Annotated in this window: 55 protein-coding genes (2 of these 55 running past the window's edge); 32 read left to right on the top strand and 23 right to left on the bottom strand. The window is 70.7% G+C overall.

Annotation, left to right across the window (positions count from 1 at the left end; genetic code table 11):
- From IE325_RS24215 to IE325_RS24195, 5 genes are all read left to right on the top strand, one after another.
- A protein-coding gene (locus tag IE325_RS24215) for a sensor histidine kinase (RefSeq protein WP_190072131.1) crosses the window boundary here: on the top strand, positions 1–1146 show its 3' portion. Its footprint begins 1368 nt before the window's first position; only the last 1146 of its 2514 coding nucleotides appear in the window; its start codon lies off the left edge, out of view; the stop codon is at positions 1144–1146.
- Entirely contained in the window at positions 1143–1580 is a 438-nt protein-coding gene (locus IE325_RS24210) for a roadblock/LC7 domain-containing protein (RefSeq protein WP_190072130.1), read from the top strand. The genes IE325_RS24215 and IE325_RS24210 overlap by 4 nt, the downstream gene beginning before the upstream one ends.
- A 22-nt stretch (positions 1581–1602) precedes the next feature.
- Positions 1603–2016, top strand: a complete 414-nt coding sequence (locus tag IE325_RS24205; protein WP_190072129.1) for a DUF742 domain-containing protein — start codon at positions 1603–1605, stop codon at positions 2014–2016.
- A gap of 138 nt (positions 2017–2154) precedes the next feature.
- Complete coding sequence (locus IE325_RS24200) at positions 2155–2760, top strand: GTP-binding protein (RefSeq protein ID WP_190072128.1); 606 nt, start codon at positions 2155–2157, stop codon at positions 2758–2760.
- 3 nt (positions 2761–2763) lie between these two features.
- Complete coding sequence (locus IE325_RS24195) at positions 2764–3159, top strand: DUF6907 domain-containing protein (RefSeq protein WP_229911963.1); 396 nt, start codon at positions 2764–2766, stop codon at positions 3157–3159.
- Positions 3160–3216: 57 nt separating this feature from the next.
- On the opposite strand, the gene IE325_RS24190 is transcribed toward IE325_RS24195, so the two are convergent.
- On the bottom strand, positions 3217–3645 hold the full coding sequence (locus IE325_RS24190) for a PPOX class F420-dependent oxidoreductase (protein WP_190072127.1): 429 nt from the start codon (positions 3643–3645) through the stop codon (positions 3217–3219).
- 95 nt (positions 3646–3740) lie between these two features.
- On the opposite strand from IE325_RS24190, the gene IE325_RS24185 reads away from it, so the two are divergent.
- Together IE325_RS24185 and IE325_RS24180 are read left to right on the top strand one after the other, a co-directional pair.
- On the top strand, positions 3741–4154 hold the full coding sequence (locus IE325_RS24185; protein ID WP_190072126.1) for a roadblock/LC7 domain-containing protein: 414 nt from the start codon (positions 3741–3743) through the stop codon (positions 4152–4154).
- A gap of 126 nt (positions 4155–4280) precedes the next feature.
- Positions 4281–5192 (top strand): DUF6397 family protein, encoded by a 912-nt coding sequence (locus tag IE325_RS24180; protein WP_190072125.1) that lies wholly within the window; start codon positions 4281–4283, stop codon positions 5190–5192.
- On the opposite strand, the gene IE325_RS24175 is transcribed toward IE325_RS24180, so the two are convergent.
- The gene (locus tag IE325_RS24175; protein WP_190072124.1) at positions 5179–6048 is read right to left on the bottom strand and encodes an acyl-CoA thioesterase; all 870 of its coding nucleotides are present in this window, start codon (positions 6046–6048) and stop codon (positions 5179–5181) included. The two genes, IE325_RS24180 and IE325_RS24175, sit on opposite strands and share 14 nt — an antisense overlap.
- Before the next feature lie 19 nt (positions 6049–6067).
- A complete protein-coding gene (locus IE325_RS24170) occupies positions 6068–8581 on the bottom strand; it encodes a DEAD/DEAH box helicase (protein WP_190072123.1) in 2514 nt (837 codons plus the stop codon).
- 145 nt (positions 8582–8726) lie between these two features.
- Between IE325_RS24170 and IE325_RS24165 the strand changes: the two genes are divergently transcribed.
- Positions 8727–9521 (top strand): metal-dependent hydrolase, encoded by a 795-nt coding sequence (locus IE325_RS24165; RefSeq protein WP_190072122.1) that lies wholly within the window; start codon positions 8727–8729, stop codon positions 9519–9521.
- Positions 9522–9682: 161 nt separating this feature from the next.
- Here the strand turns inward: IE325_RS24165 and IE325_RS24160 are convergent, their stop codons facing one another.
- The 4 genes from IE325_RS24160 to IE325_RS24145 all read right to left on the bottom strand — a co-directional run bounded on the left by IE325_RS24160 (position 9683) and on the right by IE325_RS24145 (position 14740).
- On the bottom strand, positions 9683–9943 hold the full coding sequence (locus IE325_RS24160; protein WP_190072121.1) for a type B 50S ribosomal protein L31: 261 nt from the start codon (positions 9941–9943) through the stop codon (positions 9683–9685).
- A gap of 135 nt (positions 9944–10078) precedes the next feature.
- Positions 10079–10549 carry a DUF5709 domain-containing protein gene (locus tag IE325_RS24155; protein WP_190072120.1) on the bottom strand — a complete coding sequence of 157 codons (471 nt, stop codon included), beginning with the start codon at positions 10547–10549 and terminating at the stop codon, positions 10079–10081.
- A gap of 556 nt (positions 10550–11105) precedes the next feature.
- Positions 11106–12893 carry an ABC transporter ATP-binding protein gene (locus IE325_RS24150; RefSeq protein WP_190072119.1) on the bottom strand — a complete coding sequence of 596 codons (1788 nt, stop codon included), beginning with the start codon at positions 12891–12893 and terminating at the stop codon, positions 11106–11108.
- The gene (locus IE325_RS24145) at positions 12890–14740 is read right to left on the bottom strand and encodes an ABC transporter transmembrane domain-containing protein (protein WP_190072118.1); all 1851 of its coding nucleotides are present in this window, start codon (positions 14738–14740) and stop codon (positions 12890–12892) included. The genes IE325_RS24150 and IE325_RS24145 overlap by 4 nt, the downstream gene beginning before the upstream one ends.
- A 201-nt stretch (positions 14741–14941) precedes the next feature.
- Between IE325_RS24145 and IE325_RS24140 the strand changes: the two genes are divergently transcribed.
- The 3 genes from IE325_RS24140 to IE325_RS24130 all read left to right on the top strand — a co-directional run bounded on the left by IE325_RS24140 (position 14942) and on the right by IE325_RS24130 (position 18910).
- Positions 14942–15682, top strand: a complete 741-nt coding sequence (locus tag IE325_RS24140; protein WP_190072117.1) for a L,D-transpeptidase family protein — start codon at positions 14942–14944, stop codon at positions 15680–15682.
- A 51-nt stretch (positions 15683–15733) separates the two neighbouring features.
- Complete coding sequence (locus IE325_RS24135; RefSeq protein WP_190072116.1) at positions 15734–17332, top strand: peptide-N4-asparagine amidase; 1599 nt, start codon at positions 15734–15736, stop codon at positions 17330–17332.
- 186 nt (positions 17333–17518) lie between these two features.
- Positions 17519–18910, top strand: a complete 1392-nt coding sequence (locus IE325_RS24130) for a cation:dicarboxylate symporter family transporter (protein ID WP_190072115.1) — start codon at positions 17519–17521, stop codon at positions 18908–18910.
- Between the two features lie 69 nt (positions 18911–18979).
- On the opposite strand, the gene IE325_RS24125 is transcribed toward IE325_RS24130, so the two are convergent.
- Positions 18980–19429: a MarR family winged helix-turn-helix transcriptional regulator gene (locus IE325_RS24125; RefSeq protein ID WP_190072114.1), complete on the bottom strand. Its 450-nt coding sequence runs from the start codon at positions 19427–19429 to the stop codon at positions 18980–18982.
- A 142-nt stretch (positions 19430–19571) separates the two neighbouring features.
- Between IE325_RS24125 and IE325_RS24120 the strand changes: the two genes are divergently transcribed.
- Together IE325_RS24120 and mltG are read left to right on the top strand one after the other, a co-directional pair.
- Entirely contained in the window at positions 19572–21374 is a 1803-nt protein-coding gene (locus tag IE325_RS24120) for an ABC transporter ATP-binding protein (RefSeq protein ID WP_190072113.1), read from the top strand.
- A 43-nt stretch (positions 21375–21417) separates the two neighbouring features.
- Positions 21418–22281 carry an endolytic transglycosylase MltG gene (gene mltG, locus IE325_RS24115; RefSeq protein ID WP_190072112.1) on the top strand — a complete coding sequence of 288 codons (864 nt, stop codon included), beginning with the start codon at positions 21418–21420 and terminating at the stop codon, positions 22279–22281.
- Positions 22282–22330: 49 nt separating this feature from the next.
- On the opposite strand, the gene IE325_RS24110 is transcribed toward mltG, so the two are convergent.
- The 5 genes from IE325_RS24110 to IE325_RS47075 form a co-directional block, all read right to left on the bottom strand.
- Positions 22331–23428 carry an NAD(P)-binding domain-containing protein gene (locus IE325_RS24110; protein ID WP_190072111.1) on the bottom strand — a complete coding sequence of 366 codons (1098 nt, stop codon included), beginning with the start codon at positions 23426–23428 and terminating at the stop codon, positions 22331–22333.
- 47 nt (positions 23429–23475) lie between these two features.
- Positions 23476–24498, bottom strand: coding sequence for an ABC transporter substrate-binding protein (locus IE325_RS24105; protein ID WP_190072110.1), 1023 nt, complete (start codon positions 24496–24498; stop codon positions 23476–23478).
- A gap of 25 nt (positions 24499–24523) precedes the next feature.
- Positions 24524–25261, bottom strand: coding sequence for an ABC transporter ATP-binding protein (locus tag IE325_RS24100; protein WP_190072109.1), 738 nt, complete (start codon positions 25259–25261; stop codon positions 24524–24526).
- The gene (locus tag IE325_RS24095; protein ID WP_190072108.1) at positions 25234–26115 is read right to left on the bottom strand and encodes an ABC transporter permease; all 882 of its coding nucleotides are present in this window, start codon (positions 26113–26115) and stop codon (positions 25234–25236) included. Before IE325_RS24095 ends, IE325_RS24100 begins: the two co-directional genes overlap by 28 nt.
- 111 nt (positions 26116–26226) lie before the next feature.
- Positions 26227–26310 (bottom strand): putative leader peptide, encoded by an 84-nt coding sequence (locus tag IE325_RS47075; protein WP_349817350.1) that lies wholly within the window; start codon positions 26308–26310, stop codon positions 26227–26229.
- A 123-nt stretch (positions 26311–26433) separates the two neighbouring features.
- Between IE325_RS47075 and IE325_RS24090 the strand changes: the two genes are divergently transcribed.
- A complete protein-coding gene (locus IE325_RS24090) occupies positions 26434–26862 on the top strand; it encodes a secondary thiamine-phosphate synthase enzyme YjbQ (protein WP_190072107.1) in 429 nt (142 codons plus the stop codon).
- A 33-nt stretch (positions 26863–26895) separates the two neighbouring features.
- Here the strand turns inward: IE325_RS24090 and IE325_RS24085 are convergent, their stop codons facing one another.
- From IE325_RS24085 to IE325_RS24055, 7 genes are all read right to left on the bottom strand, one after another.
- Positions 26896–28500, bottom strand: coding sequence for a polyamine aminopropyltransferase (locus IE325_RS24085; protein WP_190072106.1), 1605 nt, complete (start codon positions 28498–28500; stop codon positions 26896–26898).
- 12 nt (positions 28501–28512) lie between these two features.
- Positions 28513–28950: a DUF350 domain-containing protein gene (locus IE325_RS24080; RefSeq protein WP_190072105.1), complete on the bottom strand. Its 438-nt coding sequence runs from the start codon at positions 28948–28950 to the stop codon at positions 28513–28515.
- A 68-nt stretch (positions 28951–29018) separates the two neighbouring features.
- Positions 29019–29423: a DUF4247 domain-containing protein gene (locus IE325_RS24075; protein WP_190072104.1), complete on the bottom strand. Its 405-nt coding sequence runs from the start codon at positions 29421–29423 to the stop codon at positions 29019–29021.
- A complete protein-coding gene (locus tag IE325_RS24070; RefSeq protein WP_190072103.1) occupies positions 29420–29926 on the bottom strand; it encodes a DUF2617 family protein in 507 nt (168 codons plus the stop codon). The genes IE325_RS24075 and IE325_RS24070 overlap by 4 nt, the downstream gene beginning before the upstream one ends.
- A 93-nt stretch (positions 29927–30019) precedes the next feature.
- Positions 30020–31504: a family 43 glycosylhydrolase gene (locus tag IE325_RS24065; protein WP_190072102.1), complete on the bottom strand. Its 1485-nt coding sequence runs from the start codon at positions 31502–31504 to the stop codon at positions 30020–30022.
- Positions 31501–34719 (bottom strand): discoidin domain-containing protein, encoded by a 3219-nt coding sequence (locus IE325_RS24060; protein ID WP_190072321.1) that lies wholly within the window; start codon positions 34717–34719, stop codon positions 31501–31503. Before IE325_RS24060 ends, IE325_RS24065 begins: the two co-directional genes overlap by 4 nt.
- Before the next feature lie 326 nt (positions 34720–35045).
- Complete coding sequence (locus tag IE325_RS24055; protein ID WP_190072101.1) at positions 35046–36074, bottom strand: LacI family DNA-binding transcriptional regulator; 1029 nt, start codon at positions 36072–36074, stop codon at positions 35046–35048.
- A gap of 236 nt (positions 36075–36310) precedes the next feature.
- On the opposite strand from IE325_RS24055, the gene IE325_RS24050 reads away from it, so the two are divergent.
- The 5 genes from IE325_RS24050 to IE325_RS24030 are packed head-to-tail and all read left to right on the top strand — an operon-like array spanning position 36311 to position 43701.
- Positions 36311–37618 (top strand): ABC transporter substrate-binding protein, encoded by a 1308-nt coding sequence (locus tag IE325_RS24050; protein ID WP_190072100.1) that lies wholly within the window; start codon positions 36311–36313, stop codon positions 37616–37618.
- Positions 37619–37678: 60 nt separating this feature from the next.
- Complete coding sequence (locus IE325_RS24045) at positions 37679–38629, top strand: carbohydrate ABC transporter permease (protein ID WP_190072099.1); 951 nt, start codon at positions 37679–37681, stop codon at positions 38627–38629.
- Between the two features lie 28 nt (positions 38630–38657).
- On the top strand, positions 38658–39479 hold the full coding sequence (locus tag IE325_RS24040; RefSeq protein WP_190072320.1) for a carbohydrate ABC transporter permease: 822 nt from the start codon (positions 38658–38660) through the stop codon (positions 39477–39479).
- The gene (locus IE325_RS24035) at positions 39479–41551 is read left to right on the top strand and encodes a glycoside hydrolase family 127 protein (RefSeq protein ID WP_190072098.1); all 2073 of its coding nucleotides are present in this window, start codon (positions 39479–39481) and stop codon (positions 41549–41551) included. The genes IE325_RS24040 and IE325_RS24035 overlap by 1 nt, the downstream gene beginning before the upstream one ends.
- A gap of 2 nt (positions 41552–41553) precedes the next feature.
- Positions 41554–43701 (top strand): glycoside hydrolase family 127 protein, encoded by a 2148-nt coding sequence (locus IE325_RS24030; RefSeq protein WP_190072097.1) that lies wholly within the window; start codon positions 41554–41556, stop codon positions 43699–43701.
- A 6-nt stretch (positions 43702–43707) separates the two neighbouring features.
- Here the strand turns inward: IE325_RS24030 and IE325_RS24025 are convergent, their stop codons facing one another.
- Positions 43708–44244 carry a hypothetical protein gene (locus IE325_RS24025; protein ID WP_229911959.1) on the bottom strand — a complete coding sequence of 179 codons (537 nt, stop codon included), beginning with the start codon at positions 44242–44244 and terminating at the stop codon, positions 43708–43710.
- 226 nt (positions 44245–44470) lie between these two features.
- Between IE325_RS24025 and IE325_RS24020 the strand changes: the two genes are divergently transcribed.
- Positions 44471–45691 carry a PP2C family protein-serine/threonine phosphatase gene (locus IE325_RS24020; protein WP_229911958.1) on the top strand — a complete coding sequence of 407 codons (1221 nt, stop codon included), beginning with the start codon at positions 44471–44473 and terminating at the stop codon, positions 45689–45691.
- A 16-nt stretch (positions 45692–45707) separates the two neighbouring features.
- Here IE325_RS24020 and IE325_RS24015 read toward each other — a convergent pair whose 3' ends face one another.
- A complete protein-coding gene (locus IE325_RS24015; protein ID WP_190072096.1) occupies positions 45708–45860 on the bottom strand; it encodes a hypothetical protein in 153 nt (50 codons plus the stop codon).
- 142 nt (positions 45861–46002) lie between these two features.
- On the opposite strand from IE325_RS24015, the gene IE325_RS24010 reads away from it, so the two are divergent.
- Positions 46003–46407 (top strand): hypothetical protein, encoded by a 405-nt coding sequence (locus IE325_RS24010; protein WP_190072095.1) that lies wholly within the window; start codon positions 46003–46005, stop codon positions 46405–46407.
- Here the strand turns inward: IE325_RS24010 and IE325_RS24005 are convergent.
- Positions 46394–46873, bottom strand: coding sequence for a bifunctional DNA primase/polymerase (locus IE325_RS24005; RefSeq protein WP_190072094.1), 480 nt, complete (start codon positions 46871–46873; stop codon positions 46394–46396). The two genes, IE325_RS24010 and IE325_RS24005, sit on opposite strands and share 14 nt — an antisense overlap.
- Before the next feature lie 187 nt (positions 46874–47060).
- Here IE325_RS24005 and IE325_RS24000 point away from each other — a divergent pair, with 187 nt between their 5' ends.
- From IE325_RS24000 to IE325_RS23950, 11 genes are all read left to right on the top strand, one after another.
- Positions 47061–47660: a DUF998 domain-containing protein gene (locus IE325_RS24000; RefSeq protein WP_190072093.1), complete on the top strand. Its 600-nt coding sequence runs from the start codon at positions 47061–47063 to the stop codon at positions 47658–47660.
- 93 nt (positions 47661–47753) lie between these two features.
- Complete coding sequence (locus IE325_RS23995; protein ID WP_190072092.1) at positions 47754–47987, top strand: hypothetical protein; 234 nt, start codon at positions 47754–47756, stop codon at positions 47985–47987.
- Entirely contained in the window at positions 47987–50296 is a 2310-nt protein-coding gene (locus tag IE325_RS23990; RefSeq protein ID WP_190072091.1) for a heavy metal translocating P-type ATPase, read from the top strand. The genes IE325_RS23995 and IE325_RS23990 overlap by 1 nt, the downstream gene beginning before the upstream one ends.
- The gene (locus tag IE325_RS23985; protein WP_190072090.1) at positions 50293–50805 is read left to right on the top strand and encodes a copper chaperone PCu(A)C; all 513 of its coding nucleotides are present in this window, start codon (positions 50293–50295) and stop codon (positions 50803–50805) included. Before IE325_RS23990 ends, IE325_RS23985 begins: the two co-directional genes overlap by 4 nt.
- 159 nt (positions 50806–50964) lie before the next feature.
- Positions 50965–51627 carry a hypothetical protein gene (locus IE325_RS23980; RefSeq protein WP_190072089.1) on the top strand — a complete coding sequence of 221 codons (663 nt, stop codon included), beginning with the start codon at positions 50965–50967 and terminating at the stop codon, positions 51625–51627.
- Positions 51628–51813: 186 nt separating this feature from the next.
- A complete protein-coding gene (locus tag IE325_RS23975; RefSeq protein WP_373315204.1) occupies positions 51814–52458 on the top strand; it encodes a sigma-70 family RNA polymerase sigma factor in 645 nt (214 codons plus the stop codon).
- Positions 52459–52570: 112 nt separating this feature from the next.
- Positions 52571–53629 carry an ABC transporter substrate-binding protein gene (locus IE325_RS23970; RefSeq protein WP_190072087.1) on the top strand — a complete coding sequence of 353 codons (1059 nt, stop codon included), beginning with the start codon at positions 52571–52573 and terminating at the stop codon, positions 53627–53629.
- On the top strand, positions 53626–54687 hold the full coding sequence (locus IE325_RS23965; protein ID WP_229911957.1) for a FecCD family ABC transporter permease: 1062 nt from the start codon (positions 53626–53628) through the stop codon (positions 54685–54687). The genes IE325_RS23970 and IE325_RS23965 overlap by 4 nt, the downstream gene beginning before the upstream one ends.
- A complete protein-coding gene (locus tag IE325_RS23960; RefSeq protein WP_190072086.1) occupies positions 54684–55481 on the top strand; it encodes an ABC transporter ATP-binding protein in 798 nt (265 codons plus the stop codon). Before IE325_RS23965 ends, IE325_RS23960 begins: the two co-directional genes overlap by 4 nt.
- Complete coding sequence (locus tag IE325_RS23955) at positions 55478–56857, top strand: MFS transporter (RefSeq protein ID WP_229911955.1); 1380 nt, start codon at positions 55478–55480, stop codon at positions 56855–56857. The genes IE325_RS23960 and IE325_RS23955 overlap by 4 nt, the downstream gene beginning before the upstream one ends.
- On the top strand, positions 56854–56897 hold the 5' portion of the coding sequence (locus IE325_RS23950) for a hypothetical protein (protein WP_190072085.1). The gene runs 214 nt beyond the window's last position; only the first 44 of its 258 coding nucleotides appear in the window; its start codon is at positions 56854–56856; the stop codon falls past the right edge of the window. Before IE325_RS23955 ends, IE325_RS23950 begins: the two co-directional genes overlap by 4 nt.

The following is a 56897-nucleotide window of genomic DNA, read 5'->3' as shown; positions in this document are numbered from 1 at the left end:
CGCGCCGAACTCGCCAGCGGCATCTCCGGCGTCTTCGTCAACCTCGCCCGCCGCAGCCAGGTGCTCGTCCACCGCCAACTGACCCTCCTGGACAGCATGGAACGGCGCTCCGACGACCCGAACGAACTGAGCGACCTCTTCCGGCTCGACCACCTCACCACCCGCATGCGGCGCCATGCCGAGAGCCTGATCATCCTCTCCGGGGCGGCGCCCGGACGCGCCTGGCGGATGGCGGTCTCCCTCACCGACGTGGTCCGCGCGGCCGTCTCCGAAGTGGAGGACTACGCGCGCGTGGAGGTACGTCAGCTGCCCGCGACCTCCGTCGTCGGCGCGGCCGTCGCCGACCTCACCCACCTTCTCGCCGAGCTCGTCGAGAACGCCGCCCAGTTCTCGCCGCCCCACACGCGCGTGCGCGTCACCGGCGAACCCGTCGGTAATGGATACGCCGTCGAGGTCGAGGACCGCGGCCTCGGCATGGGCAAGGAGACCCTGACCGAGGCCAACCGGCGCATCGAACAGTCCGAGGCGCTCGACCTGTTCGACAGCGACCGTCTCGGCCTCTTCGTGGTCAGCAGGCTCGCCGCCCGACACGGCATCAAGGTGCACCTGCGCACCTCGCCCTACGGCGGCACGACCGCGGTCGTCCTACTGCCCACAGCCCTGCTGCACGGCGCCTCCGCGGAACGTTCCCCCGGCGCGGCGGCGGACCCCCCGCGGCTGGCGGAACACGACCACGCGCGTGTGCCCGTCACGGAGAGGCACCAGGAGCCCGTCCAGGCGGCCGCCGACCGGCCCGCCCTGGTGGCTCCCGCACCGACCGAGACCCGGACGGCGAACCACACCCCACCCCCCGGAGTCACCACCTTGCGACTACACCGCCCAACGGACGACTCCATAGCCGCCGACGACCTGCCACGCCGCGTACGCCAGGCGAGCCTCGCCCCCCAACTACGCGAAGGGCGCATCGAGGAACAGGCCGGGACGACCGCCTTCCACGACGACGACCGGCGCACCCCCGAACTCGTCAGGGACCGCATGGCCGCCTACCGCGACGGCTGGGCGCGCGGCGGCGGCAGGCAACCCGGTCGCGGCGCCACCCCAGAACCCACGCGGCGCGGCGACAGCACTGAAGGAGACCCCGCATGATCCAGGATCCGAGCATGAGAGCCGCCCAGAGGTCCGGCGAACTGGACTGGCTGCTCGACGACTTGGTGCTGCGCGTCAGAGAGGTGCGGCACGCCGTGGTGCTGTCCAACGACGGGCTCGCCGTGGGCGCGTCCACGGACCTACGCCGTGAGGACGCCGAGCACCTCGCCGCGGTCGCCTCCGGTTTCCACAGCCTGGCCAAGGGCGTGGGGCGGCACTTCGGTGCCGGTGGGGTCCGTCAGACCATGGTCGAGATGGACGACGCCTTCCTGTTCGTCGCGGCCGCAGGCGACGGCTCCTGCCTCGCCGTCCTCACCGCCGTGACCGCCGACATCGGGCTGGTGGCGTACGAGATGGCACGGCTGGTCAAACGGGTCGGCGAGCACCTCTACACACCGCCACGCGCGGCCGCGCGGCCACCCGCCACGGGATGAGCCGGAAGGGCGGTCCGCGCGCATGACCGAGGACACGAACGGCGCCCCGCGCGAGCCGGGCAGCCAGTGGTACGACGGCGAGGCCGGGCCTCTGGTCCGCCCGTACGCCATGACCGGTGGACGCACCAGACCAGGCCCCAGCGGGGTGCGTTTCGACCTGATCGCCCTCGTCACACTCGCCACCACGGCGAGCGGCACCGGCGACGACACCACGCTCGGGCCGGAACACCGGTCCCTGATCGACCTGTGCCGACCGGAGACCCAGTCGGTCGCCGAGCTCGCCGCGGGAGCAGATCTGCCCGTCGGAGTCGTCAGGGTGCTGCTCGGCGACCTCCTGGAACTGGGGCGCGTCACCGTCAGCCGTCCGGTGCCGCCCGCGCAGCTCCCCGACGAGCGGATCCTGCGCGAGGTGATCGCCGGATTGCGAGCGCTGTAGATGAGACACCGAACCGGAACGAGACGGTCGCATCGAGCCAAAACCGTTCCAACCCCACGAAGTGCGGCGGTAGTTGTCATGATGCTGACTTCACATAGATACCTCGAAAAATGCCGGTACTCCCGAGAGAAGTGATCGATGGTCCCCGAGCACTCCGACGCCTCCGAGGCCGACACGGCCGCCCTGGCGTTGAAGATTCTTGTCGCCGGCGGATTCGGCGTGGGCAAGACCACCCTGGTGGGCGCCGTCAGCGAGATCCGGCCGCTGCGTACTGAGGAACTCCTCAGCGAGGCCGGTCAGTCGGTCGACGACACCGGTGGCGTGAGCCAGAAGGTCACCACGACCGTCGCCATGGACTTCGGGCGCATCACCATCCGGTCCGGGCTGTCCCTGTACCTCTTCGGCACCCCGGGCCAGGACCGCTTCTGGTTCCTCTGGGACGAGCTGTCACAAGGCGCTCTGGGTGCCGTGGTTCTCGCCGACACCCGGCGCCTGGAGGACTGCTTCCCCGCCGTGGACTACTTCGAGCACCGGCACATCCCGTTCGTCGTGGCCGTCAACTGCTTCGCGGGCGCCCGGACCTACGGCGCCCACGACGTCTCACGCGCCCTCGACCTTGACCAGGGGACGCCGGTCGTGCTCTGCGACGCCCGGGACCGGGCCTCGGGAAAGGAGGTACTGATCCGACTCGTCGAGTACGCCGGCCGGATGCACACCGCCCGGCTGCTCAACTCCGTCGGCTGACCGGTGCCCGACCCTGCCGGCGCCGACCCGATGAACACCGAGCCCCGCAAGGCCACGCTCACCGTCTTCGTGGTCAAGCCCCTGGAGATCGACGAACCCGACCGGTGCACCGGCCACTCTGCTGACGGCCTCACCCAGTACAAGGTCGACATCTCCCACGACGGGCCCGAGCACGTCATCGCCCCCGGCGGCCGCGAAATGTTCCGTGCTTTCCTCACCCAGGCCCCGTTCTCCAGCGCCGACCGCACCGTCGGCCTGTACATCGAGGGCGCCGACATCACAGGCACCCACACGCCGCACGAGGTCGAGCAACTGGCCGACGCTCTTGCCGAGTCGGCCGACCAGCTGCGCGCCCTCAGCCGCGACCTCGCCCGCATCCTCGCCCAGGGTGAGGACTGATGGGACTCCTCTCCTGACCCGCCGGTGGCACGGGCGCCGATGGCGTACGGACCGCCGTCAGTCGGCCACGTCCCGCTCCGCCAGCACCTTCTGAATCGTGACGCGGACGAGGAGCTCACCCGGGACGCCATTGCGCGCCCCGAACTCCTCCGCGCGCTCCTCACCCATGTACCGCGCCCCGATACGACCGGCCCAGTGCCTCAGCTCCTCGAGGTCCTCCGAGATCCGCGCGCGGCCCTGGAGGACCACGAAGGAGTAGGGCGGCCGGTCATCGTCCACGCACAGCGCCACCCGGCCGTCACGCACCAGATTGCGGCCCTTCACGCTCGAACTGCCCGTGTTGAACACCAGCTCGTCGCCGTCGAGCACGAACCAGATCGGGGTCACATGCGGGCTTCCGTCGGCCCGCACCGTCGACAGCTTCGCGGTGCGCGTGCCGTGCGAGACGAACGCCCGCCATTCCTCATCGGTCATCTTCTTCGCCATGCCCCCATCCTCCTTGCCCGGGAACCGGATCGTCGGGAAGGGTGGCGAAGAGACCTCCGGTGCAGGGGGAGACATCTACACGGGGAGACCGGAACATGGCGCAGAACCAGGGGCTCGACTGGCTACTGGACGATCTGACCGAGCGCGTCGATCATGTGCGACACGCGCTGGTGCTGTCCAACGACGGTCTGGTGACGGGTGCGAGTACGGGACTTCGCCGCGAGGACGCCGAGCACCTCGCAGCCGTCTCGTCCGGACTGCACAGCCTCGCCAAAGGCTCGGGACGGCACTTCGGCGCGGGCAGAGTACGTCAGACGATGGTCGAGTTCGATGACGCCGTACTGTTCGTCACCGCGGCGGGCACCGGCAGCTGTCTGTGCGTGCTCAGCGGCGCGGACGCCGACATCGGCCAGATCGCCTACGAGATGACCCTGCTCGTCAACCGGGTCGGAGAGCACCTCGACGTGGACGCCCGACAGCCCGAACGGGCACCACTCAAAGACCTCTGACCTGCTGTTTCGCCGCCCCTTGCGGAGTTATCCACAGGCTCGCCACGAGATTCGGCGAACCGGCTACGGTTTTGTCACGGCGAACGCACAGAGCGTGAGCCACTGACTCCACGGGGGAGACCGAGCATGTCACGCGAGACCGCCACCCAAACGCGCCACCCTGCCTGCACGCCGAGCCGAGCGGCCCGTGAACTGGGCCTGAAGCGAGGGGAGCTGGACCTGGCCGTCCACCTCGGCCTGATCCAGTCCGTGCCCGACGAGGGAGGCGGGGGCCGGCGAGTCCCACGCGCCGAGATCGACCGGGTGAGTTCGGCGGACGGCTTCCCCGACTCATTGCTGGACCGCGTGAAGGTCGTGGGCACCACCGATGGCGCGGACGTCCTGGACGTGACCGCAAGCCGGTTCACCCGCCTCGCCCGTCTCGGGCTGGTGGTGCCGGTCAAGTTCTATCTGAACCGCTATCGAGCCGTGGTCTGGCTGTATCTGGCCGAGGAGTTGAAGCGGTTCGCCGCCGACGAGCGCAACAGCCCACTGCTGAACGACCGCCGCATGCCCGAGGGGTTGCGCGACATGCTCGACGCGGGAGTGGACCTGCGCGCACGTAACTGGCGCGGACGGCATCGCGGGTTCCTGCTGCGCCTGGCCGAGGACCCGTGGGAGAGCGCCGGCGCGCTGGCCGCCTTCCTCGATCCCGTCCAGATCGCGGAGATCGTCCCCGACCCCTATGAGCGCTCCCATCTGAACCGCTTCCGGTCCGGAGCCCCCGAGTCCGGCGCACCGGGTTCGCCCGCTGCCCTCATCGCCGAGAAGATCATGACCGCGGACGACCCGGACGAGATCGATCTGTTGTGCGCCGACCTGGCCGCGGTTCTGGAGGACGCACGCGTGATGCGGCCCGCGCCGCGTCCCACGGCACGACGGGTCCCGGCGCCGTCGCATCAGGGGCACCTCGGCTCACCCCGGCCCGAGGAGCCGGAACCGCGCCGCGGTTGGCTGAGGCGGCTCAGGCGCCGGACCTCGCGGGTTACAGCGCCCTGAACAGTCCCTCCTGGACGACGGACACCAGCAGGCGTCCCTCCAGGTCATAGATCCGCCCCCGGGCGAGACCCCGTCCGCCGGTCGCGATCGGCGACTCCTGGTCGTACAGGAACCACTCGTCCGCGCGGAAGGGCCGGTGGAACCACATGGCGTGGTCCAGTGACGCGATGTCGAAACTCCGCGGGCCCCACAGCGGTTCGACGGGGATACGGACCGCGTCCAGGAGGGTCATGTCGCTGGCGTAGGTCAGCGCGCAGGTGTGCACGACCGGGTCGTCGCCCAGCGGCCCGACCGCCCGCATCCACACCGCGCTGCGCGGCTCGGCGCCCTTGACCTCGTCCTCGGTCCAGCGCAGCCGGTCGACATAGCGGATGTCGAAAGGCTGACGCCGGGCCATCCGCTCCAACTGTTCCGGCAGCGCGCCCAGATGCTCCCGGATCTCCTCGGTGACCGTCGGCAGCGACTCCGGGTCCGGGACCTTGCGGGCCGGCGGCAACTGGTGCTCGAAACTCCCCTGTTCAGGCTTGTGAAAGGAGGCGGTGAGATTGAAGATCGTGCGGCCCTGCTGCACCGCGGTGACCCGACGGGTCGTGAACGACCTGCCGTCCCGCACCCGTTCGACCTGGTACACGATCGGCACCCCCGGCCGCCCGGGGCGAAGGAAGTACGCGTGCAGCGAGTGCACGGGGCGGTCGCCTTCCGTGGTGCGTGCGGCGGCGACCAGCGCCTGGCCCGCCACCTGGCCGCCGAAGACCCGCTGCAGGGACTCCTGCGGGCTGCGGCCACGGAAGATGTTGACCTCGATCTGCTCCAGGTCGAGCAGGTCGACGAGCCTCTCGGCCGGGTTGGTCGTCATGGGTGGGCTTCTCCTGTGCTCACAACTGGCCTACGTCGGTGACGCGGACCACGGCGCGGCCCTCCGCGTCGGAAGCGGTGAGGTCGATCTCCGCGCTGATGCCCCAGTCATGGTCGCTGTTCGGGTCGTCGAAGATCTGGCGGACCCGCCACAGGCGGTTCGCCGGCTCCTCCTCGATCACCAGGAGCTTGGGTCCGCGGGCGTCGGGGCCGGTACCGAGGTCCTCGTACTCGTCCCAGTACTTGTCCATCGCCTCGCCCCAGGCGTCGGCGTCCCAGCCCGCGTCGGCGTCCATCTCGCCCAGCTCCTCGACCTGGTCGAGCGCGGCGAGTTCGACACGGCGGAACATGGCGTTGCGGACGAGGACACGGAAGGCACGCGCGTTGGAGGTGACCGGCTTGACCTCGTCGGCCTTCTCCTGGGCCTCCTCGGCGGTCATCTCCTCCGGGTTGGCGAGCTGCTCCCACTCGTCCAGCAGGCTGGAGTCGACCTGGCGCACCATCTCGCCGAGCCACTCGATCAGGTCCTGAAGGTCCTCGGACTTGAGGTCGTCCGGGATGTTGTGGTCGAGGGTCTTGTAGGCGCTGGCGAGGTAGCGCAGCACGATGCCCTCGGTGCGGGCCAGCTCGTAGACCGACACCAACTCCGTGAAGGACAGCGCGCGTTCGTACATGTCCCGGATGACCGACTTCGGCGACAGAGGGTGGTCGCCGACCCAGGGGTGGCTCTTGCGGTACGTGTTGTACGCGTGGAAGAGCAGCTCCTCCAGGGGCTTCGGGTAGGTGACGTCCTGGAGGCGCTCCATGCGCTCCTCGTACTCGACACCGTCCGCCTTCATCGCGGCGACGGCCTCGCCCTTCGCCTTGTTCAGCTGGGCGACGAGGATCTGGCGCGGGTCGTCCAGCGTGGACTCGACGACGGACACCATGTCCAGGGCGTACGACGGCGACTCCGGGTCCAGCAGCTCGAACGCGGCCAGTGCGAAGGTGGACAGCGGCTGGTTGAGCGCGAAGTCCTGCTGCAGATCGACGGTGAGACGGACGATGCGGCCTGTGGCGTCCGGCTCGTCGAGCTTCTCGACGATGCCGCCGTCCAGCAGCGAGCGGTAGATCGCGATCGCACGCCGGATGTGCCGCAGCTGCTGCTTGCGCGGCTCGTGGTTGTCCTCCAGGAGATGCCGCATCGCCTCGAAGGCGTTGCCCGGCCGGGCGATCACCGACAGCAGCATGGTGTGCGTCACCCGGAAGCGGGACGTCAGCGGCTCCGGCTCGGAGGTGATCAGTTTCTCGAAGGTGTTCTCCGTCCAGGCCACGAAACCCTCGGGCGCCTTCTTGCGGACGACCTTGCGGCGCTTCTTCGGGTCGTCGCCGGCCTTGGCGAGCGCCTTCTCGTTCTCGATGACGTGCTCGGGCGCCTGGGCCACGACGAAGCCCGCAGTGTCGAAGCCCGCCCGCCCGGCACGACCGGCGATCTGATGGAACTCACGGGCCCGCAGCGTGCGGACGCGACTGCCGTCGTACTTGGTGAGGGCTGTGAACAGCACGGTGCGGATGGGCACGTTGACACCCACACCGAGTGTGTCCGTACCGCAGATGACCTTCAGCAGACCCGCCTGCGCGAGTTTCTCCACCAGACGCCGGTACTTCGGCAGCATCCCGGCGTGATGGACACCGATGCCGTGCCGGACGTAACGGGAGAGATTGCGGCCGAACTTGGTGGTGAAGCGGAAGTTGCCGATCAGCTCGGCGATCTGGTCCTTCTCCTCGCGCGAGCACATGTTGATGCTCATCAGCGCCTGTGCCCGTTCCACGGCCTGCGCCTGAGTGAAGTGCACGATGTAGACCGGCGCCTGCTTGGTCTGAAGCAGTTCGGTCAGGGTCTCGGTGAGCGGAGTGAATTTGTACTCGTAGGACAGCGGCACGGGACGGGTGGCCGAGCGAACCACCGCAGTCGGCCGGCCGGTGCGCCGGGTGAGGTCCTTCTCGAACATCGAGACATCGCCGAGCGTGGCCGACATCAGGATGAACTGAGCCTGCGGCAGCTCCAGGATCGGGATCTGCCAGGCCCAGCCGCGGTCGCCCTCCGCGTAGAAGTGGAACTCGTCCATGACGACCTGGCCGACGTCCGCGTCCTTGCCGTCGCGCAGCGCGATCGACGCCAGCACCTCCGCGGTGCAGCAGATGACCGGGGCGTCGGCGTTGACGGACGCGTCGCCGGTGAGCATGCCGACGTTCTCGGTGCCGAAGATCTTGCACAGCTCGAAGAACTTCTCCGAGACGAGTGCCTTGATCGGAGCGGTGTAGAAGGTGACCTCGTCCCGGGCCAGCGCGGCGAAGTGGGCGCCCGCGGCGATCATGCTCTTGCCGGAGCCGGTGGGCGTCGACACGATCACATTCGCGCCGGAGACCACCTCGATCAGCGCCTCCTCCTGGTGGGGATAGAGGGTGAGCCCGCGCTCCTCGGCCCACGACTCGAAGGCTTCGTAGAGGGCGTCGGGGTCGGCGGTCGGCGGCAGCTGATCGATGAGGGTCACCCACCCATCTTGCCTGCCCTCCTGCCGCATCGGGGAATCGGCTGCGGGCACGAAGATCGCAAACGCTACGCTGTGTCGCCGACGACAAGTCAGCGAACCCGGTCAACTGGACAGCGGCACACGAGGAATGGGGCGGGCAACGGCCATGATGGGACCAGCACACTCACTGTCGGGCGCCGCAGCCTGGCTCGGCGTCGGAGCGGCGGCGGCGGCCGCCGGGCACGGAATGCCCTGGCCGGTCCTCCTAGTCGGCGCGCTGATCTGCGCCGGGGCGGCCCTCGCCCCGGACCTCGACCACAAGGCGGCCACGATCTCGCGGGCCTTCGGACCGCTGTCGCGCTGGCTGTGCGAGATCGTCGACAAGCTGTCGTACGCCGTCTACAAGGCGACCAGGAAGCAGGGCGACCCGCGTCGCTCCGGAGGCCATCGCACGCTCACGCACACCTGGCTGTGGGCGGTCATGATCGGCGCGGGCACCTCGGTCCTGGCGATCACCGGCGGTCGTTGGGCGGTGCTGGCGATCCTCTTCGTGCACATGGTGCTGGCCATCGAAGGCCTGCTGTGGCGCGCGGCCCGGGGCTCCAGCAGCGATGTCCTGGTCTGGCTGCTGGCCGCGACCAGCGCATGGATCCTCGCGGGCGTGCTGGACAAGCCGGGCAACGGCTCCGACTGGCTGTTCACGGCGCCCGGCCAGGAGTATCTGTGGCTGGGGCTGCCGATCGTGCTCGGCGCGCTGGTGCACGACATCGGGGACGCGCTGACGGTGTCCGGCTGCCCGATACTCTGGCCGATCCCGGTCGGCCGCAAGCGCTGGTACCCGCTGGGTCCGCCCAAGGCCATGCGGTTCCGGGCGGGCAGCTGGGTCGAGCTCAAGGTGCTGATGCCGGTGTTCATGGTGCTCGGCGGAGTGGGCTGCGCGGCGGCGCTCAACGTGATCTGAGCGGGCGCGGGTCCGGTACGGCCGGAGATCCGCCTGCGGTAGCGAGGTGTCGCCCGCCAGGTGACTCCGGTCGCCCAGCGGAGGACTTCGGAGGGGGACTCACTGGTGTCCTGCCCAGGACAGCCGCCCCGCTCCTGCCCGGATCTGGGTTCGGATCCGGATCAGCCGCCGTGTCCCTGTCCGCCGCCGTAGCGCCGCTCGAACGCGGCGACGCGGCCCTCGGAGTCCACCGTCCGGGCCTTGCCGGTGTAGAAGGGATGACTCTCCGAGGAGATCTCGACGTCCACGACCGGGTAGGTCTCGCCGTCGTCCCAATCGATGGTCTGGTCGCTGGTCGCGGTGGACCGGGTCAGGAAGGCGTAGCCTGCGGCGCGGTCACGGAATACCACCGCGTGGTAGTCGGGGTGCTTGTCCTGCTGCATGCGAGCTCCTCGTGGGGCGGCATCGGCGAGGCCGGTGGCCTGGGGCCGAATGGTGGGGCCGACAGCCCGGGGGCTGCGGTCACGGGGACTGCGGGACGGGGACTGACCGTGTCGACCGCGCGACGGGCGCGGGCGTCAGCCGGACAGGGAGTCCTCGTCGACGATGTGCATGGCGGCCTCCTCGGCGGACGCCGCGGCGCCGTCGATACCCACGTCCGTCGCGACGAGCGCGCTCTCGTCATCCTCGTGGGCGCCTTCGTCGGGTGCCACGAGGCGACCGGAGCGCATGGCGCCGACCTCGTTGTCGAGGAGTTCCCCATCGGTGCCGTCGGCGTCGCCGATGCCGTCGCCATCGGGTGCGACGAGGTCCGGCATCTCCTCGGCGAGCCGCTGGTCGAGGGTCTCGCCCTGCCGGCGCTCGGCGGCCGTGACGCCGCGGTGCTCCACCGCCCACGGTCGCTCCGGAGGGGACCAGCCCCGATCCAGAGGATCGTCGACGCCGTCGTTCTCCAGGGTGTCCTCCGCGTCCAGCAGACCCGTGTCCTCACGTTGATCGGATGCGTCGGGCTGGTAGACGTCGTCACCCCATCCGTCGGCGCTGTTCACGGCTACCTCCAGGTGGTGCGGACGGGCCCGAACCCACCGCGCTCGGCGGCGGGCCGTCGCGGCGCGGGGCACAGGCCGCACCCGGCGCGAACCGCGAGGTTCCCGGGTGCTCCCCGAACCGGTGCCGCTATCCAGCCTTCCACCCCTTTTCGCCCCGGCGCAACGCCACGGGACGAGCGCGGCGACTTCGGTGCCCCCGAGCCGCTATTCCGGGGGTCGCGCCGACCGAGTTCGCCCCGGCCCACGCCGCCCCATCGACCCCAGCTGTCCCACCCCGAGCCCCACCCCCTCCGCGAGCCGCGACCTCGGCGACCATGCCCTCACGACCCGCACACGGGCCCACGGCCGACCGGGGCACCCGACAGCCACCCGCCGCGCCACCAGCTCGACTCGCCCAGACGCCCAGACGCCCGGAAGCCCGGAAGCCCGGAAGCCCGGAAGCCGGGGCGCCGGGGCGCCGAGACCTCACACCACACAGCCCAGCCCGCCCCCCCACCGTCACTCGCCGAGCGCCCGACTCACCCCCTCACCCCCTCACCCCTCACCCATGCCCCCGTCACCCATGCCAAGACCGCCACAACGCCGCATACGCCCCGTCCGCCCTGACCAGCTCCTCATGGCTGCCCAGCTCGCTGATCCGGCCGTTCTCGACGACCGCGATGACGTCTGCGTCGTGGGCGGTGTGGAGGCGGTGGGCGATGGCCACGACCGTGCGGCCGTCGAGGACGCGGGCCAGGGACCGTTCCAGATGGCGGGCGGCGCGTGGGTCGAGGAGGGACGTCGCCTCGTCGAGGACCAGGGTGTGCGGGTCGGCCAGCACCAGGCGGGCGAGGGCGATCTGCTGGGCCTGGGCTGGGGTGAGGGCGAAGCCGCCCGAGCCGACCTCGGTGTCGAGGGCGTCGTCGAGGGAACGGGCCCACGCGTCGGCGTCGACCGCGCCCAGCGCCGCCCAGAGCTCCGCGTCGGTCGCATCCGTGCGGGCCAGCAGCAGATTGTCGCGCAGGGAACCCACGAACACGTGGTGCTCCTGGTTGACCAGGGCCACATGGGAGCGGACCCGCTCGGCGGTCATCCGGGAGAGTTCCGCGCCGCCGAGGGTGATCCGGCCGTGCCGGGGTGCGTAGATACCGGCGAGCAGCCTGCCCAGGGTCGACTTGCCGGCACCCGAGGGCCCGACCAGGGCCAGCCGGGTGCCGGGGGCGACCTCCAGGGAGACCTTGCGCAGGACGTCCACGCCCTCCAGGTAGCCGAAGTGCACCTTGTCGGCGTGCACGTCACGGCCGTCGGGCGCGAGCCCGGCGTCCCCGGCGTCCGGCTCGATGTCCCGGACGCCGACCAGCCGGGCCAGCGACACCTGGGCCACCTGGAGCTCGTCGTACCAGCGCAGGATCAGCCCCACCGGGTCGACCAGCATCTGCGCGATCAGCGCGCCCGTCGTCAGCTGGCCGACGCTGATCCAGCCCTCCAGGACGAACACACCACCGACCATCAGAACCGAGGCGAGGATCGTCACGTGGGTGACGTTGATGAACGGGAAGAGCACCGACCGCAGCCAGAGGGTGTAGCGCTCCCAGGCCGTCCACTCCTTGATCCGCCGTTCCGAGAGCGCGACACGGCGTTCGCCGAGGCGGTGGGCCTCGACGGTGTGCCCGGCGTCCACGGTCTCGGCGAGCGCGGCGGCCACGGCGGCGTACCCGGCGGCCTCCGACCGGTAAGCGGCCGGTGCCCGCTTGAAGTACCAGCGGCAGCCGATCACCAGCAGCGGCACGGCGATCAGCACGGCGGCGGCCAGCGGCGGGGCGGTGACGACCAGCCCGGCCAGCAGCAGGATCACCCACACCACGCCGATCGCCAGCTGGGGCACGGCCTCGCGCATGGCGTTGGCCAGCCGGTCGATGTCGGTCGTGATCCGGGACAGCAGATCGCCGGTACCTGCCCGTTCCAGGACGCCGGGCGGCAGCCCGACCGACCGGACGAGGAAGTCCTCGCGCAGATCGGCCAGCATCCGCTCGCCGAGCGTCGCCCCGCGCAGCCGTACCTGCTGTACGAACACGGCCTGGACGAGGAGCGCGACGGCGAACAGGCCGATGGTGAGCTCCAGATGGAGTTCGCGGTCCACGACGCCGTCGGAGACCCGCTCGACCAGTCCGCCCAGCAGCCACGGACCCGCCATCGAGGCCACCACCGCGACCGTGTTGACGGAGATGAGCAGCAGGAAGGCACCGCGGTGCCGGCGGAACAGCTCGACCACATAGGACCGTACGGTCGTGGGGGCGCCGACTGGCAGGGTGTTCGCCGTCGTCGGGGCCGCCGGGTCGTACTCCGGTGGCGCTACGCCGATCATGCCGACTCCTCGATTTCTTCCAGTTCCTTCAGTACGTCATTGAGAGCGGACCCCGGGCGCACTCGTGCGCGGTCAGCGCCTTCACCTGACGGCGCCTCGCGCAAGGCCGCCTCCTCGTCCGTCTCCCGGGTCACCACGGCCCGGTACCGCGGTTCGGCGTGCAGCAGTTCGCGGTGCACCCCGACCGCCGCGACCTCGCCCTCGTGGATGAGGACCACCCGGTCGGCGTGGTCCAGAAGCAGGGGCGAGGAGGTGAAGACGACCGTCGTGCGTCCGGAGCGCAGGTCGCGCATGCCCTCCGCGATCCGTGCCTCCGTGTGCGAGTCGACGGCCGAGGTCGGCTCGTCCAGGACCAGCACACCGGGGTCCGTGATCAGTGACCTGGCGAGCGCGAGGCGCTGGCGCTGGCCACCGGACAGGGACCGGCCGCGCTCGGTGATCCGGGCGTCCATCGGGTCCTCGGCGTCGAGCGAGCCCTGGACCAGCGCGGCCAGGACGTCCTCGCACTGCGCCGCCGCCAGTGCCTCCTCGGCGCCGACGCCGCCCGACCTGGGCACGTCGAGCAGGTCGCGCAGGGTGCCGGAGAGCAGTACCGGGTCCTTGTCCTGCACGAGGACGGCCGTACGGGCGGAGTCGAGCGGCAACTCGTCGAGCGGGACGCCGCCGAGCAGCACCGGAGTGCCCTCCTCCGAGGGGTGTCCGCCGAGCCGTTCCGCCAGCCGCCCCGCCGCGTCCGGGTCACCGCACACCACGGCGGTGAGGCGGCCGGTGGGGGCGAGCAGTCCGGTGGCCGGGTCGTACAGGTCCCCGGACGGCAGCTCGGAACCGTCGCGTGACCCACCCGTGTCGGTGGCCCGCTCCAGCGACAGCACGCGCGCGGCGCGCCGGGCCGAGGGCCGGGAGAAGGAGTAGGCCATGGCGATCTCTTCGAAGTGTCGAAGTGGATACGTGAGGAGCATGATCGAGCTGTAGACGGCGACCAGTTCGCCGACGCCGACCCGGCCCTCACGGGCCAGATGGACGCCGTGCCAGACCACCGCGATCAGCAGCAGTCCCGGCATCAGCACCTGGATCGCGGAGATCAGGGACCACATCCTGGCGCTGCGTACGGCGGCGTGGCGGACTTCCTGTGAGGCGCTGCGGTAGCGGTCGAGGAAGAGTTCCTCGCCGCCGATGCCGCGCAGGACGCGCAGTCCGGCGACGGTGTCGGAGGCCAGCTCGGTGGCGCGGCCCGCCTTCTCGCGCTGGACGTCTGCCCGCCGGGTCGCGCGCGGCAGCAGCGGCAGCACCGAGACCGCGAGCACGGGCAGGCCCACGGCGACGACCACACCGAGCGCGGGCTGGTAGACGACGAGACCGACGCAGACCACCACGACGGTGACGGCCGCCGCGGTGAACCGCGACCAGGCCTCGACGAACCAGCCGATCTTCTCGACATCACCGGTGGAGACGGCGACGACCTCACCGGCCGCGACACGCCGCGTCAGCGCCGAGCCCAGCTGGGCGGTCTTGCGGGCCAGTACCTGCTGGACGCGGGCGGCGGCGGTGATCCAGTTGGTGACGGCGGTGCGGTGCAGGAAGGTGTCGCCGAGCGCGTTCCCGATGGCGCACAGGACCAGCAGCCCGCCCGCGAGGGCGAGTCGGGAGCCGGAGCGGTCGACGACGGCCTGTACGGCGGCACCCACGCAGAACGGCAGTGCGCAGACGGACAGGAAGTGCAACAGGCCCCAGGCCAGGGCTTTGAACTGGCCGCCCAGCTGGTTCCTGAAGAGCCACCACAGGAATCGGGGACCTGAGCGTGCGTCCGGCACACCCGGGTCGGGATACGGAAGGTCTTGAATCTGCATGACGTCCCAGTGGCTCGTGTAAGTGTGGGGGAGGAGTTGGAGATCGGCGGTCGGATGGTGGCCGGTGCGCGGAGCGGGCAGTGCTCGGCGGTGGCAGCAAACCGTGACAGGTTCGCGTCGCAGCGTGGCCGGGCGCAAACGGTTTTCCGCGACGGCGCTCAGTTCCGGCCCGCGGGCCGGGCCCGGTGCCACCATGGAGCGGTGCGGAACTACGGAGCATGGCGTGCGCTGGTCGTGACGGCGGTCCTCGGATCCCTGCTGACGACCCTGACCGCGTGTGACGCCGGGCAGCACGGCGCAGGAAGCGCGCGCACAGGCGAACCCGCCCCCACGCGCCCGGCCGCCGCCCCTGATCGCACCCGTATCCCGGACATCGACGACCGCTGGCAGCGACGCATCCCCGCCGGCTCCACCCAGGTCGTCGCGGTCTACGGCGCCGGCAAGGACTCCCCGGACTCCAGGGTCGTGCTCTACACCAAGCACGCGACGACCTGGGAGCGCACCCGCGGTTGGCCCGCGCACAACGGCAGGAAGGGCTGGACCACCGATCACCACGAGGGCGACAACCGCAGCCCCGTAGGCGTGTTCACGCTCAGCGACGCGGGCGGCGTACGGAAGGACCCCGGGTCCCGGCTGCCGTACACGCACTCCGCGGCCTTCGCCGCCCCGCGCTGGTGGGCGAAGCCGTACTGGCACGACTTCGACTACGTCATCGCCATCGACTACAACCGCGTCAAGGGCACCCCGCCCAACGACCCCACCCGCCCCGACGGTGAGGAGAAGGGCGGTGGCATCTGGTTGCACATGGACCACGGCAGCGGTACGTCGGCCTGTGTGAGCGTGTCCGAATCGGCGATGCGGTACCTGCTGCGCACGCTCGATCCGCATCGGCAGCCTGTGGTGGTCATGGGGGACAGAGCCGACCTGAATCGCTCACGCTGACGCGGGAGGCCTCATTGCGGCGGATGCCCAACTCCCCGTAGAACACCGGCCATGAAGAGACAGCTCGTCATGTCCATGCTCGCGGGAGTGGCCGGGGCGGCCCTTCTGGCGGGTTCGTTGCTCGGGGCGACCCCGGCCCGATCGGCGGATGTGCCCGCCGAGTTCGGCACCGACTGGCACGACCCGATCACCGCCGCCCCGCCGATCGGCAAGCCGCCCGGCAAGTCCTGCCAAGTCACCGTCGCCGAGGCACAGTTCCGCGACTTCACCCCCTACAAGGGCACCTACACACCACCCGAAGGCTGCGGCGACCGCTGGAGCAAGGTGGTGCTGCGGATGGAGGGCAAGGTCAAGGGACGCCAGTACGACAGGCTCGGCTATCTGCACATCGGCGGGGCCGAGATCTTCCGTACGTCGACGCCCGAGCCGTCACCCGACGGCATCGAGTGGTCCGTGGAGAAGGACGTCACCCGCTACAGCGACACCTTCCGCAGCGGCCAGGACGTCGAGATGCTCATCGGGAACGTCGTCGACGACACCTACACCGGCATCATCGACGTCAAGGTCACGCTGACGTTCTACGCAGGCCGCCCGGCCGCGACCCCCGACCGCGTCCTCACCCTCCAGGACGGCACACTCACCACCCCGCGCAACAGCGAACGCGTCGTCGCCGAGGTGTACGCCACCGGCTCCGGCGGCGGCTGCGAGGAGTTCTGGTATCTGTCGGCACCCGACCCCGCGCCCTACTCCTGCAAGGCCACCGGCGGCCCCTACCGCGAGGTGCAGATCAAGGTCGACGGTCAACTGGCCGGCATCGCCGCGCCGTTCCCGCACGTATGGACCGGCGGCTGGTCCAACCCCTTCCTCTGGTACGTCACTCCGGGCCCGCGCGCCTTCGACGTCAAGCCGATCGAATACGACCTGACGCCGTTCGCCGGCCTCCTCAACGACGGCCGCACGCACCGTGTCGAGGTCTCCGTCGTCGGAGTCCCCGAGGGGCAGAGCGGCTGGAGCGCACCCGTGAACGTCCTCGTATGGCAGGACGCCAAGAGCGCTCACGTCACCGGCGGGCTCACCGGGCACCGGGCCGGCGACCTCGCCAACTCCTCGACGTACACGCCCGGTTCGGAGCATCGCGTGGACACGGAGGGTGGTCATCGGCTGACCGTCTCCGGGTACGTCGACACCTCGCACGGCCGGGTGACGACGACCGTGCGCCGGTCGCTCGCGAACCACTCCGCGCACCGCTGGACCGACGGCGAGAACCTGGACGCCCTCGACGCCACCTGGACGGACGACCAGTCGGTCACGGTCGACGGACGCGGACCGGCCCGAACGACCCGCACCCAGCGGACGTACACGATGGACGGCTCCATCGCCATCGGCGCGGGCGACCGGTTGCGCACCGAGCTGACTCTCGGTGACCGCGCCTCGGTCGTCCTGACCCGGGACGGACGGCACACCGCGTGGTCGTGGCTCGATGACACCGTCGAGGGCGACGCCTCATGGACGTTGAACGTCCCGCGCGATCAACGGCACGCGGTCGGCACGACGAGCGAGCGCTATCGGTCGTACGGCTCCGACGGCTGCTACGACCGTTCGCTGACCAGCGTCCAAGGGGTACTGACGGAGGATCGCAGCCGCTGCTGAGGTGGGTGTGTGCGACGTGTCACCGGGATGTGATGCGCGGGACGTGATTTACACGGATGCAACACGGGGGTCTTGTGTCAGGACATCATCACCCGCAGAGTGATCGGCACGGAATCCGCTTTCCGTATGGCAGAAGTCCCACCGTCCCTAGGGGCTTCTGTGTGCCGCCGTCCCCAAGGAGTACCCGTGCCGCCGTCCGTATCGTCACCGTCCCTGCCGCGACGCGTCGCACGCACACTGCGTACCTCTCTGTTCGCGCAGGTCGCCTGCGCGCTTGTGCTCGGAATCGTCGTCGGGAAGCTGTGGCCCGGCTTCGGAGCGGATCTCCAGCCGCTCGGCGACGGTTTCATCCGGCTGATCAAGACGATCATCTCGCCGCTCGTGTTCTGTGTGGTCGTCATAGGCATCGCCAAGGCCGGTGACCTGAAGGCGTTCGGCCGGATCGGTCTGAAGGCCCTGATCTGGTTCGAGGTCGCGAGCACGCTCGCGCTGGTCATCGGCCTGCTCGCCGCGAACATCGTGCAGCCGGGGTCCGGCATGAACGTCGACCCGTCCTCGCTCGACTCCTCGGCGGTCGACGCGAAGACCGGTGGCGGGCATCTGCCCTCGACGACGGAGTTCGTACTGGAGGCCATCCCCACCTCCTTCATAGGCTCCTTCGCCGAGAACTCCCTCCTGCAAGTCCTCGTGCTGGCCTGTCTGGTGGGTGCCGCGCTGCTGCATCTCGGGCACACCAAGGTGCCGCAGGTGCTGCCCGCCATCGAGCAGGCGCAGGAGATCATCTTCGCGATCGTCGGCTTCGTGATGCGACTGGCACCGATCGCGGTGTTCGGTGCGATGGCCGTGCTGATCGGCAACTACGGGCTCGGCGTCATCGAGACCTACGGCAAGCTGATCGTCCTGTGCTACCTGGCAGCCGCGCTGTTCATCGTGCTCCTCGGGGTCGCCCTGAAGCTGGTCACCGGGCTCAGCCTGTGGAAGTTCCTGCGCTACATCCGCGAGGAGATGCTGCTCGCGCTCGGCACCGCGTCCACCGAGTCGGTGCTGCCCCGGGTGATGCAGAAGCTGCGCAAGGCCGGCGCACGTGACGACGCGGTGGGCCTGGTGCTGCCGACCGGCTACTCCTTCAACCTCGACGGAGCGTCCCTCTACCTGTCCATCGGCACGCTGTTCATCGCCCAGGCCGTGGGCGTGGACCTGAGCCTCGGTCAGCAGATCACCGTCGTCCTGGTGCTGATGCTGACCAGCAAGGGCATGGCGGGCATCCCCGGTTCGGCATTCCTCGCCCTGTCCGCGACCGCGTCCTCGCTGGGCGCGATCCCGGCCGGGGCCGTCGCCCTGCTGCTCGGCGTGGACCGCATCATGGACTCGATGCGTGTCGTCACCAACCTGCTCGGAAACTGCGTCGCCGTCTTCGCGGTCTCCCGCTGGGAGGGCGCGCTGGACAGGGAGCGGGCGAGGAAGGTCCTGGACGGGGAGATCGTGGTCCAACTGGACGACGAGGAGCCGGAGCAGCCGGACCTCAAGAAGCCGGAGCAGCCGGAGCTCAAGAAGGAGACGGCCGCCGAGGCCGGCTGACTTCCCGTACGACCGGACCCGCGGCCACCCCTCCAGCCATACGGAGCGGTGGCCGCGGCCTTTTCCCGCTCAGCAGCGCCGCTCCCCGCCCCCGTCGATCAACGCGTCCAGCAGCTCGCCCAGCACCGCCCGCTGTCCGTCCGTCAGCGGCGCCAGAATCTCCTCCGCGGCCGACCGCCGCGCACCGTGCAGCTCCCGCAGCGCCCCCCGCCCGTCCTCGGTGAGCTCGATCCGGATCACCCGCCGATTCGTCGGATCCGGCACCCGTCGTACTTTTCCGCTCGCCTCCAGCCCGTCGACCAGCGTCGTCACCGCGCGCGGGACCACCTCCAGGCGCTCGGCGAGGTCGGCCATCCGGGGCGGCGAGTCATAGTGCGCGAGGGTGCGCAGCAGGCGCGACTGGGCCGGGGTGACGCCGAGGCCGCACTCCTGGAGGTGCCGTTTCTGGATCCGGTGTACCCGGCGGGTGAAACGCAGCAGCTGCTCGGCGAGCGGGCCGTCGGGATCGGGGGTGGTCATGCGGGAACAATATCAGGACCAGGCTCATTGTGAGTATAGGTAACAATGAGCTAAGCTCCGTCAGCGGTCCGCGCGACCGCATGTCCGCACAGCCCGGTCCGCGCGACCGTCCGTCCGCATCGCCACACCTCCGTAGGAGCCCATGCATCCCGACCACGAACCCACCTGGAAACCATCCGCCGCGCAGCCGGAACAGCCGCGGCAGGTGCGTCGCATCCTGAGACTCTTCCGTCCGTACCGAGGACGCCTCGCGGTCGTCGGTCTCCTCGTCGGCGCCGCGTCGCTGGTCGGCGTGGCCACGCCGTTCCTGCTCAAGGCGATCCTCGACGTCGCGATCCCCGAGGGCCGCACCGGCCTGCTCAGCCTGCTCGCGCTCGGCATGATCCTCAGCGCCGTCCTGACCAGCGTCTTCGGCGTGCTCCAGACCCTGATCTCGACGACGGTCGGCCAGCGCGTCATGCACGACCTGCGCACCGCGGTCTACGGCCGCCTCCAGCGCATGTCGCTCGCCTTCTTCACCCGCACCCGCACCGGCGAGGTCCAGTCCCGCATCGCCAACGACATCGGCGGCATGCAGGCGACCGTCACCTCGACCGCGACGTCCCTGGTCTCCAACCTCACCAGCGTGGTCGCCACGATCATCGCGATGATCGCCCTGGACTGGCGGCTGACGGTCGTCTCGCTGCTCCTGCTGCCGGTCTTCGTCTGGATCAGCCGCCGGGTCGGCAACGAACGCAAGAAGATCACCACCCAGCGCCAGAAGCAGATGGCCGCGATGGCCGCCACCGTCACCGAGTCGCTCTCCGTCAGCGGCATCCTGCTCGGCCGCACCATGGGCCGCTCCGACTCGCTGACCAAGGCCTTCGCCGACGAGTCCGAGCAGCTCGTCGACCTGGAAGTGCGCTCGAACATGGCCGGGCGCTGGCGCATGGCCGTCATCACCATCGTCATGGCCGCCATGCCCGCCTTCATCTACTGGGCCGCGGGCACGGCCCTCCAGCTCGGCGGCCCGCAGGTCTCCATCGGCACGATCGTCGCCTTCGTCTCGCTCCAGCAGGGCCTGTTCCGCCCGGCCGTCAGCCTGCTGTCCACCGGCGTCCAGATCCAGACCTCGCTCGCGTTGTTCCAGCGCATCTTCGAGTACCTCGACCTGCCGATCGACATCACCGAGCGCGAGGACGCCGTCCACCTCGACCGCGTCAAGGGCGAGGTCCGCTTCGAGAACGTCGAGTTCCGCTACGACGGGAAGGGCACCCCGATCCTCGACGGCATCGACGTCACCGTCCCCGCCGGCGCCGGCCTCGCGGTCGTAGGCCCGACCGGCGCCGGAAAGTCGACGCTCGGCCATCTCGTACCGCGGCTGTACGACGTGACCGGCGGCCGGGTCACCCTCGACGGGGTCGATGTACGCGACCTCGACTTCGACACCCTCGCCCGCGCGGTCGGCGTCGTCTCGCAGGAGACGTACCTCTTCCACGCCACGGTCGCCGACAACCTGCGCTTCGCCAAGCCGGAAGCCACCGACGAGGAACTGCACGCGGCGGCCCGCGCGGCCCAGATCCACGACCACATCGCGTCCCTGCCCGACGGCTACGACACGGTCGTCGGCGAGCGCGGATACCGCTTCTCCGGCGGGGAGAAGCAGCGCCTGGCCATCGCCCGCACCATCCTGCGCGATCCGCCCGTCCTCATCCTCGACGAGGCGACCAGCGCCCTGGACACCCGTACCGAGCACGCCGTCCAGGAGGCCATCGACGCCCTGTCCGCCAACCGCACCACGGTCACCATCGCGCACCGGCTGTCCACCATCCGGGGCGCCGACCAGATCGTGGTCCTCGACTCCGGGCAGATCGCCGAACGGGGTACGCACGAGGAGCTGCTGGAGCGGGACGGGCGCTATGCGGCGCTGGTCCGGCGGGACGCCCAACTGGAGCCCACAGGGTGACGATATGCCGGGTTTGTGACCTTGTGCGGGATACCGTGCCCGCATGTACTTCAACACTCCGCCACGGAGCACGATTCGACTGACGCGCCGGGGGCGTATGGCTCTCATCGCCGCCGGCGCCGTCGTGGCCGGTACCGCCGTGGCGGTGCCGCTGCTGGTCATGGGCGAGGAGGAGGCGGCGCGGCCCACCTCGCTGATGATCCCGGAGGGCTGGCGGGCGACCCAGATCTACGCCGCCGTCGACAAGGCCCTCGCCCTGCCGTCCGGTACGACCAAGAAGTCCCTCGGCAAGCTCGACCTCAAGCTGCCGAACGACGCCGAGGGCAACCCGGAGGGCTATCTGTTCCCGGCGACGTACCAGCTGGAGGAGAAGGGGAAGCGGGCGACGCCGGACTCCCTGCTTTCGGCGATGGTCGACACCGCCAACAAGAAGTTCAGCGGCGCCCCGATCGCCGCGGGCGCGCAGCGCAACGCCATGAACGTCTATCAGGCCGTCACCATCGCGAGCATCGTCCAGGCCGAGGCCGCCACCAAGGCCGACATGGGCAAGGTGGCCCGCGTCGTCTTCAACCGGCTCGAACGCGGCATGCCGCTGCAGATGGACTCCACCATCAACTACGCCCTGAACCGCTCCACGCTCAGCACGTCCGAGGCCGACACCCGCATCGACAGCCCTTACAACTCGTACCAGCGCATGGGCCTGCCGCCGACGCCGATCGACAATCCCGGCGACGACGCCATGCGCGCCGCGATCAGTCCGACCGCGGGCGACTGGCTGTACTTCGTCACCGTCAAGCAGGGCGACACCCGCTTCACCGCCGACTACGCGGAACACCAGCGCAATGTCGCCGAGTTCAACGCCCTGCAGAAGCAGCGGCACAAGGCGGGCCCGAAGTCGTCCGAGTGAGCCGTCGGGACGTCATGCGGAGCGTACGGCGAGAGGCCCGACCGTCGGCTCAAGCGGCCACCGGCTCCTCGGCCAGCAGCCGCCTGATGTCCCGTACGGCCGCGCGACCGGCCCGGTTGGCGCCGATCGTGCTGGCCGAGGGGCCGTACCCGACGAGGTGGACGCGGGGATCGGCGACCGCGCGTGTGCCGTCCACGCGGATGCCGCCGCCGGGCTCGCGCAGCCGCAGCGGGGTCAGATGGTCGATGGCGGCGCGGAAGCCGGTGGCCCACAGGATGACGTCGGCGCCCACCCGGGTGCCGTCCGCCCACTCCAGACCGTCCGGTGTGATCCGGTCGAACATCGGCCGACGGTCCAGGACCCCCTCCGCGAGCCCTTGCCGTACGGCGTCGTTCAGCGGCAGCCCCGTGACCGAGACGACGCTCTTCGGCGGCAGCCCCTGCCGGACCCGTTCCTCGACGAGCGCCACCGCGGCGCGGCCCACGTCCTCGCTGAAGGGCCCCTCACGGAAGACGGGCGGGCGCCGGGTGACCCAGGTCGTGGCGGCCGCGTAGGGGGCGATCTCCAGCAGATGCTGGGTTCCGGAGGCCCCACCGCCCACCACGACAACGCGCTGACCTGCGAACTCCTGCGGCCCCGGGTACTGCGCGGTGTGCAACTGCCGCCCCCGGAACGTCTCCTGGCCCGGGTAGCGGGGCCAGAACGGACGGTCCCAGGTGCCGGTCGCGTTGATCAGCGCCCGAGTCGCCCAGGTCCCCGCCGAACTCTCGACCAGCAGCCGCCCGCCCGGACCCTCGCGCACGGCACGCACATCGACGGGCCGCCGGACGCGCAGGTCGAAGGTCCGCTCGTAGGCGTCGAAGTACTCGGCGATCACCTCGGACGACGCCCGCCCCGGATCGGCCTCGGTCAGCTCCATACCCGGCAGCGAGTGCATCCCGTGCACGTTGCCGTACGTCAGCGACGGCCACCGGAACTGCCAGGCCCCGCCCGGACCGGGGGAGTGATCGAGGACGACGAAGTCACGGTCCGGCTCGAAACCGGTGCGCCGCAGGTGATAGGCGCTGGAGAGCCCTGCCTGACCAGCGCCTATCACGACCACGTCGACTTCGGTCGCCTCGGTTTCGACCGCCTCAGTGTTGTTCACGTTTCTACTAACGGCCGAGGGGGCGCGGATCTTCCCCCCCACCTCCCTCAGCCTTCCGAGGCGCGGGCCGTCGTGGTCGACGGCGGCAGATCGCCGTTGTAGCGCTCGTCCACGAAGTCGCCGAAGTCCACCTTCTCCGGGATGAGCTTCAGCTCCGTGAACGTGTCGGCGATCTCCTGCTCGGAGGCGATGAGCGGCTTGTCCACCGCGACCGAGATCCGGGTGGCGTTCGTCCGCCGCACCGAGGCCAGGGCCACCTCGTAGGGGAGCCCGGTGTCCTTCGCCCAGACCTCGGCCCACTCCTCCTGGTGGTCGTGCACCCACGCCGTGGCGCGCCGCAGCCGCTCCAGGTAGTCCTTGATGGCGGCGGCCTTCTTCTTGTCCCGCAGCGCGTCGGGTGCCGCCACCTGGAAGGTCAGCCCGTTGGTGATGCCGTCGCCGGTCGTCAGGATCCGGCCCTGCTTGGACAGCAGCACCTGCGACGTGTACGGGTCCCACACCGCCCAGGCGTCGACCTTGCCGGCGCTGAACGCGGCCAGCGCGTCGGCCGGTTGGAGATACTTGACCTGGACGTCGCTCAGGCTCAGCCCGACCTTCTTCAGGGACGCGACGAGCTGGTAGTTGGCGGACGAACCCTGCGCCACGGCGATCGACCTGCCCTTGAGCTGCTCGGGCCGCGTCAGCTTCGAATCGCTCGGCACGAGGATCGCGTCGCCCTTGGAGGTGCCCTTGAAGGCGGCCACCGCCGTGATCTTCGAGCCCGCGCCGGCCGCGAACACCGGCGGTGTGTTGCCGACCCCGCCGATGTCGACGGCCTTGGCGTTGACGGCCTCCAGGAGCGGCGGGCCCGAGGTGAAGGTGGACCACTTGATCCGGTAGTCGAGGTTCTTGAGCTCCCCGGCGGCACGCAGGATGGCCTCCGAACCGCCCTTCTGGTCAGCGACGTTCAGGATGAGTGACCCCTTGCCGTCGATGTCCGTCGAGCTGTCGGCCGCCGAGTTCCCGCCGCAGGCGGTGAGCAGGAGCGCGAAGGGGAGGAGGAGTGCGGCGGGGACGAGGCGTCGTCGCATGGTGGTTCCGTTCTGGGGTGGGTGATCAGGCGGCTTCGGCGGCGGCGTCGACGCCGAGACGGTGCAGGAGTTCGGCGCGCAGTTCGGCGAAGCGCGGGTCGGTGATGTCGCGGGGGCGGTCGAGGTCGACGCGCCGCTCGTGCGCGATGACCCCGCCGTCCATCACCAGGACACGGTCGGCGAGCAGCACGGCCTCCTCGACGTCGTGCGTGACGAGCAGGACCGCGCAGCCGCGCCGCTGCCACAGCTCAGCGACCAGGCGCTGGGCCTTGATCCGGGTGAGCGCGTCGAGCGCGCCGAACGGCTCGTCGAGCAGCAGCAGATCGGGCTCGCGCACCAACGCCCGTGCCAGGGAGGCGCGTTGAGCCTCACCGCCGGACAGTGTCTTGGGCCAGGCGTCCGTACGATGGTCCAGGCCGACCTCCTTGAGCGCCTGCTCGGCGACGTCGCGGCCCGGCCTGCCCGGCAGCCCGAGCAGCACATTGCGCCACACCCTCTTCCACGGCATCAGCCGCGGCGCTTGGAAGGCGACCGCCTTGCGGCGCGGCACCAGCACGGTGCCCTCGATCTCGCGGTCGAGGCCGGCGAGGATGCGCAGCAGGGTGGACTTTCCGCAGCCGCTGCGCCCGAGGAGGGCGACGAACTCGCCCGGCCGGACGTCGAGTCGGAGGTCGTCGATGACGGCGCGTCCGTCGAAGGAGCGGGTCAGCCCCTCGACGTGGACCGCCTGCGTGCTCACCGGCCGGTGAACGTCGGTCGCCATTGCAGCAACAGCCTTTCGAGAGAGCGGACGACGAAATCGGCGAACAGGCCGAGGAAGGCGTAGACGATCAGGCAGACCACGATCACATCGGTCCGCAGGAAGTCCCGTGCCTGCACCATCAGGAACCCAATGCCGGAGTCGGCGTTGACCTGCTCGGCGAAGACGAGGGCGAGCCAGGCGATGCCGAGCGAGTAGCGCAGCCCGGTCAGGGCACCGGGCAGCGCACCCGGCAGCACGACGTGCCGCACGAGCCCCCACCTCGACAGCCCGAGGGACTCCCCGGCCTCGATCAACTGGGCGTCCACGCCGCGGATACCGGCGTACACATTGAGGTACAGCGGGAACGTCACGCCGAGCGTGATGATGGCGACCTTGGGTGCCTCGCCGATGCCGAACCAGATGATGAACAGCGGGATGAGCCCGACGAACGGCACGGTCCGCAGCATCTGCACGGGCGCGTCCACCAGGTCCTCGCCGACCCGGAACAGCCCCGAGACCAGGGCGAGCCCGGTCCCGACGAGGGTGCCCAGCGCCAGCCCGGCGGCCACCCGCTGCAGCGACGTCCCCATGGCCGAGGGCAGCGAGCCGTCGGCGACCATGTCGCTCGCGACCTGGGCGATACGGCCGGGGGAGGCGAGGACATCGGCGGTCAACACCCCTGTGGCGCTGAGCAGTTGCCACAGGAAGAGCAGCAGCACCGGGCCGGCGGTGCGGCGCAACCAGCGCGGGACGCGGGTGCGGCGGGAGGAGGCGGGATGGAGGGGGACGACGTCGATGGAGGCCGGTGTCCCAAACCCCAACTTGGGGGAAATATCCGTCTGGGAAGAGCCGGGTGGGGCATGGCTGATGCTCATGAATGCTCCAGAGGGCGATGAGCGTGAACGGGGACGCGCGTCAGCGGCGCCGGTTCGGATCAGAACCGGCGGATACGCGGCAGGCGCGCGGGTGAAGGGCGGGGAAGGGCGTCAGCAGCCGCGGCGACACGCGGCGGAGGCCACCCGCAGCAGGTCGATATGACCGCGCGTGGTGAGCAGGGCTGAACGCAACATGCCGCAGAACGTAGCCAGATGGCGTGGCCATGGTCAACGGCGTCTCGCGGAGTGGACCTGGCGTATCACGCCCTGGCTGTCTCCTGGCGCGTGACGTCGCGGGCATGGGCGAGGATGGGGGACATGCCAGACGCCTTCACCACCCGAGTTCTGAACGTCGCCTCCGGCCCCTCCGAGCGGGTCGTGGATCTCACCCGCGACTGCGAGGCCTTCCTCCGGGAAGCGGCGGCCGGCCGCGACGGCCTGCTGAACATCTTCGTGCCGCACGCGACGGCCGGTGTCGCGATCATTGAGACGGGCGCGGGCAGCGACGACGACCTCCTGGCCGCCCTGCACACCCTCCTGCCCGCCGACGACCGCTGGCAACACCGCCACGGCAGCCCCGGCCACGGCCGCGACCACGTCCTCCCGGCCTTCGTCGCACCGCACGCGACGCTGCCGGTGCTGGAGGGGCGGCTGGAGCTCGGGACGTGGCAGTCCGTGTGTCTCGTGGACACAAATAGGGATAATGCCGAGCGAAAGGTGCGCATCACCTTTCTTGCGGGGGCGTGAGCCGTTCCTTGGGAAGGCCTCGACCGCGAACGGTCAGTAGTTCTCCCACTCGTCTAGCACATACTCCAGCACAGCCGGGTCCATCAGCGTGCTCGGCCGTACGTCCTGGCGGCGGCGGTCCACGGGGAACACCTGGGCCGCCTTCAGGACCGGCTCGTCCAGGTAGCGCAGTCGCGGGGCGTTCGATGACAGCCGCAGTGGTGGGGACGTGCCGCCGCCCGGTGTGGCCAGGACGAAGCCCCAGTTGCCGAAACTCGGTACGTCGACCTGGAATTCGGTGGTCGAGTAGCCCGCCGTCTCTATCGTCTTCGCGATCGACCAGTACGTCTTCGGCGCGAAGAACGGCGAGCCGCTCTGCACCATCACCCTGCTCTGCGGCGTCAGGACCTGGCCGAGCAGGTGGTAGAACTCCACCGAGTACAGCTTGGCCAGCGCCGCCGTGTCCGGGTCGGGGAAGTCGATGACGACGGCGTCGTAACGCTGCCGGGCGCCGCGCAGCCAGTTGAAGGCGTCGGCGTTGACGACCTTGACCCTGGGGTCGTCCAGCGCCTTGTCATTGAGGTCGCGCAGGGGCGTGAAGTCACGCGCGAGCCGGGTCATCGCCGGGTCCAGCTCCACGAGGGTGACTTGCCGCACGTCGTCGTAGCGCAGTACTTCGCGCAGTGCGAGCCCGTCGCCGCCGCCCATGATCAGCACGTTGGCGCGGGGGCCCGCGAGCGTGGGGTGGACGAGGGACTCGTGGTAGCGGTACTCGTCGACGGAGCTGAACTGGAGATCGCCGTTGAGGAAGAGCCGGATGTCCGGTTCGCCGGTGAAGGCGGTGGAGCGGGTGACGACGATCTCCTGGTACGGCGTCGTCTCCGCGTGGATGATCGGGTCCCGGTACATCTGCTGACGTGCGGTCACCTCCAGGTCGTCCGCGAGCGCGTACGCCGTACCGAGCACGGCCAGGACCGCCGTGACCCCGGCCAGCAGGGCGTTGCGCACCCAGCGCCTGATCTGCCGGCGGAAGATGAACACCACCACGATGACCCCGGCCACCGCGTTCACCGCGCCGACCACCAGCGCGCCCTTCAGCTGGCCGAACGTCGGCAGGAGCCACAGCGGGAAGCCCAGGCCGCCGACCAGCGCACCGATGTAGTCGACGGCGAACATGTCGGCGACCGCGCTGCCCGCCTCCTGCCGCCGGATCCGCTGGAGCAGGGTCATCAGCAGCGGGATCTCGGCGCCGATCAGCAGGCCGACGGCTACCGCGACCACGATCATCGCCGGGGTGTAGAGCTGGAGCCAGGCGAACGCCGAGTACAGCACCAGCACCGACAGTCCGCCGACCAGCGCCAGCACACCCTCCACGAGCGCGAACGCGCCCACCGCGCGGCGGCGAAGGGGTTTGGCGGCGAGCGAGCCGAGCCCCATGGCGAACACCATCACGGAGATCACCACGGAGGTCTGAAGCACCGAGTTGCCGATGAGGTAGCTGCCCAGCGCGGTCAGGGCAAGCTCGTACACGAGGCCGCAGGCCGCGCAGAGGAACACGGCGAAGAGCAGCAGAAAGCGCGCCCCCCGGGTCTGCCGGACGACCGGGGGGCGGGAGGGTGCAGCGGTGGTGTCGCGGCCTTGCACGGTCGTGGTGCTCATCGTGCGGCGCCGTTACGAGATCGCCGCGCCGACCATGAACCCGGTGCCCAGGTACATGCCGGCCTGGACCCAGGCGGCGGGGTGCGGACGGGCGTCCTGGTCGTCGAGGACGACAGCGCCCATCTGGCCCGGCGTGAACACGCCGATCACGATGCCGACGATGGTCATCACCAGCACCCCGGCCAAGCCGTACAGCAGCGTGCTGACCAGGCCGTAACCGAGGCCCTGCTCTGACTCGCTCGCCTCGATGGCCTTCATGATGACCAGGCCCACGGCGACGGACTGGCTGCCGAGCAGGACGGCCGCGCCACGGTTCCGGTCGGTCCACACCACGTGGTACAGCTTGCCCGGCGTGACGAGGTCGAGGGCGATGAAGCCGACGGCCATCACGACGAGGCCCACGACTCCGTAGAGCAGGGCCTGGCCGGTCGACTCGAAGATCTCGGTCACTGCGTTGCCTTTCGTTCCTGGAAAGGGGGCGGGTTCGAGGTGTGAACAAGGGTTGTGCGGGAGGAGCGTTACTTGCCCTCGCCGGGGCCGCCGCCGCGGAAGCTCGCGCTGTCCGGATTCGGCCAGTAGGTGAGGTGCCGCTGGTGGCGGTGGTAGCCGTTGCGGTAGTCCTCGATCTCGATCAGACTGCCGCTCCGGTACGGCGAGACGGTGACCATGTCGTCGCCGTAGCGCAGGAACTCCTTGCTGTCGCCGGAGGCGCGGTCCAGTTCCTCCCGCTCCGCGTGGATCGCCTGGGCGACCTCGGTCGGGCTGCTGTCCGGGTCGAGCCAGTCCGACCCCGTCGCGGTGTACGTCTTCCTGATCCACTCGCGCGGGACCGCTTCGTTGTCCCCGTCGCTGGAGCAGGCGGTGAGCAGGGGCGCGGCCAGGGCGGCCGCCACCGCTGCGCGGACGAGTCGGGCGCTGTTCATCGGGCCTCCAGCCGGCTGTACGTCGATACGATCTGGCCGGTCTGCGGATACGTGTGCCAGGTGCGCCAGACGAGCCCGTCGCCGTACGGTCCCTCGACCGCCTCCGCGACCACCGCGGTGACCGCCTCCGGCGAACCGGGGAAGACTCCGCACAGGCTGTGCTCGGAGTCGGCGGCCTGGCCGAGAACCCGCGCCACCTCGGCACCGAACTCCTCGGGGACCAGCCGGCGGGTGGTGGCGCCGAAGTCGTAGACCCAGCCCGGCAGATGGCGAGTGCGGGTCTCGGGCAGCCCCCGCACCGCGCCTTGCAGACAGGCCACCGTCTCCCGCACGGGACCGGCGAACACCTGATGCGAGGCCCCGAGCAGCCGAAGCCGCACGTCGAGCCCGCTGAGCGACACCACACGTTCTGCCAGCGCCGGACGCTCCGTCAGGTCCAGCGAGAAGCAGAGTTGATCCGCATCCGTGTCCAGATAGGGCGCGTCCAGAGAGACGGCGTTCACACGGCCCCCCGGTCGTTTCCTGCCATGATCGGCGCCCGAGTATGACACATCTGTTCACGGGAGGTGAGGGGTGGGGCAGAGGGGAGTGGTCGGCTACTCCCCCGACGGTGCGGGCAGGGTGACGCCGAGGGCCGCCGGGGTGCCGAAGTTCGGTGTGCCGTCCGCGTTCCAGGTGAACTTCTGTGCCCGGGTGCTGCGGTTCATGTCGCAGCCGCCGCTCGCCGAGCTGTTGGCGTGGTAGACCATCCAGTCCTCGGTGCCGTCCGGCGACTTGAAGAAGCCGTTGTGGCCGGGCCCGTACACGCCGTTGGCGTTGGACCGCTGGAAGACCGGGTTGGGAGACTTCACCCAGGACGAGGAACTCAGCGGGTCGCCCCCGTTGTAGGTGAGCATGCCCAGCTTGTAGTCGGGCGTGGAGCAGTGGCTCGCGGAGTAGACGATGAACGTCTTCCCGCCCCGCTGGAGCACTTCGGCGCCCTCGTTGACCGCGCCGCCCACCGTCTCCCAGCTGTAGGTCGGCGTGGAGAGCACCCGGCGGGTCCCACTCGCGGTCCAGGGGTTGGACAGCGGCCGGATGAACATCGGCTGTGAGCCGTTGTAGTAGGTGCCGAGCAGATAGAGCCTGCCGTCGAGCTGGAGGATGCTCGGGTCCAGCTCCCAGGTGTTGTCCTGGGTAGGGTCGAGCAGGTCGGCCTTGAAGGTGTACGGCCCCATCGGGTCCAGGCCGGCGCTCTCCAGCACATGGATCCGCTGGGTGCCCAGGTCGAACGGCTCGCGCCCGGCCGTGTAGTAGAAGTACCAGCGTTTCCCGTTGGGGCCGTCGAGCAGATGGAACTCGGGGGCCCACATCGTGCCCGCCCCGTTGGGCCGGGACAGATTGAAGATCACCTGGGCGGGGGCAGTGGCGAGCCCGGCCAGTGTGTCGGCCTTGCGCATGGTGACCGTCGAGTTCCAGGTCGTCGTGGCGAGGTAGTAGGACCCGTCGTAGTACGTCAGCCAGGGGTCCGGTCCCTGCTGGGCGAGCGGGTTGGCGAAGGTGCCCGCTCCGGTCCCGCCGCCGGTGAAGGAGGGCAGCCGCCACACCCTGCCGCCGCTCGTGGAACACGGCAGCTGGACCAGGTTGGTGTTCGACGCCGACGAACCACCGCTCGGCGCCACGCACTTGCCCGAGCCGACCGACACCAGGTTGAAGGTCTTGTCGGTGCCCGAGACCGTCACCGGGGCGAGCCGCCACTGCTGGTTGGTGCCGCCGTGGCAGGGCCACTGGATGATCGCCGCGTTGTCCGCCGTGGAGGCGCTGTAGACGTCCACGCACTGACCGGACTGGGTGGTGATCGTGTACGTGTCGCTCGTGCCGGAGACGGGGGTGTACGAGAGGTTGTTGTTGGCGCCCGACGAACAGGTGAACGCCCGGAGTTGAGTACCCGCAGTGGCCGAACTCCCGGGCAGGTCCAGGCAGTTGCCGCCGTTCTGGTTGACCGCCGTCGAGGTGAAGGTGACGGCGGCGGCCGCGGGCGGTGCGACGAGGAAGGCCGTCGCCAGTACGAGCAGGGCCAGGAGCAGTCTGGATCTGGTCACGGGCCGTACACCTTTGCTTCGAGGAGGCCGACGGAGTTCGTGCCGTTGCTCGTCAGCAGCACCCGCAGCCGCGTGGTGTTCGTGGCGGTGAAGGTGACGCTGTTGTACTGGTTATCGGCCAGGGGATAGCCGCTCGCGCCCGGGACGTCGACGTAGGCGCTGCCGTTCCAGTACTGGAGCTTCCAGGAGGCGGGCATGTCGATGCCCTGGTCGTCGTCGAAGAAGTACACGTCGGCCTTGTTCAGGGTCTTCGCCGCGGGCCAGGTCAGTTCCGCCCACTGCTGGCCCGTCTCCGGCCAGGTGCCCCAGCGCGGGTTGACGGTGTCGTCGGAGGAGGTCGGGTCGATGCCGTCGTTGATCGCGTTGACGCTCTCCCAGGCGGAGGTGTACGACGCCGACGCGATGGCCGAGGCCGCCTGGTTGGCCGGTGGCTGGACCCCGCCCCGGTTGTACACCTTGACCTCGGTCAGGCCCGTCCTGGCGCCGGAGGCGTTGGTGGCGAGGACCCGGACACGCTGGGCGCTGATCGCCGGGAACCGCACCAGGTTGTAGTTGGCGCGGGGCCCGGCCGGACTCTTGGTCTGACCGGGAGCGTCCACCCATGAACTGCCGTTGTAGTACTGGACGGTGTACGTCGACGGAGCTCGGTAGGTGGTCGAAGCCGGGCGGCTGTCCTTGAAGTACAGGCGCATCTCGTTGAGCGTGCGGGCCGTGCCGAAGTTCAGCTCGTACCAGTCCTGTGCGGCCGAACCGCCGGCACCCCAGAACGGCTCGTTGGTGGGATAGCCGTCGACCGCCCCGGCGGTGCTGCTGCCGGAACCGGTGGAGGAGGCGGACACGGTGGCGCCGGCCGCGAGGTTGGTCAGGTCGGCGGTGAGGTCGACACCGGCCTTGGCAAGCATGTCGACCATGCGGGGGCTGTCCTGCACGACCTGGTTCGGCGCCTTGAGCCCGGCGACGGACGTGTGGTGGGTGACCGTGCCGCTCGTGGTGACGTCTCCGGTGGCCGGGTCCCAGGTGAACGGCACCAGGGAGCTGACGGTGGCGGCCCGGTTGCCGTTGACGTAGATCGAGTAGCCCTCCGGGATGCCCGGGTAGCGCACCACGCCGTCGGCCGGGTCGTCCCAGACGATGGACAGGTCGGCGCCCCGGTAGCGGAGGTTGTTGACGGTGAAGTGGCTCCAGCCGATGTCGATCGGTGAGACCTCGACCTTGGCGTCGTTACGGGGGCGCAGGCCGGCGACGTCCTCTATCACCGTCCAGTTGCTGCTGCCCAGGATGTTGTGGTGGATCCAGGAGCGGTAGTCGATCGTGCTGCCGTTCCAGTCGGCCCAGAACTCGTTGGCGTCCGGCCACTGGGTGTTGCCGCCGACATACTGCGCCCAGGTGTTCCAGTAGAGGAGCTTCTTGTAGTCGGTCGCGCTCATCCAGGAGTTGGGGTAGTTGCGCAGCACCGAGGAGTAGAGCCGGAACTGGACGGTGGAGTTGATGGTGGAGAAGTTGTTGGAGCCCGGGTTCCCGGCGTCGGCGGCCGCCTTCTTGTCGACCTGGTTGGCGGTGTAGAAGGGGAAGACCGGGTACTGGGCCGGATCGTCGTACAGGCGCAGGGCCTGTTTGTACGTCGCGGTGTTGGGGACGGCGCCGACCGAGAACGGGTAGTAGTTGTTGATCTCCTTCCAGGGCACCCACTCGTTGGTCGACTTCAGCCGGTGCTCGAACAGCTGCCGGTTCGGGTTCCACAGGACGTTGACGATGGCGTCCTTGATCTGGTTCGCCAGCGTGCGCATCTCGGTGGCCTTGGCCGTGTTGCCGATCGTCTCGTAGGCCTGCGCGGCGGCCAGCGCCCCGCTGTACTGGTAGGCGGACTCGGCGCGGTCCATGTTGCCGGGCTTCCAGTGGAAGGAGACCGCGTCGGCGTCGTTGCCGGTCAGGGCGCCCCAGTCGTACTCGATGAGCTTGTTGTTGTCGTGGTCGTAGTGGGAGAGTTGGCCCTTGACGTCGCCCTCCGCGTAGCGGGCGAGGCTGGCGGCGATGCCCGGCTGGCCGCCGTGGATCTGGTAGCTCTTCCAGGCCGCCTCGGCGATGTACTGGGTGTAGCTGTTGGACCAGTTCTCCGGGTCACCCGGGTTGTCGAGGAAGCGTCCACCCTTGGAGGTCTGGCCGACGCTCAGCCAGTCCCCGTACGCGTAGGCCGGGTCGCGCAGATACTTCAGGTCGTCGATGTGCATCGGCTGGGTGAGCGCGATCGCGTTGTTGTAACCGAGGACGCCCTCGGTGGAGGTCGGGAACTGGAAGGTCTGCCCGGGGATGTCGGCGTCGAGGTTGTTGAAGCGCATCAGCCACCAGCGGTAGTAGATGTTCTTCTTGATCGCGGGTTCGGGTACGTCGATGTAGGGCACGTTCTTCGCCCACCACAGGTTGTAGGCCCGGACGTGGGTGGCGAACGCGGTCGCGGGGGAGTAGCCGGCGTAGGCGTTGTACTCGCTGAGGGACTCGGGGATCTCGTCGGTGACGAAGCCCATCACCACCTTGGCGGTCACCGTGGCTCCGGCCGGAATCGTCACGGACCGGTTGAGGCCGCCGCTGGAGACGGTGAAGCCGTCGCCGGTGAGCCGCGGGCGGATGGTGGTGAGGTTGTTGTAGGCGTTGACCTGCCCGGTCAGCTCGCTGCCGGTGCCCGAGGTCGCGTACGGGGAGGTGGCCCGCAGCTGGAGCGTGGTGGAGCTGCTGCCGTTGTTCCTGATCGACAGGTTGGTCACGGCGACGTTGTTGTCGGTGATGAACTTCGTCTGGTCGACGGTGACCGATCCGGAGCTGTGGACGCTCTTCCAGTGGCTGGGTGTCTGGCGGCGCTGGGAGACCTGTTCGGTGAAGGTGCCCGGGGTGATCGCGACGGTGTAGGCGCTATTGCCGTTGATGCTCTCCCAGTAGGCGACCTTGCCGCCGAACCCGAGCCGGGAGGGATCGTGCTCCTTCATGAACACCGCACGCCCACGGCTCATCAGCCAGGGTCCCGCCGGGCCGTCGCCGGAGCGGGCCAGCAGGCGGTCCATCCAGAAGTCGGTCCCCGAACTCTCCGCGTCGTAGATGCTCCGCATCATGTCGCCCGGCGTGTAGGCGACGGGCGGCGTGGGGATCGCGGGGCCGCTGAAGCTGGGGAACCCGATGGTCTGCGCCGCGTGGGCCGGGGCCGTGGTGAGGGCGGAACAGACCATCAGCACCAGCGCGACGAGGAGGCGCCGCGTCGCCGGAGCCGGATCGTGTCGCCGCGGCCAGGTGCGCGGGCCTCGTAACCGGCGGGATGTGCCGTCGACCCGGTTCGGGACCGACGCCTGTCGTCTTCTCATCGGATGCTCCCTGTCCAGTCGACAGCAAGCGTCTGCACCCGGGCGCGCATGGTGACAGGGCATCGACTGCCGTCGCTCATGTAGTGCTCATGGTGCTGAAACGAACCTAAAAGGTTTTCGCAACGTAGGTCCGGCCCCCGGAAGTGTCAAGAGGGGTGCGAGAGGCCCGAGTTCACCGGTCCCGGATCCCGGTCTCAGGACAACGGCGCGGTGGACCCCGCGATCACCACGCGGCACGGCAGGGTCTCGATGCCCGAGCGCCGGGTCCCGGCGATCGCGCTGAACAGGGCGCGCGCGGCCGCGCGTCCGACCTGCTCCAGGTTCATGTCGACGCTGGTCAGCGGGGGTCGGGAGGCCGAGGTCAGTATCTGCCAGTTGTCGAAGCCCATGACCGCCACGTCCTCCGGGATCCGGTGGCCGCGCTCGCGCAGTACGTCCATGACGCCCCGGGCGATCTGGTCGCTGCCGCACAGGACGGCGTCCACGTCCGGGTGCTGGTCGAGCAGCATCGCGGTGGCCGCCCGTCCCCAGCCCTCCGACCACACCCCGAACCGTGGTTCGCCGACCAGGGCGAGGCCGGCGTCGGCGAGCGCGGACCGGGCGCCCTCGGCCCGCTCCTGCGCCGCGAGGTACCCGGGGTCGCCGGTGATGTGCGCGATCCGGCGACGGCCGCAGGCGAGCAGATGGTCGACGGCGATCCGGCCGGCGCCCACGCTGTCGGGGACGATGGACAGATCCGCGGGATCCTCCGACGGGGCGTACGCGTAGACGACGGGGACGGGCAACTCGCGGCCCAGGGAAGGGCGCGGATCGGTCCGGCTGCCCACCACGATCAGGCCGTCCACCCGGCGGCCGAGCAGCGCGCGGACGTGGTGCTGCTCGCGGATCGCGTCGCCACGCGCATCGCAGAGGAACACCGCGACCTCGCCCGCTCCGAAGGCGTCCTCGGCGCCCATGAGGATCGGGATGCTGAACCGGCCCTCCAGGTCGCTGGTGAGCAGGCCCACGGTGCCGGTGCGCCCGGCGAGCAGACCGCGGGCCAGCTGGTTGGGTCGGAACGACAGCCGCTCGGCGGCGTCGATCACCCGCTGCCGGGTCTCGGCACGCACCTGACTGCGGCCGTTGAGGGCCTTGGACGCGGTGGCGATGGACACGCCCGCGAGCCGGGCGACGTCGCTGAGCGTGGCGGGCTGCGAACGGGAGGGTTCGGTGACCTGTGCCATGGAGATCTCCTGTCTCGCGTCGCCTGCCGACGCGTGCGCCTGACACGTCGGGCATAAAACAGTACGCGAAATATTTCGAACGTGGATCTGCACTGCCTTTCGCCCATCCGTCGATATGCGTTGACGGCAAGGGGATTGACGAGTACCAAGCTGAGTTCTAGCGTCTCAGAAAACCTTTTCGGATCTTTCTCGCAGCACAAACCAGCGGCCTGCCGCGCCAAGAGGGGGAGCGAAACATGGGGAGCACGGTCGGACCACATGGACGTGTACGCCGCCTCGTCACCGGCACCGTAGCCCTGCTCGCCGCGGCGGGTCTGGTCACGGCGTGCGGGTCGGGGGACGGCGGCGGGGGAGGCGGGGGGTCCGCGGATGCCGATGGCGTCGACGACGGAGCGACGCTGACGATGTGGACGCGCGCGGCGACCCGGCCGCAGAGCGAGGCGCTGGTCAAGGCGTACAACGACAGCCACCGGAACAAGATCGAACTGACCGTCGTCCCCACCGACGACTACCAGGCCAAGGTCGGTGCGGCCGCCGGCTCCAAGGACCTGCCCGACCTGTTCGCCTCCGACGTGGTGTTCGTACCGAACTACACCTCCAGCAGGCTGTTCGCCGACCTCACCGAACGGATCGACGCCCTGCCGTTCGCCGAGCACCTCGCACAGTCGCACATCAAGGCCGGCACGTACGAGGACAAGAAGTACGTCGTGCCGCACACCCTCGATCTGTCGGTGCTCTTCTACAACAAGGACCTCTACCGGAAGGCGAAACTCGACCCCGACAAGCCGCCCACCAGTCTCAGCGAGTGGGACCGGCAGGCGCGGGCCGTGGATGCGCTGGGCGGAGGCGTCAACGGCACGTTCTTCGGCGGCAACTGCGGCGGCTGCGGCGTCTTCACCTGGTGGCCGTCCGTCTGGGCCGCGGGGGAGGAGGTGCTGAACAAGGAGGGAACGCGGGCGACGCTCGCCTCCGACACCGCGAAGAAGGTCTACGACACCTACCGAGGGTGGGTGACGGACGACATCGTGGCCCCCGGCGCACGCGAGGAGACCGGAACGACCTGGACCGGGGTCTTCCCGAAAGGCAAGGTCGGCGTCATGCCCATGCCGTCGACCACCCTCGGGCTGATGCCCAAGGACCTCGACCTCGGTGTCGCGCCCATCCCCGGACCCGACGGCGGCAGGTCCACCTTCGTCGGCGGTGACGCCATCGGCATCTCCGCCACCAGCGAGTCGGCCGACCAGGCATGGAACTTCCTCGCCTGGTCACTGGGCGACAAGGCGCAGGTCGACGTCGTCGCCGCGCACAAGGACGTGGTGGCGCGGACCGACCTCGCGTCCAACAAGTACTCCAAGGCGGACCCGCGGCTGGTGACGGTCAACGAACTCGTGGCCGATGGCCGCACTCCGTACGCGCTGAAGTTCGGCCAGACCTTCAACGACCCCAACGGGCCCTGGCTCAGCCTGATGCGCGACGCGGTCTTCGGCGACGGGGCGTCCGTCGACAAGGACAACGACGCGGTCAGCGCCTCACTGGCCGACTGAACCGGCACCCGGCTCCCGCAGCGACCTCGCCCCTCCCACGTCGTACGGCAGAGGAGAGACATGCAAGTGAAGGAGGCGGCCGAACCCCGGACCCGGCCGGAACGCCGGGTCCGTCCGTCCCGTGTCACCGCGCCCCGATGGCACTCCCGCACCGCACAGGGCCTCGCCTACGCCGCGCCGACGGCCCTGTTCGTCGCGGTGTTCTTCCTACTGCCGTTGCTGCTCGTCGGGCGGATGTCGCTCAGCGACTGGCCGCTCCTCGCGGGCGACCGGGGACTCAACGCCCCCGAGAACTACGCCGACGCCACCGACAGCACCCTGTTCTGGCCCGCGGTCCGCTTCACACTCCTCTACACCGTGATCGTCACGGTGGCACTCCTCGGCCTCGCCCTCCTCCTGGCCCTGCTGGTGCAGGAGTCCCGGCCCGGGGCGGGCTTCTTCCGTACCGTCTACTTCCTGCCCAGCGCCCTGGGACTGGCCTCCGCGTCCCTGCTGTTCTGGGGCCTGTACAGCCCCACCACCGGCCCGCTCAGCCGCATCCTGGAGAAACTCGGTCTCGTCGACGACCCGGTGTCCTTCCTCGGCACACCGACCTCCGCCCTGCTGTCGACGGTCTTCCTCATCGTCTGGAAGTTCGCCGGCTTCTACATGCTGATCCTCCTCGTGGGTCTCCAGCGCATCCCCCACGAGGTGTTCGAGGCGGCCCGCATGGACGGCGCGAGCCGCGGCCAGATCTTCCGCTCCATCACGCTGCCACTGCTGCGGCCGTCCCTCGCCCTGACCCTGCTGCTCTGCGTGACCGGATCCCTGCTGGCCTTCGACCAGTTCTTCATCCTCACCAAGGGCGGACCGGACAACAGCACCGTCACCGTCGTCCAGTTGATCTACCGCGAGGCCTTCCAGCGGCTGGACCTGGGCACCGCGGCGGCCCTGTCGATCATCGTGCTCGGCGTGCTGCTCCTGCTCAACGTCCTTCAGTTCCGCGGTCTGCGCCGCGCCGACGAGTCATGAGCCGTCGCTCATGGGAAGGGACACCACGGTGCTGACCCGCACCCTCGGCCGGACGCCCCACTACGTCGTCACCGGAGGGCTGGCCGTCATCTTCCTCTTTCCGCTGCTGTGGAACGCCTGGGCCTCCGTCAGCGGACAGCCCGGCACCGCACAGGAGTCCGGCTACGGCCTCGGCAACTACCGGACGCTCCTCGACTACGACGCGGGCCTGTGGCGATACCTCCTCAACAGCACCGTCGTCTCGGCGCTGACCGTCGCCGTGACCCTCGGGGTGTCGCTGCTGGGCGGCTACGCCTTCGCCCGCTTCGAATTCCCCGGCAAGAACCTGCTGTTCCTGCTGACCCTGGCCATCCTCATGGTCCCCTACGCCACCCTCCTCATCCCCCTCTACGTTCTGCTCGGCAGACTCCATCTGCAGAACTCGCTGATCGGGCTGTGCCTGGTCCTGACCATGTTCCAACTGCCGTTCGCCACCTTCATGATGCGGATCTCCTTCGAGGCGGTGCCACGCGAACTGGAGGAGTCGGCGCTGGTCGACGGCTGCGGCACGGCGGGCGCGCTGCGGCGCGTCCTCCTCCCGGCGGTGCGCCCGGGACTGATCACCGTCGGTCTCTTCGCGTTCCTGGCGGCCTGGAACGACTTCATCGCACCGCTGATCCTCATCTCCGACAGCGAGAAGGCGCCGCTGCCGCTGGCCGTCGCGAATCTGCGGCAGCAGAGCATGGGCGCCGTCGACTACGGCGCCACCGAGGCGGGCGTCGTGGTCCTCGCCGTGCCCTGCCTCCTCCTCTTCCTGCTGCTGCAACGGCACTACGTACGGGGCTTCATGTCCGGCGCTCTCAAGGGCTGATGGCTCATGACCGGCGCGTCGGACGGCCTGGACGGACAACTGAAGGGACGAACCGAAGGCATGAAGTGGTGAAGGAGAACACAGCGCGGTCACTTGTCCTGCCCGTGGCGCCGAGCCGTGGCAGGCTGCGACCGCTCGGTCTCGACGAGGTCAGGATCACTGGGGGATTCTGGGCCCGCCGCAGGCACACCAACGAGACCGCTACCCTCGGCCACTGCCGCGACTGGATGGAACGCGTCGGCTGGACCGGCAACTTCCGCGCCGCCGCCGAGGGCCGTGTCCACCGGGACCGGCGCGGCCGGGAGTTCGCCGACTCCGAGCTCTACAAACTCCTCGAAGGCATGGCCTGGCAGGCCGGCACCGCGGGCACGCTCGACGCGGACATCGCCGCACTCACCGAGGCCGTCGCACCCGCCCAGACACCGGACGGCTACCTGAACACCGCCTTCGGCCACCCAGGACAGCGGCGCCGCTACAGCGACCTCGAATGGGGCCACGAGCTCTACTGCCACGGGCACTTGATCCAGGCGGGCGTGGCCCAGGCCCGTACCCGGGGCGAGGGCGAGCTGACGAAGATCGCCCGACGGGCCGCGGACCATGTGTGCGCCACCTTCGGGCCGGGCGGCATCGAGGGCGTCTGCGGCCACCCGGGGATCGAGCCGGCGCTGGTGGAACTGGCCAGGCTGACGGGGGAAGAGCGCTACCTCGACCAGGCGGCGCTCTTCATCGACCGCCGCGGCCACGGCACGCTCGCCGACGGCGAGTTCGGCCGCGTCTACTACCAGGACGACCAGCCCGTACGCCGGGCCACGGTGCTGCGAGGCCACGCCGTCCGCGCCCTCTACCTCGCGGCCGGCGCCGTCGATGTCGCCGTGGAGACCGGGGACGACGACCTGCTCACCGCGGTCGTACGGCAATGGGAGGCGACGGTCGCCCGACGGACCTATCTGACGGGCGGCATGGGCTCGCACCACCGGGACGAGTCCTTCGGCGAGGACTTCGTCCTCCCGCCGGACCGCGCCTACTCGGAGACCTGCGCCGGCGTCGCCTCCGTGATGCTCAGCTGGCGGCTGCTGCTGGCCACCGGCGAGCCGCGCTTCGCCGACCTCGCCGAGCGGACCCTGTTCAACGTGGTCGCGACCTCCCCGGCCCAGGACGGCCGGGCCTTCTTCTACTCCAACACCCTGCACCGGCGCCACCGGGGCGCCGTCCCCGCCGAGGACACCGTGAGCCCGCGCGCCGAGTCGAGCCTGCGCGCGCCCTGGTTCGCGGTGTCCTGCTGTCCGACCAATGTGGCGCGGACGCTGGCCCAGCTGCCCGCCTACCTCGCGACGGCCGACGACCACGGCGTGCAGTTGCACCAGTACGCCGACGCGGAGATCACCACCTCGCTCGAAGGCGGCCACCAGGTCGCGCTGCGCGTCCGGACCGACTACCCGTCGGGCGGAAGCGTGACGGTGCGCGTCGACCGGTCGTCCTCGGATGGCCCGTGGACCGTGTCGCTGCGTGTCCCGGCGTGGACGGCGGGAGCCACGGCGTGGCTGGTCGACCCGGACGGGACCCGCCGCACCGTGGCCCCGGGCACGGCCGAGGTGACCCGGGCGTTCCGGGCCGGTGACGAGATCCGCCTCGAACTGCCCGTACGGCCGTGTTGGATCCGGGCCGACCCGCGCGTCGACGCCGTCCGCGGCACGGTGGCCGTCCAGCGCGGGCCGCTGGTGTACTGCGCCGAGTCCGTGGACCTGCCGGACGGACACGAGGTCGATGTGATCCGGGTGGACCCGTCCGCCGCGCCGGAGGACGGGCCGGACGGCACGGTCGTCGCCGCCGGGCAGATCACCGCGTACGACACACGGCGCGAGGCGACCTGGCCGTACCGGCCGCTCGACGCGACCGCCGTCCCGCCGCCCGCCGATCGTACGGGGATCGTCCTGGTCCCCTACCACTCCTGGGCGAACCGCGGGCCCTCGACGGTACGGGTGTGGCTGCCGGCCATGGAACCGGACAGCACCGCTCCACCTCCGCCCGACCTCGTACCCGCCGACGACCGACACTCCACGATCGGAGCCTGAGCATGTCCCAACCCCCCACCCGCCGCCGTCTGTTGAGACTCGCCGCCGGGACCGCGGCCGCGGCCCCGCTCGCGTACGCCACCCCCTCGGCGTACGCCGCCGTGACCGGCCCGGCCCCGTCCGCCGCGGCTCCGGTGCCCGTCCCGTCCACCTGGGCCGTGCGCCCCTTCCCGCTGGACCAGGTGAGGCTCGGCGACGGTGTCTTCCGCCGCAAGCGCGACCTGATGCTCGACTACGCCAGGGCCTATCCGGCCGACCGCATCCTGGCGGTCTTCCGGGCCAACGCCGGGCTCGACACCCTCGGTGCCCGTCCGCCCGGCGGCTGGGAGACCTCCGACGGCAATCTGCGTGGCCACTACGGCGGCCACTTCCTCACCCTCGTCGCCCAGGCGTACGCCGACACGGGGGAGGCCGCGCTCAAGGCCAAGCTGGACCATCTGGTCGGGGCGCTCGGCGAGTGCCAGCAAGCCCTGGCGGAGCACGGATCGCCGAGACCCAGCCATCCCGGCTACCTGGCGGCGTACCCGGAGACGCAGTTCATCCTGCTGGAGAGCTACACGACGTACCCCACCATCTGGGCGCCCTACTACACCTGCCACAAGATCATGCGCGGTCTCCTCGACGCGCACACCCTCGCCGGGAACGGGCAGGCCCTGGAGATCGCCTCGAAGATGGGCGACTGGGTCCACAGCAGGCTCGGCCATCTGCCGAAGGCGCAGCTGGAGCGGATGTGGTCGATCTACATCGCCGGCGAGTACGGCGGGATGAACGAGGTGCTGGCGGACCTGTACGCCCTCACCGGCCGGGAGGAACACCTCGCCGCCGCCCGGTGCTTCGACAACACGGCGTTACTGGAGGCCTGCGCCGAGAACCGCGACATCCTGGAAGGCAGACACGCCAACCAGCACATCCCGCAATTCACCGGTTACCTGCGGCTGTTCGACGCCACGGGGGACGAGGAGTACGCCCACGCCGCCCGCAACTTCTGGGGGATGGTCGCGGGTCCCCGGTCGTACAGCCTGGGCGGCACGGGCCAGGGCGAGATGTTCCGCGCCCGGGGCGCCATCGCGGCCACGCTGGGCGACAACAACGCCGAGACCTGCGCGACGTACAACATGCTCAAGCTGAGCCGGCAGCTGTTCTTCCACCAGCCCGACGCCGCCTACCTGGAGTACTACGAGCGGGGCCTGACCAACCACATCCTCGCCTCCCGCCGGGACGCGCCGAGCACGGACAGCCCCGAGGTCACCTATTTCGTCGGGATGGGCCCGGGGACGCGGCGCGAGTACGACAACACGGGCACCTGCTGCGGCGGCACCGGCATGGAGAACCACACCAAGTACCAGGACTCGGTCTACTTCCGCTCCGCCGACGGCAACGCCCTGTACGTGAACCTCTACCTCGCCTCGACACTGAGGTGGCCGGAGAGGGGCTTCGTCATCGAGCAGACGAGCGAGTTCCCGGCCGAGGGCGTACGCACCCTGACGATCCGTGAGGGAAGCGGCCCGCTCGACGTGAGACTCCGCGTTCCGTCATGGGCCACGGCAGGGTTCACCGTCACGGTCAACGGGGTTCGGCAACGGGCCGAGGCGGTGCCCGGCAGCTACCTCACCCTCAGCAGAAGCTGGCAGCGCGGCGACCGGATCCGGATCTCCACCCCCTACCGCCTCCGCATCGAAAGGGCGTTGGACGATCCCGCCGTTCAGTCGGTGTTCTACGGACCGGTCCTGCTGGTCGCCCGGAGTCCGGAACCGCAGTTCCGCGCCTTCTCCTTCTACAAGGACTTCACGCTCCGGGGCGACCTCGCCGACGCGGTCCGTCCCGAGGGCCGCCCGATGCACTTCACCACACACGGGCTGACCCTCGCGCCGTTCCACATCGCGGACGACACCCGCTACCACGCCTACTTCAAGCGTTCAGAACCCGTCGTCGTGTTCGGTACGGCCGACTCGGGCGTACCCAACCGTGCCCGCGGTGACGGTCTGACCTTCCTCGATGTGCTCTGGGAGCAGGCCCCCTTCGCAACCTCCGGCCGCTTCTTGCAGGCGGTACGCACCCTCGCGGACCGATGGCTGGCTGACGGGCTCTTCACCCGCACGGAGCGGGACCGTGTCGTCGTCGCCGCGGGTGGCGCGGATCTGAGGCGCTGAGGGCGATCACCGGCGTACGCGGGCCCGCGTGGCGTACTGGAGCACCGGCTGCGGACAGCCGGCCGGGCTCTCCGGTGGTGTGCACCGGCCCTGGAGGCGGGACAGTTCGTCCGTGCAGCGCTGGAGGGCGACCTCCAGGACCTCCGGCATGTTCAGGGCGCCGGTGCCGTCCGGCGGGACGAGCCAGCGCAGGGCGCCCCAGCGGCAGTGCGGGGCGGGGGCGGCGATCCACGTCCCCGCACCCAGCAGACGTACGCCGGTGCCGATCCACAGGGTCTGCGGCTCGGGGGGCAGCAGGAAACCGACGTGCCGTCGTCGGGCGTCCAGCAGACAGGGGCCGGATTCGAGCAGTGGCAGCTCCTCCAGGAGGTCGGCGACCCGCAGGCCGAGCTCCTCCGGCACGATCAGCACGTCCCAGAACCGCCCCGCCTCCAGCAGCGCCACCCCGGTGCTGCCGTTCTGCCACTCCTGCTTGCAGGCGCCGGGGTCCTCCGACGCCGCGGCCAGCCACTCCATCGACCTCGTCCACTCCGTGAGTGCCATAAAGAGCCTCCCTGTGGTGCGCTGACGCCCGGTTGATGCCCTAGTGCACCGGGTGGCAGGTGCCACGGCCATACGGCGGGAGCTCAATTCCCCGTATGGGGCGAGCGCCCGCGCTCCAAACAGGCAGGCGGGAGGGCGTGCGCCCCCGTACTGACCGAAGGTTTGTCACCGTTTTAGGGTGTTTGTTGTGGTGCGCTGGTTCCAGTCGTTTCATCGACCGTCGAGGGTGCGGCCCGTCGCGTCCGCCGGCGTACGCGGCCAGGACCCCGTCCTGCCGTCCCGGCTCACCGCGCTGCGCGCCGCCCTGGTCAGGATCGGCACCACGCTGGACGAGGCCGCGACCTGCGCGGAGCTGACCCGGGAGGCGGTCCGGCAGCTGGGCGGCACGGCGGCCGTGCTGCGCGTAGGAGGCGAGGCCGGTGCTCAGTACGAGGCCGTCACCGGCGACCCGGCACTGCTGCCCGACGTCCAGTGGGCCATGGCGGCGGCACGGCAGGAGAGCACCCTGGAGGAGGCCGCGACCCCCATCCCGTACGCCTCCACCGGCCAAGCCCGACCGGCGCTCCGCGTGCCGCTGACCACCGACGGACATCCCTACGGCGCGCTGGTCTGCGCCCGTGCGGGGGCGCCGTTCACCGCGGTGGAGGCCGAGCTGCTGGCGCTCCTCGCCGAGCGGGCCGCGGCCACGATCCGGCACGCCCGTGAGCACGAGCGGGTCAGCGGGATCGTCGGCGATCTTCAGCGGGCCCTGCTCGCCGAGCCCGGCCGACCGCACCCGAACCTGGACGTGGCCATCCGCTATCTGCCGGTCGGGCAGAGCGCCCTGGTCGGCGGCGACTGGTGCGAGACGGTGCGGCTGCACTTCGGCCGGACGCTGCTCGTCGTCGGCGATGTCATGGGGCACGGCCTCGAAGCCGCCGTGGACATGACCGCGTACCGCTCCTCACTGCGCTACATCGCCTCCGCCGACCTGCCGCCGCACCGCGTGCTGCGCCAACTCGACGACAGTGCCTCCGCCGACCCGGACCGCCGCCCCGCGACCTGCCTGATCGCACGCGTCGACCCCAACCGCGGCCAGGTGACGCTGGCCAGCGCCGGCCATCTGCCGCCCGCCGTGATCGACGCGCAGGGCCGCACCTCACTGCTGCCGGTACCGGTCGGCCCGCCCCTGGGCACGGGCCTCGGCGGCTACGAGCCGGCCACCTGCCAGCTGGACCCGACCCAGACGCTGGTGCTGTTCACCGACGGGCTCGTCGAGCGCCGCGGCGAGGACATCGACCACTCCATGGACCGGCTGGCCGGGGTCGGCTTCGAGGCCACCGCGGGCGTCGAGGAGGTCATCGACACCGTGCTCGTCCGCCTCGACGCCGAGCACGCCGAGGACGACGTCGCCGTGCTCGCCGCCCAGCTGCACCTGCGTGACCTGCGTGACGACGAGGGCGGCTGAGCGGCGTCGGCGGGTGTCAGTCGTCGCCGTCGTACTGGGCTCCCGACACATACGGGTCGTACCGGCGCCCCGCCGACCGGGGCGGCTGGGCCGCCGGTGGCAGGCTCGCGTCCCGCAGCGCGTCGCACCACGGGCAGTCGGCGGGTTCGTCGCTGTCGCTCAGATCCATGCGGTCGGCTCCTGTCTGTGTTCGAGTGCGGGTGCCGTACATCGAGCGGTGTGCGCCGCCATCCGAGGGATGTGCTCACTCGACCGGGTGGTGGTGGGGGCGGCCGGCGTACCACCGGCGCACGCCTCGGCGTTGCCCCGGCATGGACAGCACTGATCCGGCGCGGCGCGTCCTCGGAGGCGATGACGCTCCCGTGTCGTACGTCGTACCGGTCACCGGGGTCCGGGGCCGGCCTTCGATCTACGCGGAACTGGTCGCGGAGTGGCGTGCCAAGGGGCGCGCGGTTCCGGGCCGCCGCGACACGGCAGGGGACCCCGGCGCGGTCACCGATGCCCGGGCGCAGGCCGTCACCTCCTGGGCGGTCGGCCGGTGCGCCGGTCTGGCCCGTGCCGTCGACACCGGACCCGCGGGCGTGCGGCGTACCGACGAACCCGGGCGCGTACCGGCGATCGTCGTCCCCCGCGGCCTTCCCGGGCCGGTGTTCGTGTGGGAGGGGAGCGCCCTCGGCGGACGCGTCGGCGTCGCCGGTCCCTTCAAGGCCGACTGACGCGCACCGGGGTGGCGAGCGCGCCGCCCACCTTGCGCAGCGCCGACCGGACGACATCGGGGTCGTACAAGGCGCCCGTGCCGTCCGGCGGCCGCAGCCACTCCAGGCGCCAGCCGCCGAAGTGGTCCGGCGGCGGTACGGCGACCCACGATCCCCTGCCGACATACCGGACCCCGGGCCCGGTCCACCCCGTGACCGGAGCGGGCGGGGCGGGCGGGATGAAGAAGCCCACGCGGCGCGCACCGCAGTTCATCAGAACCGGCCCCGACGCTCTGCGTCGTACGCGTCCGAGCAGATCCAGAGTGCGCAGGCCGATGTGCTCGGGCACGCTGAGCACGTCCCACAGCCGCCCCGCCTCCAGCAGCACCGCGTCCTCGCCGCGGTCCCACCGCTGCCGGCACGACCGAGGATCCGTCGCAGCCGCCGCGAGCCACTCGACGGCCTGCTTCCCCAAGGCGCGCTGCATGTCCTACCCCCACCACTCTCGGCACTCCCGGCTCGTTCAGGGCCCTTCATGCTGGTGGATATTTCTAAGTGCCGGAAGGGGTGGCGTGGCCTGGCGTTTGCAGGTGGTTCGTACGACCGCCGCAGACCTGTTCGCCATCAGCGTGTAGCTGACAGGTCAGTCGATTCGGGCGTTTTACTGTAGTTCGATGCGACTTGTGCCTAGATGGGCCTTGCTCTCGTCGGGATGTGCGCCTGCCGTACTGATCGCAGGCTGGGCGGTCGCGGCGCAGCTCGAGGGGCCCGGCTACGACCCGGCCACACAGACGATCAGTGCCCTGGCGTCCTACGGCGCTGCCGGATTCTGGGTGATGAACGTGGCGCTCGCCGCCCTCGGCGTCTGCCATCTGCTGACCGCCCTGGGCCTGCGCACCGCCGCGCTCCCCGGACGGGTGGCGCTCGGCGCAGGGGGAGTGACGGCGGTCGTGGTCGCGCTGCTGCCGCCGAGCAGCGGAGGGTCCCTGCGCCATGGCGCGGTCGCGGGGGTCGGCTTCGCGCTTCTCGCCCTGTGGCCGGTGCTGGCCGCCGACCACAGGGGCGCCGCACCCTGGGGGCTCAGGCCGGTGCCCTCCTTCTCGGCGACCGTGCTGATGCTGGTCAGCGCGGCCTGGTTCGTGATCGCGATGCAGAACGACGGTGCCGCCGGCGTCGCCGAACGCCTGGTGACGTCCCTTCAGTCCCTGTGGCCCTTCGTGGTCGTCGCCTCCTGCCTACGGCACCGGCACGTCACCGCCACCTCTTCACGCTGACCGGCGGCGATGCCGTTCTGGCCCACAAGGTCCGGGAACTTCCCGGCCGCCCGACCCGACTCCTGTAGCGGTACGCACATCAGGAGGCCGTCGATGAAACAACCCCAGCAGCCCTCACCCGGTACGGGCACGGCACGGCGCCGACTCGCGCCCCCGCCCGCCCTCTGTGGGTTTCTGCTGCTGCTCGCCCTGATCTTCACGGTGTCGTACGCCGTCGGAGCCACCGCCGGGCCCGTCGCGCCCGGCATGCACCGCTCCGGCACCGGCGACGGCACGGACACGGGAGACATGGGGGACATGGACATGCGGCACGGGAGCGGCGGCTGATGGCGACCGAACCGGCACCCCCGATGACCGTCACGGACCTGACCGTCGGCGGAATGACCTGCGCGGCGTGCGTACGGCGGGTGGAGAAGAAGCTCGCCAAGCTGGACGGCGTGACCGCGACGGTCAATCTGGCCACCGGACGCGCCCGGGTGAGCCATCCGCCGGACGTCGGCGCCGAGGAACTCATGGCGACCGTGGAACAGGCCGGATACACCGCCGCGTTGCCCGAACCGCCCAAGAGGGGCGGGCCGGAGTCCGAGGACGGTCGGCCCGACCGCGACCGGCTGCTGGTCACCGCCCTGCTCGCGGTACCGGTGCTCGTACTGTCGATGGTCCCCGCCTGGCAGTTCCGCAACTGGCAGTGGCTGTGCTTCGTGCTGGCCGCGCCGGTCGCGGCGTGGAGCGCATGGCCGTTCCACATTCGTGCGGCGCGCGGGCTGCGCCACTCGACGGCGACCATGGACACCCTCGTCTCCCTGGGCGTGGTGGCGTCCTTCGCCTGGTCGACGTACGCCCTGTTCCTGGGCGGGGCGGGCAAGGCGGGTATGACAATGCCGTTCAGTCTGGTGCCCGAAGCGTCGGAAGCCCGCGGCGGAGCCGCTGATGGCCTCAGTGCGCACATCTACCTCGAAGCGGCCGTCGGCGTCCCGCTGTTCGTGCTGGTCGGCCGTTTCCTGGAGGCGCGGGCCCGGTCCGGCACCGGCGCGGCGCTGCGGTCGCTCGCCCGGCTGGCTGCCAAGGAGGTCTCGGTGCGGGAGGCGGACGGAAGTGAACTCCTCGTCCCCATCGAGGAGTTGAAGGTCGGGCAGGTCTTTCTCGTACGCCCCGGTGAGCGCGTCGCCACCGATGGGGCCGTGGTGGAGGGCAACTCCGCTGTCGACCTGTCCCTCGTCACCGGGGAGAGTCAGCCGGTCGAGGTCGGGCCGGGCTCGGCGGTGGTCGGCGGTGCCGTCAACGAGGGCGGGCTCCTGCTGGTGCGGGCCACCGCCGTCGGGGCGGACACGCAGCTCGCGCGGATCACCCGGCTGGTGACGGAGGCCCAGGCCGGGAAGGCGCGGGCGCAGCGGCTGGCCGACACCGTGGCCGGGGTGTTCGTGCCCGCGGTGCTGGCGCTGGCGTTCACCGTGCTCGGGTTCTGGCTCGGGGCGGGCGCCGATCCACAGGCGGCGATCACCGCGTGCGTGGCCGTCCTGGTCGTGGCCTGCCCGTGCGCGCTGGGCCTCGCCACGCCGACCGCGCTGATGGCGGCCACCGGACGCGGCGCCCAGCTCGGCGTCCTGGTCCGGGGCCCACAGGCGCTGGAGGGACTGCGGCACATCGACACCGTCGTCCTCGACAAGACCGGCACCCTCACCTCCGGGCACATGACCGTCGCCCGCGTCACGACCGCAGCCGGCGGGCTCGACAAGCAGGCCGTGCTGCGGCTGGCCGGGGCGGTGGAGCAGGGCTCGGAACATCCCCTGGGCCGGGCGATCGTCGCGTACGCCCGCAGGACCCTGCCGGAGCCGTTGCCCGAGGTGCGTGACTTCCGCGCGGAGCCCGGCCGGGGCGTGCGCGGCCGTGTCGAGGGCCGGGTGGTCGAAGTCCTCGCGCCGGACGACGCGTTGCCCACGGCACTCGCCGACGCGCTCCCGGCCGCGGAGGCCGCCGCGCACACGCCGGTCCTCGTCCGCGTCGACGGAGAGACGGAGGCACTGATCGAGCTCGGGGACGTCGTACGCCCCGGCAGCTACCGTGCCGTGCACCGGCTGCGCCGCCTCGGCGTGCACCCGGTGCTCGCCACCGGCGACCGCGAGGCACCGGCCAGGGCGGTCGCGTCGGCGCTCGGCATCGACGAGGTGCACGCCCGCCGCACCCCAGAGGACAAGGCCGACCTCGTACGGGAGTTGAGGGAACAGGGCCGCCGGGTCGCCGTCGTCGGCGACGGCGTCAACGACGCGGCCGCCCTGGCCGAGGCCGACCTCGGCATCGCCATGGGCACCGGCACCGATGTCGCGATCGGCGCCGCCGACGTGACCCTGGTACGCGGCGGCATCGAGGCACTCGGGGACGCCGTACGGCTCGCCCGGCGCACCCTCGGCACGATCCGCGCCAACCTGCTGTGGGCCTTCGGGTACAACGCCGTGACCGTGCCGCTCGCCATGGTCGGCCTGCTCAACCCGATGGTCGCGGCGGTGGCCATGTCCTTGAGCTCCCTGCTGGTCGTGGCCAACAGTCTGCGGCTGCGGGCCTGGCGGCCGGCGCCCGCCCGGGGCCGTCGCGACGCCGCGGGACGAGAGACCGTCGCCGCCGGAGGTGGTAGCCGATGACGCTGTCGACAGTCGCATCCCGAACCAGTGGTCGGCTCGCGGATGGCCTGCTCGCCGCCCTTGTCCCGATCGCCGCGTGCGCCGTCGCCCTCGGCGGCCTGACCACCTGGGTCGGCGCGGGCAGCGCAGGCAGCCCGGCGCGGGTCGCCGTCACGGACGGGCGGGTCTTCCTGCCGTACGGCGACGTCCGGGACACCGCCGCGTTCTTCCGCGTCACCAACTCCGGGGGCGCGGACGATCGGCTGCTGAAGGTGACGTCGTCCGATGTCGGCGGCGAGATGACGCTCAGCGCCCACCGCATGACCGACGGCAGATCGGCGTACGCGGAGACAGTGGACTCGGCCCGCGTCCCGGCCGGAGGCGGTCTCGCCATGTCCCCGCTCGGGCTGGATGTGACGCTGCGGGCCGGGGCGGGGTGGCAGGAGGGGACCTATGTTCCGTTCACCCTCCATTTCGAGCGGGGCGGGCGGATCGAGGTGCAGGCGAAGGTGGTTCGGCCCGGCGGATGACCGTGGCTGCCTCCGCCCTCAGATGTCGGGAGGTGTGCGCGCCCAGTTCCCTCCCGCTGATGTGTCCTGTATCACTCTCCTGGGTTTGAGTGCGGGACAGGGGTGTTGTGCGTACCCACCCGTGACGAGTGGGCCCAGGATGCGAGGATGAGGGCCGTCATGACTGCTGGGTGGTGTGCGCGCACGATACGGGCCGCGATGTTCGCGTCCGTCTGTGTGCTGCTCGCTGCCCTCGGCCACGTCCTGATGTCGGGGGCGACCGTCCCCTGGTGGACGCTGGCGGCCGGTGCCCTGGTGACGGGCGGCGCGGGCTGGTGTCTGGCGGGCCGGGAGCGTGGGCTGCCGCTGGTCATGTCCGTCGTGATGGTCGCACAGGGCGGGCTGCACGCGGCGTTTGAGTTCACGCAGTCCTCCGCCGGCGATGGTGCCGGTGCCGGGCACGACATGGGTTCCATGTCCATGCACGACGGCTCCATGGATTCGATGGGCGCCATGAGCGGCGGCCATATGAGCCACATGGGCATGGGCATGGGCCACGACATGGGCGGTACATCGTCGCTCGGTATGTTCGCCGCCCACACCCTCGCCGCGCTGCTGTGCGGCCTGTGGCTGGGTCACGGTGAGCGCGCCGCGTTCCGCATCCTGCGGGCCGTCGCCGGATGGCTGGCCGCCCCGCTGCGACTGTCGCTCACCCTGCCCGCACCACCGCACCGCCCACGTCTGCGTCCACGGCGCGGTCGCTCCGACCGGGCGCCGCGGCTGCTTCCGCTCGTCCACACCATCACCTCTCGGGGGCCTCCGGCGGGGATCGCTGTCAGCTGAGACAGCCGGTTTCCCGAGGCTGTGCCGGCGGCCATGTGCCGCCGCCCGTGCCTCGGGCCGCGGCCGTACCTGCCGTACGGCCGTATCCCTTGCTTCCCCGGACTTCTCCGGTACGTCGTGCCCGTACGGCTCACTCAGCCGTGCCCGCGTCCGTGCCTGAGTCCGGACTACCCGAGAAGGAACCAGGTGATCACTCCTGCCCTGCCCTCCTCACGCGCGCCCCGCGTGAGGCATACACCGGCAGACGACCTCTCCAAAGCGGCCTCCCGCGACGAGTCCACGACCGCGTGGGCGCTGGCCGCCGGCACCGGCGACCCGGATGCGACGGATCGTTTCGTCCGCTCGCTGCACCGTGACGTCGTGCGCTATGTGGCGCATCTGTCCGCCGATCCCCAGGCCGCCGACGACCTGGCGCAGGACACGTTCCTGCGTGCGCTCGGGAGCCTGCACCGGTTCGAGGGCCGTTCCTCGGCGCGCGCGTGGCTGCTGTCCATCGCGCGTCGCGCGGTGATCGACAGTCACCGCTACGCGGCGGCCCGGCCGCGGTTGTGCGACACCGACGACTGGACGCTGGTGGCGGAACGCGCCCAGCCCATCGGGCTGCCCGGCTTCGACGACGGGATCGCCCTGCTCGATCTGCTGGACGCGCTGCCCGACGAACGTCGTGAGGCGTTCGTGCTCACGCAACTGGCGGGTCTGCCGTATGCGGAGGCGGCCGAGATGAGCGACTGCCCCGTCGGGACGGTCCGCTCACGCGTCGCCCGGGCCCGGGCGACCCTCGTGGAGCAGTTGATGGAGGCCGAGACCGAGAAGGAGGCGGTGGCCGCCTGACCGGGAACCCGGTGTCGGTTCCTCCTGCGGGAACTGACACCGGGTTCGCCCCGACTACTGGTTCGGGCGGAGGGCATCCGCCCGTTCGACCAGTGGATCCAGGGGAGTTTTGATGCGTTCTCGTGTGGGGCGGGCCTCGACGGCCGCGGTGCTCGGCGGCCTGCTGGCGACAGGCTGCGGCGGCGGGAGCGGGAACGACGACACCGCGAGCCCCGCCACCGGCTACCCGGTCACCGTCACCGACTGCGCGGGCGCGCGGACCACGTTCACCCGGGCCCCCGAGCACATCGTCACAAGCAACGCCTCCAGCCTGGAACTGCTGCTGCGCCTCGGCGCCGGGGGCAAGGTGATCGGCACCGGCTTCCCGCCCGGCAAGGGCACCCTGCCCGACGAACTCGACGCACGGGCGCAGCAGGTGAAGGTGCTCGGCGAGACCGTCATCCCCAAGGAGAAGCTCCTCGGCTCCGGCGCCGACCTCTACATCGACACCTTCGCCTCGATGAACATGGGCGGGGGGATGGGGGACGCGCCGACCGAGGACGAGTTCAGGGCGGCAGGCATCAAGCACACCTTCCTGAAGTCCACGGCGTGCGCCGCCCTGAGCAAGGGCCCGGTCACCGACCTGTCCGACGTCGAGGACGACATCACCTCCCTCGGCGCGGTAACCGGCACCCGCGCGAAGGCCTCGGAACTCGTCGCCGGCATGAGAGAGAAAGTGGACGCCGTACGCAAGGCCGTTGGCGACACGCCCGCGCCCGAGCGGCCCACGTACTTCTTCTTCGACTACGACGCCGGCACCAAGCAGCCCATGGCCGTCTGCAACCGCCAGGTCGCCAACGCAGTCATCACCCTGGCCGGCGCCCGCAACGTCTTCGCCGACTGCGACGGCGACTACCAGCAGGTCGGCTGGGAGGACGTGATCGCGAAGAACCCGGACTGGATCCAGCTCGGGGTACGCGACCGGGGCAGCGAGGCCGCGAACGACAAGGCCTTCGACGAGGCACAGCGGTGGCTGGAGTCGAACGCCGCCACCAAGGGCCTGAAGGCCGTCGAGGAGGGTCACTTCCTGCGGATCGGCTCTGAACGGACCACCATCGCGGGGGTCCGTAACGCCGACACCGTCGAGGCGATCGCGAAGACGCTGTACCCGGGCAAGGTCGGCAGGCCGTGATCGACACCCTGAAGGCGGATCCACAGGAAGCGCGTTCGCTGCCCGCCGCCCCACTCGCCCTCGCCCTCTCCCTGGCCCTGCTCGCCGCCCTCACGGCGGCTGTCGCCTGGGGCTCCACGTCCATTCCGGCGGGCGAGGTGTGGGCCGTGGTCGGACGCCGCCTGTCGGGCGAGGCTCCCCGCCCCGGCACCGACGACCTGATCGTGTGGCAACTCCGCGTCCCCCGCGCCCTGTTGGCGGCCCTTGTCGGGGCGGGGCTCGGTCTCGTCGGTACGGCGATGCAGGCCCTGGTGCGCAACCCGCTGGCCGACCCGTACTTCCTCGGCATCTCCAACGGCGCCTCCCTCGGGGCGGTCGCCGCGATCGTGCTGGGCCTCGGCACGGGCGGCGTGTTCGGGCTCGGTCTGTCCGGCGCGGCTTTCGCGGGCGCCCTGGCCACCTTCGCGCTGGTGTGGGCGGTGGCCCGGCGCCGGGGCGGATTCGCGCCACTGCGGCTGGTGCTGGCCGGGGTGGCGATCGGGCAGTTCCTGTCCGGGTTCACCAGCTATCTCGTGCTCCAGGCCGGTGACGAGCAGCAGACCCACAGCGTGCTGTTCTGGCTCATGGGCAGCCTGAGCGGCGCGAGTTGGCCGCTGCTCGCCGCGCCCGCCGTGGCCGTGCCCGTCACCCTGCTATGGCTCCTGGCCCGGGCCCGTCCCCTCAACGCCCTGCTCATGGGCGACGAGACGGCCGCGGGCCTCGGCGTCGACGCCACCCGTCTGCGCCGGGAACTGTTCACCCTCACCAGCCTGCTGACCGGCGTACTCGTCGCCGTCTCGGGCGCCATCGCCTTCGTGGCGCTGATGGTCCCGCACGCCTGCCGTCTGGTCGTCGGCGGCGACCATCGCCGGCTGCTGCCCGTCTCGGCACTGTTCGGGGCGCTGCTCCTGGTCGTGGTCGACATCGTGTGCCGTACGGCCATGGACACCCAGGAGCTGCCGGTCGGCGTGGTCACCTCGCTCATCGGGGCTCCGGCCCTGCTGTATCTGCTGGACCGACGCCTGGGGAGCGGGAGTTGAGGATCGAGATCGAGGATCTGCACGTCGCGTACGACGGCCGTACGGTCGTCTCCGGCGCCCATATGATCGCCGCCGAGGGCGAGATCACGGGCCTGGTCGGTCCGAACGGCAGCGGAAAGTCCACGCTTCTCCGCACCGTCTACCGGCACCTCAAGCCTGCCGCGGGCCGGGTCCTGCTGTCCGGCACCGATCTGCGCCGGCTCAGCCCCGCCGAGGCGGCCCGGCATGTCGCCGCGCTTCCGCAGGAGCGGGGCGGCGACTTCGAGCTGACCGTCCGCGAGGTCGTCGCGATGGGCCGTACGCCGTACAAGCGGGCGTTCGCGGGGGAGGACGCCACCGACCGGGACGTCGTGGCCCGCGCGCTCGGCGATGTCGGCATGGCGCACCACACCGGGCGCCGCTTCACCGAACTGTCCGGTGGCGAACGCCAACGCGTCCTGCTGGCCCGCGCCTTCGCCCAGCAGCCCGATGTCCTGGTCCTGGACGAGCCCACCAACCACCTCGACATCCGTCACCAGGTGGAACTGCTCGCCCTGCTCCGCGAACGCCGCCGTACGACCCTGGTGTCCCTGCACGACCTCAACGCCGCCGCCTCCGTCTGCGACCGGCTGCACGTCCTGCACGACGGCCACGTCGTCGCCTCCGGACCGCCCCGCGACGTACTGCTACCGGCCCTGCTGGCCGAGGTGTTCGGCGTACGGGCGACCGTGGTGGACCATCCGCTGACCGGCGATCCGTTGATCGCCTTCGACCACCGGGTTCCGGCGGCGACCGGCACGGGGGCGCGAGGGTGACGGATCGGCGACCCGGGCACATACCGGTGGACGAGGACCGTTGGGTGCTGGTGGCCGTGGCGGGCGCGCTGTCGTTCGTGGCCATGCTCGACATGAACATCGTCAACGTGGCGCTGGCCGACCTCTCCGAGGGCCTGCATGTCTCGGCCGCGACGGCGCAGTGGGCGGCGCTCGGCTATCAACTCCCGGTCGTCGCACTGCTGTTGCCGGTCGGGCGATGGCTGGACGGCGGGGGCGTGCGGCTCGCGCTGTGCGGGGCGACCGCTGGTTTCGCGCTGTTCAGTGCTCTGGCCGCGCTCGCTCCCTGGGCGGCCTGGCTGATCGCGGCCCGGGTCGCGCAGGGCGCGTGCGCGGCGGTGCTGTTCGTGCTGATGCCGGTGCTGGTGGTGCGCGCCGTGCGGCCCGCCGTACGCGGCCGGGCGATGAGCGTGCCCGCCACGCTCGGCCCGCTGGGCGCGGTGACCGGCCCGGCGGTGGGCGGGCTGTTGCTGGACCAACTGGGCTGGCGCTGGGTCTTCCTGGTCAAGCTCCCGTTCTGTCTGCTGGCGCTCATCGTGGCCTGGCGGGCGATGCCCGAGGACGGTGCGCCGCGCGTGCCCGACCGGCGGACCCTGGCCGACGCGGTGCTGGTGGGCGGCGGCCTGGCCATGCTGCTGCTCGCCCTGACGGTGGGGCCGGTGCTGCTCGCGTTCGCCGCCGTCCCGCCACTCTGGTGGTGGCTGCGCGGTCCGGGCGGCCGTCCGGTGACCGGAGTTCTCCGGGCGGCGGGGCTCTTCCGGGCGCACGGTGCCGTACTGGCCTCGGCGTCAGGGTTCGCCGCCATGCACTACGTCGTCGCCCTGCACCTCCAGCGCGACGACGGCGTCAGCGCCACCGCGACCGGGCTGACCGTGCTCGCCTTCCCGCTCGGCATGGCCCTGGCCGGCCCCCTCGGCGGCCGGCTCGCCGACCGGTACGGCCCGCGCCGCGTCGCGGTCACCGGCGCCGCACTGACCACGACCGGCCTGCTCCTGCTCATCCCGCTGGACGGCACATGGTCCCCGCCCGACGTGGCCTGGCGGCTGGCCCTCGCCGGAGTCGGCATGGGCCTGGGCGGCGGCCCGACCCAGGCCCTGGTCATGAGCGCTGCCCCGGCCGAACGGACCGCCACCGTCGGCTCCACGATCCAGGTCGCCCGAAGCCTGGGCTTCACTCTCGGCCCCGCGTTGGTCACCGCCGTCTGGTCCCTGGCCGGTACTCGGGCCGGGCTCACGCTCGCCGCCGGGGCCGCCGCAGTCGCCGTGCCCCTGCTCGCGCTGCGGGGCCGGCGGTCGGCAGCGGGGCGTGAGCGGACCACCGACACCGTCTCCCGTGACCGACCCAGGCCCTGGTCATGAGCGCTGCCCCGGCCGAACGGACCGCCACCGTCGGCTCCAC

The sequence above is a fragment of the Streptomyces lanatus genome (genome assembly GCF_014655715.1).
GTDB classification, from domain to species: Bacteria; Actinomycetota; Actinomycetes; order Streptomycetales; family Streptomycetaceae; genus Streptomyces; species Streptomyces lanatus.
Note: the sequence above shows the minus strand (reverse complement) of the source record. Positions and strands in the feature narration are given on the sequence as shown.

Coding starts and splice junctions, on each gene's coding strand:
- IE325_RS47075 (WP_349817350.1), bottom strand. CDS start 26,310: ATGTTGCGTTCAGCCCTGCTCACCACGCGCGGTCATATCGACCTGCTG.
- IE325_RS24175 (WP_190072124.1), bottom strand. CDS start 6,048: ATGACGACCAACCCGGCCGAGAGGCTCGTCGACCTGCTCGACCTGGAG.
- IE325_RS24190 (WP_190072127.1), bottom strand. CDS start 3,645: ATGGCGAAGAAGATGACCGATGAGGAATGGCGGGCGTTCGTCTCGCAC.
- mltG (WP_190072112.1), top strand. CDS start 21,418: ATGTACTTCAACACTCCGCCACGGAGCACGATTCGACTGACGCGCCGG.
- IE325_RS23995 (WP_190072092.1), top strand. CDS start 47,754: ATGAAACAACCCCAGCAGCCCTCACCCGGTACGGGCACGGCACGGCGC.
- IE325_RS24015 (WP_190072096.1), bottom strand. CDS start 45,860: ATGGATCTGAGCGACAGCGACGAACCCGCCGACTGCCCGTGGTGCGAC.
- IE325_RS24060 (WP_190072321.1), bottom strand. CDS start 34,719: ATGGTCTGTTCCGCCCTCACCACGGCCCCGGCCCACGCGGCGCAGACC.
- IE325_RS24075 (WP_190072104.1), bottom strand. CDS start 29,423: ATGAACAGCGCCCGACTCGTCCGCGCAGCGGTGGCGGCCGCCCTGGCC.
- IE325_RS24095 (WP_190072108.1), bottom strand. CDS start 26,115: ATGAGCATCAGCCATGCCCCACCCGGCTCTTCCCAGACGGATATTTCC.
- IE325_RS24085 (WP_190072106.1), bottom strand. CDS start 28,500: ATGAGCACCACGACCGTGCAAGGCCGCGACACCACCGCTGCACCCTCC.
- IE325_RS24090 (WP_190072107.1), top strand. CDS start 26,434: ATGCCAGACGCCTTCACCACCCGAGTTCTGAACGTCGCCTCCGGCCCC.
- IE325_RS23970 (WP_190072087.1), top strand. CDS start 52,571: ATGCGTTCTCGTGTGGGGCGGGCCTCGACGGCCGCGGTGCTCGGCGGC.
- IE325_RS24145 (WP_190072118.1), bottom strand. CDS start 14,740: ATGCAGATTCAAGACCTTCCGTATCCCGACCCGGGTGTGCCGGACGCA.
- IE325_RS23980 (WP_190072089.1), top strand. CDS start 50,965: ATGACTGCTGGGTGGTGTGCGCGCACGATACGGGCCGCGATGTTCGCG.
- IE325_RS24000 (WP_190072093.1), top strand. CDS start 47,061: ATGCGACTTGTGCCTAGATGGGCCTTGCTCTCGTCGGGATGTGCGCCT.
- IE325_RS24025 (WP_229911959.1), bottom strand. CDS start 44,244: ATGGCACTCACGGAGTGGACGAGGTCGATGGAGTGGCTGGCCGCGGCG.
- IE325_RS24160 (WP_190072121.1), bottom strand. CDS start 9,943: ATGCAGCAGGACAAGCACCCCGACTACCACGCGGTGGTATTCCGTGAC.
- IE325_RS23990 (WP_190072091.1), top strand. CDS start 47,987: ATGGCGACCGAACCGGCACCCCCGATGACCGTCACGGACCTGACCGTC.
- IE325_RS24120 (WP_190072113.1), top strand. CDS start 19,572: ATGCATCCCGACCACGAACCCACCTGGAAACCATCCGCCGCGCAGCCG.
- IE325_RS24180 (WP_190072125.1), top strand. CDS start 4,281: ATGTCACGCGAGACCGCCACCCAAACGCGCCACCCTGCCTGCACGCCG.
- IE325_RS24135 (WP_190072116.1), top strand. CDS start 15,734: ATGAAGAGACAGCTCGTCATGTCCATGCTCGCGGGAGTGGCCGGGGCG.
- IE325_RS24185 (WP_190072126.1), top strand. CDS start 3,741: ATGGCGCAGAACCAGGGGCTCGACTGGCTACTGGACGATCTGACCGAG.
- IE325_RS24200 (WP_190072128.1), top strand. CDS start 2,155: ATGGTCCCCGAGCACTCCGACGCCTCCGAGGCCGACACGGCCGCCCTG.
- IE325_RS24055 (WP_190072101.1), bottom strand. CDS start 36,074: ATGGCACAGGTCACCGAACCCTCCCGTTCGCAGCCCGCCACGCTCAGC.
- IE325_RS24005 (WP_190072094.1), bottom strand. CDS start 46,873: ATGCAGCGCGCCTTGGGGAAGCAGGCCGTCGAGTGGCTCGCGGCGGCT.
- IE325_RS24210 (WP_190072130.1), top strand. CDS start 1,143: ATGATCCAGGATCCGAGCATGAGAGCCGCCCAGAGGTCCGGCGAACTG.
- IE325_RS24010 (WP_190072095.1), top strand. CDS start 46,003: ATGGACAGCACTGATCCGGCGCGGCGCGTCCTCGGAGGCGATGACGCT.
- IE325_RS24105 (WP_190072110.1), bottom strand. CDS start 24,498: ATGCGACGACGCCTCGTCCCCGCCGCACTCCTCCTCCCCTTCGCGCTC.
- IE325_RS24165 (WP_190072122.1), top strand. CDS start 8,727: ATGATGGGACCAGCACACTCACTGTCGGGCGCCGCAGCCTGGCTCGGC.
- IE325_RS24100 (WP_190072109.1), bottom strand. CDS start 25,261: ATGGCGACCGACGTTCACCGGCCGGTGAGCACGCAGGCGGTCCACGTC.
- IE325_RS23985 (WP_190072090.1), top strand. CDS start 50,293: ATGACGCTGTCGACAGTCGCATCCCGAACCAGTGGTCGGCTCGCGGAT.
- IE325_RS24035 (WP_190072098.1), top strand. CDS start 39,479: ATGGCTCATGACCGGCGCGTCGGACGGCCTGGACGGACAACTGAAGGG.
- IE325_RS24050 (WP_190072100.1), top strand. CDS start 36,311: ATGGGGAGCACGGTCGGACCACATGGACGTGTACGCCGCCTCGTCACC.
- IE325_RS24150 (WP_190072119.1), bottom strand. CDS start 12,893: ATGATCGGCGTAGCGCCACCGGAGTACGACCCGGCGGCCCCGACGACG.
- IE325_RS24125 (WP_190072114.1), bottom strand. CDS start 19,429: ATGACCACCCCCGATCCCGACGGCCCGCTCGCCGAGCAGCTGCTGCGT.
- IE325_RS24030 (WP_190072097.1), top strand. CDS start 41,554: ATGTCCCAACCCCCCACCCGCCGCCGTCTGTTGAGACTCGCCGCCGGG.
- IE325_RS24045 (WP_190072099.1), top strand. CDS start 37,679: ATGCAAGTGAAGGAGGCGGCCGAACCCCGGACCCGGCCGGAACGCCGG.
- IE325_RS24205 (WP_190072129.1), top strand. CDS start 1,603: ATGACCGAGGACACGAACGGCGCCCCGCGCGAGCCGGGCAGCCAGTGG.